Annotated in this window: 49 protein-coding genes, 1 tRNA gene and 1 pseudogene; 28 read left to right on the forward strand and 23 right to left on the reverse strand. The window is 59.3% G+C overall.

Going from position 1 to position 48,969, the window contains the following annotated elements; genetic code table 11:
* Positions 1 to 314: 314 nt before the first annotated feature.
* From RCH06_RS15170 to gspG, 13 genes are all read right to left on the reverse strand, one after another.
* Entirely contained in the window at positions 315 to 1,241 is a 927-nt protein-coding gene (locus RCH06_RS15170) for a universal stress protein (RefSeq protein ID WP_327082302.1), read from the reverse strand.
* Positions 1,242 to 1,323: 82 nt separating this feature from the next.
* Positions 1,324 to 1,725 carry a GreA/GreB family elongation factor gene (locus RCH06_RS15175; RefSeq protein ID WP_327082303.1) on the reverse strand — a complete coding sequence of 134 codons (402 nt, stop codon included), beginning with the start codon at positions 1,723 to 1,725 and terminating at the stop codon, positions 1,324 to 1,326.
* Between the two features lie 388 nt (positions 1,726 to 2,113).
* Positions 2,114 to 3,352: a type II secretion system inner membrane protein GspF gene (gene gspF, locus RCH06_RS15180; RefSeq protein WP_327082304.1), complete on the reverse strand. Its 1,239-nt coding sequence runs from the start codon at positions 3,350 to 3,352 to the stop codon at positions 2,114 to 2,116.
* Between the two features lie 214 nt (positions 3,353 to 3,566).
* Entirely contained in the window at positions 3,567 to 4,976 is a 1,410-nt protein-coding gene (gspE, locus tag RCH06_RS15185; RefSeq protein ID WP_327082305.1) for a type II secretion system ATPase GspE, read from the reverse strand.
* 3 nt (positions 4,977 to 4,979) lie between these two features.
* Complete coding sequence (gene gspD, locus RCH06_RS15190) at positions 4,980 to 7,172, reverse strand: type II secretion system secretin GspD (RefSeq protein ID WP_327082306.1); 2,193 nt, start codon at positions 7,170 to 7,172, stop codon at positions 4,980 to 4,982.
* A gap of 6 nt (positions 7,173 to 7,178) precedes the next feature.
* Entirely contained in the window at positions 7,179 to 7,985 is an 807-nt protein-coding gene (gene gspN / locus RCH06_RS15195) for a type II secretion system protein N (protein ID WP_327082307.1), read from the reverse strand.
* A gap of 10 nt (positions 7,986 to 7,995) precedes the next feature.
* Positions 7,996 to 8,496, reverse strand: coding sequence for a type II secretion system protein GspM (gene gspM / locus RCH06_RS15200; protein WP_327082308.1), 501 nt, complete (start codon positions 8,494 to 8,496; stop codon positions 7,996 to 7,998).
* Positions 8,493 to 9,728 (reverse strand): type II secretion system protein GspL, encoded by a 1,236-nt coding sequence (gspL, locus tag RCH06_RS15205; RefSeq protein ID WP_327082309.1) that lies wholly within the window; start codon positions 9,726 to 9,728, stop codon positions 8,493 to 8,495. Before gspL ends, gspM begins: the two co-directional genes overlap by 4 nt.
* An 8-nt stretch (positions 9,729 to 9,736) precedes the next feature.
* Positions 9,737 to 10,714, reverse strand: a complete 978-nt coding sequence (gene gspK / locus RCH06_RS15210; protein WP_327082310.1) for a type II secretion system minor pseudopilin GspK — start codon at positions 10,712 to 10,714, stop codon at positions 9,737 to 9,739.
* Positions 10,711 to 11,424, reverse strand: coding sequence for a PulJ/GspJ family protein (locus tag RCH06_RS15215; RefSeq protein ID WP_327082311.1), 714 nt, complete (start codon positions 11,422 to 11,424; stop codon positions 10,711 to 10,713). Before RCH06_RS15215 ends, gspK begins: the two co-directional genes overlap by 4 nt.
* Positions 11,424 to 11,804, reverse strand: a complete 381-nt coding sequence (gspI, locus tag RCH06_RS15220) for a type II secretion system minor pseudopilin GspI (protein WP_327082312.1) — start codon at positions 11,802 to 11,804, stop codon at positions 11,424 to 11,426. Before gspI ends, RCH06_RS15215 begins: the two co-directional genes overlap by 1 nt.
* On the reverse strand, positions 11,801 to 12,349 hold the full coding sequence (locus RCH06_RS15225) for a prepilin-type N-terminal cleavage/methylation domain-containing protein (protein ID WP_327082313.1): 549 nt from the start codon (positions 12,347 to 12,349) through the stop codon (positions 11,801 to 11,803). The genes gspI and RCH06_RS15225 overlap by 4 nt, the downstream gene beginning before the upstream one ends.
* A gap of 11 nt (positions 12,350 to 12,360) precedes the next feature.
* On the reverse strand, positions 12,361 to 12,810 hold the full coding sequence (gene gspG / locus RCH06_RS15230) for a type II secretion system major pseudopilin GspG (RefSeq protein WP_327082314.1): 450 nt from the start codon (positions 12,808 to 12,810) through the stop codon (positions 12,361 to 12,363).
* A 26-nt stretch (positions 12,811 to 12,836) separates the two neighbouring features.
* Here gspG and RCH06_RS15235 point away from each other — a divergent pair, with 26 nt between their 5' ends.
* The 8 genes from RCH06_RS15235 (at position 12,837) to RCH06_RS15270 (ending at position 19,417) form a co-directional block, all read left to right on the forward strand.
* The gene (locus RCH06_RS15235) at positions 12,837 to 13,289 is read left to right on the forward strand and encodes a type II secretion system protein N (protein ID WP_327082315.1); all 453 of its coding nucleotides are present in this window, start codon (positions 12,837 to 12,839) and stop codon (positions 13,287 to 13,289) included.
* A gap of 224 nt (positions 13,290 to 13,513) precedes the next feature.
* Positions 13,514 to 15,256, forward strand: coding sequence for a type IV-A pilus assembly ATPase PilB (gene pilB, locus RCH06_RS15240; protein ID WP_327082316.1), 1,743 nt, complete (start codon positions 13,514 to 13,516; stop codon positions 15,254 to 15,256).
* Between the two features lie 85 nt (positions 15,257 to 15,341).
* Positions 15,342 to 16,559 (forward strand): type II secretion system F family protein, encoded by a 1,218-nt coding sequence (locus tag RCH06_RS15245; protein ID WP_327082317.1) that lies wholly within the window; start codon positions 15,342 to 15,344, stop codon positions 16,557 to 16,559.
* Positions 16,559 to 17,410 (forward strand): prepilin peptidase, encoded by an 852-nt coding sequence (locus RCH06_RS15250; protein WP_327082318.1) that lies wholly within the window; start codon positions 16,559 to 16,561, stop codon positions 17,408 to 17,410. The genes RCH06_RS15245 and RCH06_RS15250 overlap by 1 nt, the downstream gene beginning before the upstream one ends.
* A 4-nt stretch (positions 17,411 to 17,414) precedes the next feature.
* Positions 17,415 to 18,026 carry a dephospho-CoA kinase gene (gene coaE / locus RCH06_RS15255; RefSeq protein ID WP_327082319.1) on the forward strand — a complete coding sequence of 204 codons (612 nt, stop codon included), beginning with the start codon at positions 17,415 to 17,417 and terminating at the stop codon, positions 18,024 to 18,026.
* A gap of 39 nt (positions 18,027 to 18,065) precedes the next feature.
* Positions 18,066 to 18,821, forward strand: coding sequence for a cell division protein ZapD (zapD, locus tag RCH06_RS15260; RefSeq protein ID WP_327082320.1), 756 nt, complete (start codon positions 18,066 to 18,068; stop codon positions 18,819 to 18,821).
* Positions 18,822 to 18,876: 55 nt separating this feature from the next.
* Positions 18,877 to 19,083: a DNA gyrase inhibitor YacG gene (locus RCH06_RS15265; RefSeq protein ID WP_327082321.1), complete on the forward strand. Its 207-nt coding sequence runs from the start codon at positions 18,877 to 18,879 to the stop codon at positions 19,081 to 19,083.
* A 73-nt stretch (positions 19,084 to 19,156) separates the two neighbouring features.
* The gene (locus tag RCH06_RS15270; protein WP_327082322.1) at positions 19,157 to 19,417 is read left to right on the forward strand and encodes a hypothetical protein; all 261 of its coding nucleotides are present in this window, start codon (positions 19,157 to 19,159) and stop codon (positions 19,415 to 19,417) included.
* A 54-nt stretch (positions 19,418 to 19,471) separates the two neighbouring features.
* Here the strand turns inward: RCH06_RS15270 and grxD are convergent, their stop codons facing one another.
* From grxD to hemA, 4 genes are all read right to left on the reverse strand, one after another.
* The gene (grxD, locus tag RCH06_RS15275; protein WP_327082323.1) at positions 19,472 to 19,801 is read right to left on the reverse strand and encodes a Grx4 family monothiol glutaredoxin; all 330 of its coding nucleotides are present in this window, start codon (positions 19,799 to 19,801) and stop codon (positions 19,472 to 19,474) included.
* Between the two features lie 155 nt (positions 19,802 to 19,956).
* Positions 19,957 to 20,799: a peptide chain release factor N(5)-glutamine methyltransferase gene (gene prmC, locus RCH06_RS15280; protein ID WP_327082324.1), complete on the reverse strand. Its 843-nt coding sequence runs from the start codon at positions 20,797 to 20,799 to the stop codon at positions 19,957 to 19,959.
* Between the two features lie 98 nt (positions 20,800 to 20,897).
* Entirely contained in the window at positions 20,898 to 22,019 is a 1,122-nt protein-coding gene (gene prfA / locus RCH06_RS15285; protein WP_327082325.1) for a peptide chain release factor 1, read from the reverse strand.
* A 90-nt stretch (positions 22,020 to 22,109) separates the two neighbouring features.
* Positions 22,110 to 23,399 carry a glutamyl-tRNA reductase gene (gene hemA, locus RCH06_RS15290; RefSeq protein ID WP_327082326.1) on the reverse strand — a complete coding sequence of 430 codons (1,290 nt, stop codon included), beginning with the start codon at positions 23,397 to 23,399 and terminating at the stop codon, positions 22,110 to 22,112.
* Positions 23,400 to 23,499: 100 nt separating this feature from the next.
* Here hemA and RCH06_RS15295 point away from each other — a divergent pair, with 100 nt between their 5' ends.
* Positions 23,500 to 23,790, forward strand: a complete 291-nt coding sequence (locus RCH06_RS15295) for a hypothetical protein (protein ID WP_327082327.1) — start codon at positions 23,500 to 23,502, stop codon at positions 23,788 to 23,790.
* A gap of 77 nt (positions 23,791 to 23,867) precedes the next feature.
* Here RCH06_RS15295 and ugpQ read toward each other — a convergent pair whose 3' ends face one another.
* Positions 23,868 to 24,653, reverse strand: coding sequence for a glycerophosphodiester phosphodiesterase (ugpQ, locus tag RCH06_RS15300; RefSeq protein WP_327082328.1), 786 nt, complete (start codon positions 24,651 to 24,653; stop codon positions 23,868 to 23,870).
* A gap of 286 nt (positions 24,654 to 24,939) precedes the next feature.
* On the opposite strand from ugpQ, the gene RCH06_RS15305 reads away from it, so the two are divergent.
* The 10 genes from RCH06_RS15305 to aspS all read left to right on the forward strand — a co-directional run bounded on the left by RCH06_RS15305 (position 24,940) and on the right by aspS (position 37,048).
* A complete protein-coding gene (locus tag RCH06_RS15305; protein ID WP_327082329.1) occupies positions 24,940 to 28,857 on the forward strand; it encodes an FAD/FMN-binding oxidoreductase in 3,918 nt (1,305 codons plus the stop codon).
* Positions 28,854 to 29,282 carry an HIT family protein gene (locus RCH06_RS15310; RefSeq protein WP_327082330.1) on the forward strand — a complete coding sequence of 143 codons (429 nt, stop codon included), beginning with the start codon at positions 28,854 to 28,856 and terminating at the stop codon, positions 29,280 to 29,282. The genes RCH06_RS15305 and RCH06_RS15310 overlap by 4 nt, the downstream gene beginning before the upstream one ends.
* 39 nt (positions 29,283 to 29,321) lie before the next feature.
* Positions 29,322 to 29,735 carry a DUF971 domain-containing protein gene (locus RCH06_RS15315; protein WP_327082331.1) on the forward strand — a complete coding sequence of 138 codons (414 nt, stop codon included), beginning with the start codon at positions 29,322 to 29,324 and terminating at the stop codon, positions 29,733 to 29,735.
* 114 nt (positions 29,736 to 29,849) lie between these two features.
* Entirely contained in the window at positions 29,850 to 30,581 is a 732-nt protein-coding gene (ubiE, locus tag RCH06_RS15320; RefSeq protein WP_327082332.1) for a bifunctional demethylmenaquinone methyltransferase/2-methoxy-6-polyprenyl-1,4-benzoquinol methylase UbiE, read from the forward strand.
* Between the two features lie 69 nt (positions 30,582 to 30,650).
* Positions 30,651 to 31,643 carry a Tim44 domain-containing protein gene (locus tag RCH06_RS15325; protein ID WP_327082333.1) on the forward strand — a complete coding sequence of 331 codons (993 nt, stop codon included), beginning with the start codon at positions 30,651 to 30,653 and terminating at the stop codon, positions 31,641 to 31,643.
* Between the two features lie 104 nt (positions 31,644 to 31,747).
* Entirely contained in the window at positions 31,748 to 32,512 is a 765-nt protein-coding gene (locus RCH06_RS15330; protein WP_327082334.1) for a ubiquinone biosynthesis accessory factor UbiJ, read from the forward strand.
* Entirely contained in the window at positions 32,509 to 34,062 is a 1,554-nt protein-coding gene (ubiB, locus tag RCH06_RS15335) for a ubiquinone biosynthesis regulatory protein kinase UbiB (protein ID WP_327082335.1), read from the forward strand. Before RCH06_RS15330 ends, ubiB begins: the two co-directional genes overlap by 4 nt.
* 130 nt (positions 34,063 to 34,192) lie before the next feature.
* The gene (locus RCH06_RS15340) at positions 34,193 to 34,555 is read left to right on the forward strand and encodes an FmdB family zinc ribbon protein (protein WP_327082336.1); all 363 of its coding nucleotides are present in this window, start codon (positions 34,193 to 34,195) and stop codon (positions 34,553 to 34,555) included.
* Positions 34,555 to 35,184, forward strand: a complete 630-nt coding sequence (locus RCH06_RS15345; RefSeq protein ID WP_327082337.1) for a DUF502 domain-containing protein — start codon at positions 34,555 to 34,557, stop codon at positions 35,182 to 35,184. Before RCH06_RS15340 ends, RCH06_RS15345 begins: the two co-directional genes overlap by 1 nt.
* Positions 35,185 to 35,260: 76 nt before the next feature.
* On the forward strand, positions 35,261 to 37,048 hold the full coding sequence (gene aspS / locus RCH06_RS15350) for an aspartate--tRNA ligase (protein ID WP_327082338.1): 1,788 nt from the start codon (positions 35,261 to 35,263) through the stop codon (positions 37,046 to 37,048).
* Positions 37,049 to 37,355: 307 nt separating this feature from the next.
* Here aspS and RCH06_RS15355 read toward each other — a convergent pair whose 3' ends face one another.
* Complete coding sequence (locus RCH06_RS15355) at positions 37,356 to 37,799, reverse strand: universal stress protein (RefSeq protein WP_327082339.1); 444 nt, start codon at positions 37,797 to 37,799, stop codon at positions 37,356 to 37,358.
* Between the two features lie 389 nt (positions 37,800 to 38,188).
* Here RCH06_RS15355 and RCH06_RS15360 point away from each other — a divergent pair.
* Together RCH06_RS15360 and greB are read left to right on the forward strand one after the other, a co-directional pair.
* Positions 38,189 to 38,265, forward strand: a tRNA-Arg gene (locus RCH06_RS15360).
* A 328-nt stretch (positions 38,266 to 38,593) separates the two neighbouring features.
* The gene (gene greB / locus RCH06_RS15365) at positions 38,594 to 39,160 is read left to right on the forward strand and encodes a transcription elongation factor GreB (protein WP_327082340.1); all 567 of its coding nucleotides are present in this window, start codon (positions 38,594 to 38,596) and stop codon (positions 39,158 to 39,160) included.
* Between the two features lie 95 nt (positions 39,161 to 39,255).
* Here greB and RCH06_RS15370 read toward each other — a convergent pair whose 3' ends face one another.
* The 4 genes from RCH06_RS15370 to RCH06_RS15385 all read right to left on the reverse strand — a co-directional run bounded on the left by RCH06_RS15370 (position 39,256) and on the right by RCH06_RS15385 (position 43,431).
* A complete protein-coding gene (locus RCH06_RS15370; protein ID WP_327082341.1) occupies positions 39,256 to 41,502 on the reverse strand; it encodes a RelA/SpoT family protein in 2,247 nt (748 codons plus the stop codon).
* A gap of 109 nt (positions 41,503 to 41,611) precedes the next feature.
* Positions 41,612 to 41,815, reverse strand: coding sequence for a DNA-directed RNA polymerase subunit omega (gene rpoZ, locus RCH06_RS15375; RefSeq protein WP_131419118.1), 204 nt, complete (start codon positions 41,813 to 41,815; stop codon positions 41,612 to 41,614).
* Positions 41,816 to 41,840: 25 nt separating this feature from the next.
* Positions 41,841 to 42,461, reverse strand: coding sequence for a guanylate kinase (gene gmk, locus RCH06_RS15380; RefSeq protein ID WP_327082342.1), 621 nt, complete (start codon positions 42,459 to 42,461; stop codon positions 41,841 to 41,843).
* Between the two features lie 52 nt (positions 42,462 to 42,513).
* The gene (locus tag RCH06_RS15385) at positions 42,514 to 43,431 is read right to left on the reverse strand and encodes a YicC/YloC family endoribonuclease (RefSeq protein WP_327082343.1); all 918 of its coding nucleotides are present in this window, start codon (positions 43,429 to 43,431) and stop codon (positions 42,514 to 42,516) included.
* 70 nt (positions 43,432 to 43,501) lie between these two features.
* Here RCH06_RS15385 and RCH06_RS15390 point away from each other — a divergent pair, with 70 nt between their 5' ends.
* From RCH06_RS15390 to RCH06_RS15420, 7 genes and pseudogenes are all read left to right on the forward strand, one after another.
* Positions 43,502 to 44,509 carry a serine/threonine protein kinase gene (locus RCH06_RS15390; protein ID WP_327082344.1) on the forward strand — a complete coding sequence of 336 codons (1,008 nt, stop codon included), beginning with the start codon at positions 43,502 to 43,504 and terminating at the stop codon, positions 44,507 to 44,509.
* On the forward strand, positions 44,506 to 45,408 hold the full coding sequence (locus tag RCH06_RS15395) for a PP2C family protein-serine/threonine phosphatase (protein ID WP_327082345.1): 903 nt from the start codon (positions 44,506 to 44,508) through the stop codon (positions 45,406 to 45,408). Before RCH06_RS15390 ends, RCH06_RS15395 begins: the two co-directional genes overlap by 4 nt.
* Before the next feature lie 207 nt (positions 45,409 to 45,615).
* Entirely contained in the window at positions 45,616 to 46,224 is a 609-nt protein-coding gene (rdgB, locus tag RCH06_RS15400; protein ID WP_327082346.1) for an RdgB/HAM1 family non-canonical purine NTP pyrophosphatase, read from the forward strand.
* 18 nt (positions 46,225 to 46,242) lie between these two features.
* Complete coding sequence (gene hemW / locus RCH06_RS15405; protein ID WP_327082347.1) at positions 46,243 to 47,433, forward strand: radical SAM family heme chaperone HemW; 1,191 nt, start codon at positions 46,243 to 46,245, stop codon at positions 47,431 to 47,433.
* 15 nt (positions 47,434 to 47,448) lie between these two features.
* The gene (locus RCH06_RS15410) at positions 47,449 to 47,688 is read left to right on the forward strand and encodes a hypothetical protein (RefSeq protein WP_327082348.1); all 240 of its coding nucleotides are present in this window, start codon (positions 47,449 to 47,451) and stop codon (positions 47,686 to 47,688) included.
* Positions 47,689 to 47,943: 255 nt separating this feature from the next.
* A pseudogene (locus tag RCH06_RS15415) lies at positions 47,944 to 48,136 on the forward strand (IS5/IS1182 family transposase); the annotation flags it as partial.
* 224 nt (positions 48,137 to 48,360) lie between these two features.
* Positions 48,361 to 48,780, forward strand: coding sequence for a DUF4124 domain-containing protein (locus tag RCH06_RS15420; RefSeq protein WP_327082349.1), 420 nt, complete (start codon positions 48,361 to 48,363; stop codon positions 48,778 to 48,780).
* Positions 48,781 to 48,969: the final 189 nt, after the last annotated feature.

Below are 48,969 nucleotides of genomic sequence, written 5' to 3' on the forward strand. Positions count from 1 at the left end.
TTGAGGTCTACCGCAATTTGTTGCTCAACTACCACCCCTCGCCCGCTACTATTCAATGATCCCTGTGTTGCGCTTGGACTTGAAACTGCCCATACTGCATATGCGCAATCAGCTATTAATAAAGTAGCAAAATTGCTGGATTCCCCACTTTCGGCGGTTTCTCGTCAAACGGGTTCCGCTTTAATGCACGGAGGAGTGCAGAAGGGCAGGTAAATCGCCATGTCTTGGGTGTAGAGACCGCAAGGTCGAATCTTTTCACCCCCGCTGCACAGTCTCTACGCAGAGCAGTCAACATCTGCTCTCGCACCACATAGTCAGGCGGCTCTTTGCCTCACGATGGGCAGCTTGCCATGCCGGTAATTCAAATCGGCCTGCATGCGCGCTTTTCCGGCTGCGCGAGAGGATGCGCTGTACCCGTGAGGCACGACCAGCACGTCACTGTCTGCCGACTTGACCAGGCGTTGTGCGACGCTGCCCATCACCAAATCAGCCAGGGTTGAGCATTTTTCTTTGCCGACGACGATCAGGTCTGCGCCTGACGTTTTTTGCCGCACCAGGGTTTGGCGTGCAGGGTCGAAATCGCCATGCACCCAATCGACCCGGCTCAGCCGCGTGTCGAACGAGTCCGTCAGCGCGAATAGGCGGCCTCGCAAAATGCGATGCGTCTCTTGCGTGAAAGCCGTCTCTTTTTCAAAGCTTGTTTTTGTCAAAGAGGGAAGGGCATTGCTGAGGGTTCTGCGGGCATGAAAAAGTTCGAGCTGCGAATGGAGATCAAAACCACTGCCATAGCGCACCAGTGCCAGTGAGTTTGCGGTGAAATCGGTGGCGACGAGCAGGCTGTTGTAGTGTTTTGAAGCTGCCTGCTTGACGACCAGCACCGGACACTGGCAGCGCCGCAGCAACTGAGCCACCTCGGTGCCGCGCCACAGGCTGGCGAATGGGCGTTGAGGCCGCTCATCGACCACGAGCAGGTCAGCGCTGCCGGCTTCATTGACAATATCGCTGATCGAATTGCAGGGCCGGGTCACCGCCTCGACGGTGATGGCATGGCGGCGCGCCAGTTGCCGGGCACGCTGCGCAAGCCGTCCGCCCGGATTCAAAAAACCGTGGGTCGTAAATTCCGTGAAATACAGAACCCGCAATTTGGCCTGATGCGCTTCGGCGAGCCGCGCAGCGCGTTCAAGAGCGTGCTCGGCCTGGGTTGAAAAGTCTGTGATGGCGAGTATCGAATAGAGATGCATGGTGAATTCCTGGACAAGCTGGAGCCGGCCCGCAGCAGGCGCGCCGGGGCAATGGGGTGACGAACGCGGGCGCGTGCGTCGGCTAGGTGACGTAGTCGCCGCTGGCTTCGGGCTGGAACAGCATCGCCACGACCTCTGCCGCACAGGCGTCGCCGTGCGGTGTTTGCCAGCGGGCTACCGCGCCCACGCGCAAGCCCAGCAAGCTGGCGCCAACCGGCGACAGCACCGAGATGAAGCCAATGCCGGGTTCGGCGTCGCGGGGATAGCACAGCGTGAGCTTGTGCCGGTAGTGCGAAGCCAGATCGACGATTTCCACTTGTGAATACATCGTCACGACGTCCGGCGCAATTTCTGCGGATGCCACCAGGTCCGGGAACTGCCCGACGGTGGCAAGACCGACGGGCCAATGACCGCCGCCCAGCTTGTTGAGCCGGGCAAAGTCCAGTTCGGTCAGCGTGCGCTCACCGTCAATTTCAGCATGCATGAATGACTCCAACGAATGCGGCCGGTATCGCTCAACACGGCGGCCGCCAACGCGCGAGGCTTGTGGCCCGGCGATAGATGGATTGCGCTAAAGAAGGAAAGGGGTATCGCCGGGCTTAGGAATGTGCGGCCGGCTGCGCTGTCTGCGTTGCACAGGCCAGCTTGCTCGTCCGCACGACCGTACAAGCCGGCAAAGGCTGTGCAGCGAAGGAGTCAAAAGGGGTGAACGCGCGAATGTGCATCGGGCCATTCTATGGGTTCCCCGCTTTTGGGCAATGCCCCCACGGTATTTGCCAGATAGCTAATCAGCCTTGCCAGCCTTCTGTCCAGCGCTTGCTGACAGACTGAAACGACGCCATCAGCCGCGTCGCTCAATCCGGGCATAGCCGTTATTTCACCAGCTGATTGAGCTGGATGATGGGCAGCAGCACGGCCAGAACGATCAGCATGACGACCAGCCCCATGGCCACGATCAGCAGCGGCTCCAGCAACGTAGCCAGTTGCATGGCGCGGCGCTGCACTTCGGTGCCCAGCTGGCGCGCGGCGCGGTCCAGCATCACCGGCAATTGGCCGGTTTGTTCGCCCAGGCGGGCAAACATGCTGAGAAGTCCTGGAAAACGCTTTTTATGTGCCAGTGCGGACGCCAGCGGCGTGCCTTCCCGCACCAGCACCAGCGCATCAAGCGCATCGGCGCGCATGGCGCGGTTGGACAGCGTGTCGGCGGCTGCCTGCAGGGCCTTGAGAATGGGCACGCCAGCGCCCGCCAGCATGGCCAGCGTGCCGGCAAAACGGGCTGCGTTGTAACCGCGTGCCAGCTTGCCCAAAATCGGCAAATTCAGCCACATACCATCAAATTTTTCACGAAAAGAGGCTCTTGTCCATGCCAGACGGAAGCAGCCAGCTATTGAAATAAGAGCAACCAGCATCAGCCAGCCCTGGTTGCGGACAAAGTCTGCCAGGCCCAGCATGATGACCGTCAAAACAGGCAAGGCGCGTTTGCTGCCGGCAAACACCTGCGCCACCTGCGGCACCACATAGCCAAGCAGGAACATCACGATGACGATGGCGACCAGCGTCACGATGGCCGGATAAAGCGCCGCGCCCACGAGTTGCGCCTTGAGTTCCTGGCTTTGCTCCAGGTCGTCCGCCAGTCGCTCCAGCACCATGCCAAGATTGCCGCTGTGCTCGCCTGCGCCAATCACGGCGCAATAAGTCGCGGAAAACTCGCGCGGATGCTGCGCCAGCGCCGTGGCAAAAGCAGTCCCGCCGTTGACTTCAGAACGCAGGCCGGCGACCAGATGGCGCTGCGGCAGGCTTTCGGATTCTTCGGCCAGTGCCGTCAGCGCGCGTTCCAGCGGCAGGCCGGAACTGACCAGTCCGGCAATCTGGCGCGTCCAGATCGCCAGCGCCGAGGCATTGAAGACACGCTTGTTCCAGAGTTGGGTGTTCCAGCCCGAGGCACTTGCCGGCTGGCCGTTTTTGGCCGCCGTGCCGACACTTTCTACCGTCAGTGGCACCAAGGCTTGCGCCCGCAGCATGCTCCGGGCCGAACGCGCGGTATCGGCTTCGATAATGCCTTTGCGGGTGGCGCCGTCGGCGGTCAGGGCTTCGAATGAATAGGCGGGCATGGAGGCTCTCGTTAAACGTTCAGCAGGCCAGGCGCAGAGCCACCGAGTCCAGCCGGAGCAGCGCAGCGCGCGTTGTGAAATGCCTAGGGACGATGAAAATGCCCACCAGCGTTCCAACCCGGCAGGGGCCGCGGAGCTGGCTTTGCCAGGCCGCAGGCACAGCGGCCCCCCCGGGGGGCAGCGCAGCGCGCGTAGTGAAAAGCGTGGGGGCCATTCAATCGCGTGTCACGCGCACCAGTTCTTCACGTGTGGTGATACCGGCCTGCACCAGCCGCTCGCCGTCGTCGCGCATCAGCGTCATGCCGTTTTTGAGGGCTGCTTCGCGCAGGTCGGCTTCTGCTGCCTGATGATGGATTTGCGCCCGAATGGCGTCGTTGGTCGCCAGCAACTCGAACACGCCGGTGCGGCCCTGGTAGCCGGTCTGACCGCAGGTGGCGCAGCCCGCGCCCTGGCAATGAACGCAGACCTTGCGCACCAGCCGCTGCGCCAGCACGCCAAGCAGCGACGAACTGAGCAAAAACGGCTCGATGCCCATGTCGGTCAGGCGCGTGACAGCACTGGCGGCGTCGTTGGTGTGCAGCGTGGCCAGCACCAGGTGGCCGGTGAGGGACGCCTGAATGGCAATTTGCGCGGTCTCGAAGTCACGGATCTCGCCGATCATGATGACGTCAGGGTCCTGGCGCAGGATGGCGCGCAGGGCCTTGGCAAAGTCCAGGTCGATTTTTGCGTTGACCTGGGTCTGGCCGACGCCGGCCAGCTCGTACTCAATCGGGTCTTCCACGGTCATGATGTTCTGGCGGCGCGTGTCGAGCCGCTCCATGGCGGCGTACAGCGTGGTGGTTTTTCCCGAACCTGTCGGGCCGGTGACCAAAATGATGCCATGCGGCTGCGCCACCAAATGCTCAAATCGGCTCAGCACGTCGCCTTGCATGCCGACCGCTTCCAGGTTGAGCCGGTCGCCGCTCTTGTCGAGCAGACGCAGCACGGCGCGCTCACCGTGCGCGCTGGGCAGCGTGCTGACGCGCACGTCCACCGCACGGGTGCCGATGCGCAATGAAATGCGGCCGTCTTGCGGCAGGCGCTTTTCGGCAATGTCGAGTTCGGCCATGATCTTCAGCCGCGAAATCAGCGCCGCGTGCAGCGCCCGGTTCGGCTGCACCACGTTGCGCAGCGAGCCATCGACCCGAAAGCGCACGGCGGAATGGCGCTCGTAGGGCTCGATGTGGATGTCGCTGGCACCGTCGCGCACGGCCTGCGTCAGCAGCGCGTTGAGCATGCGGATGATGGGCGCGTCGTCGGACGTTTCCAGCAAGTCCTCGATCGCCGGCAGCGCCTGCATCATGCGCGACAGATCGACATCGCTTTCGACCTCGCTGATGACGGTGGCGGCGCTCGATTCGCTTTGCGAGTAGGCCGCGCTGATGCGCTGCTGGAGCAGCTCGGGGGCTTCGACACTGATATGGTGCACCTCGAATTTGCGCATCACTTCACTCACGCCGCTGGCCGTGCCCGGTGTGGCCAGATTGTTCAGCCACAGCGTCAGGTCACCGCCAAAGTCTTCAAGCAGCAACTGCTGGCTGCGTGCAAACGCATAGGGCAGGGGGTACTGGGCGGAGTGTTGCATGGCTTATCGTGCGCTTTTCATCGGGCTGGGGCTGTCCTGAAAGAGCTTTTGGGCGGGAAGTGCGGCTGCAGGCAGCAGGGGCTGCATGCCAGGCAGTGTGGGTAATACGGGCGATTCATTGACCGGCACCAGCGCGCTGTTCAGCGGCTGCGCCTGCTGCTGGGTGGTGCGCATCAGGTCGTAGCGATCCATCGAGAGTGTGTTGGTGGCCGCGCCGTCACGCACCACGACGGGCCGCAAAAACACCATCAGGTTGGTTTTTTTGCGGCTGCGGCTCTCGGACTTGAACAGGTTGCCGAACACCGGCACATCGCCCAGTCCGGGCACTTTTTCCTGGTTGCCCGCATATTCTTCTGACAGCAGCCCGCCGATGACGATGATGGCACCGTCTTCGACCAGCACATTGGACTCGATGGAGCGCTTGTTGGTGATCAAGCCGGTGGCTGAATTGACCGAGCCTGGCTGCACGCTGGAGACTTCCTGGAAAATCGCCATCTTGACGGTGCCGTTTTCGCTGATCTGCGGCTTGACACGCAAGGTCAGTCCCACGTCCTTGCGCTCAATCGTCTGGAACGGGTTGACGCTGCCGTTGCCGCCGCCGCTGCCGGTGTTGGTGAACTGGCCGGTGACAAACGGCACGTTCTGGCCGATGACGATCTTGGCTTCCTCGTTGTCCAGTGTCAGCAAGTTGGGCGTTGACAGGATGTTGCCCGCGCCGCTGGTCTGAAGAAAATTGGCCAGAAAGCCGAGGAAATACACGCCGTTGCTGCGCGCAGCCACGCCCAGGTTCAGGCCAGGGCCGGGGGTCAGGGGCGTGCCGCTGGCAGCCGCCACGGCGGACTGGATGATGTTCCTGCCGCTGGCGCCAAAGTTCGTACCCAGCAGGCCGATCAGGCTGTCGCCTTTGCCGCCGATGGGGCCTTGCCACTGGATGCCAAACTCAGCCGCCTTGTCGACGTTGACTTCGGCAATCAGGCTTTCGACATAGACCTGCGCGCGCCTGGCATCGAGCTTTTCGATGACAGCGCGCAGCTGCCGGTATTGAGGCTCCGAGGCGGTGATGATGAGCGAGTTGGTGGCCGGGTCGGCCTGAATCTGGCCGCCGGTTGACGGTGAGGCGCTGGGCGTGATGGGGGCGGTGGCGGCACTGTTCTGGCTGCTGCCGCCAGAGGCACCTGCCGAGTTCATGGCCGAGGCGTTGGCCATCAGCGGCGTGGCGGCACTGGTCGAGCTGCTGGGCGTTCCGCTCATGGCGGCGCGCAATACGGTGGCCAGTTTGGTGGCGTCGGCGTTTTTCAGGTACACCACGTAGATATTGCCGGCGTCGCCGTTGGGGCCGTTCAGCGTCGGCGTGTCCAGGCTTCGGAGCAGCGACTTGACCAGCTCCAGGCGCGCCCCGTTGGCGGCACGAACAATCAGCGAATTGCTGCGCGGCTCGGCGAGCACGGTGGTTTTGTAGCTCGCTTCCGCTACGGCCACGCCTGCAGTGGTGTTGTCGAGCAGCCGCGTGATCAGCGGCGCAATGTCGGTGACCGAGGCATAACGCACCGGAATCAGCTCCACGTCGGTGGCATTGGCCACGTCCAGTGCGGCAATGATGCGGCCCAGGCGGCTCAGGTTGTCGGCGTAGTCGGTAATCACCAGCGAGTTGTTGCCGGGGTTGACGTTGATGGTGTTGTTGGGGCTGATAAGCGGCCGCAGGATGGGCAGCAGGTTGTTGGCATTCTCGAAGTTGAGCTTGAAGATGGTGGTGGCAATTTGCCCGCCACTGACCGGCACATTGGTCGAGACAGCGCCGCCCTGCAGTTTGGCATCGGCCTCGGGTACGATTTTGTCCAGCCCGGCGGCGTTGACGACGGTAAAGCCCTGCAGCCGCAAGATGGACAAAAACTGGTTGTAGGCCACCGCCGGGCTCACGGCGCGTTCGGTTGTCAGCGTGATGGTGCCCTTGACGCGTGGGTCGACCACCACATTGCGCCCGGTCAGGGTGGCCATGGTGCGGGCCACGGCGTCAATGTTGGCGTTGACGAAGTTCAGCGTGATGGCTTCGCCACGCCGGGGTTCGCCGGCCGCAGTGCTCGCAGGGGTCTGGGCCTGCACATTTGAATAAAAAAGGCCTGTTGTACAGGCCAGCAGTGCGCAGCCAGCTATGGAAAAAATAGCGGATTGTCGGACTCGGAAGATTGGATGTGTCATGCGGAATTAACCCACTTTGATGATGGCCGTCGCGCCATTGCGCCGCCCAATGATGTTCAGGAGATTCGAAAGCGCATCGATGCTTTCGGGCGTCGCGCTGGCTTCGCCCTGAAAGCGCAGGCGCTGCCCGACCCACTGGCCCTGGCCGGTGAGTCGCAAACTGCCTTCAAGGGTGCTGAGTTCAAGCGTAGAGGCCGCCCCGCCCAGCAGCGTGAGGCGGTAGCTGCCCATCGGCCGCAAGGTGGACAGGCGGGATGACACCCGGCTGGCGTCGAGTTGCAGGCGGCCCGCCAGGCTGAGCCGTCCCTGCACCCACTGCACGGTAACCCCCTGGGTAGACGCCAGCAGCTCGCCTTGTACCTGCAGCGTGTTCCAGGGCGTGCCCAGGCCGACGAGCAGCCCGGCAGGCCAGTTTGACTGGCTGTCAGCCACCACCAGCCGCACGCCGCCCCAGCCCGCCGGGATGACCGTGAGCTGCATGGGCTGCTGCTGTGTGCAGCATTTGGCATTGAGTTGCATCGTCATGCCGTTCCAGGCCGGACGGATGCGCCAGGTGAGCGCGCCGGGCAGGGCGATGGCGTCCCGGCTGCCTTCGCCGCCCGAAAATTCCAGTTGTGCCGAACCTTGCCAGAAACTGCCGCGCGGCGCAGCCAGCACAACGTGCCCGCCGCTGGCTTGCTGTACCAATGCGGCCAGCCAGCGCGCCGGGGCAAATACCAGCAGCGCCAGCGTCAAGCCCACCAGCCCGCCCGTCAGCGCCCAGCGCCAGGGGGTAAGTGCGGAACGTGCAGCCGCCGATAGCGTGTGTTGCATGGGTGTCTTGTCAGCGGGTGGGCAGGCTCATCACCAGCACGCCGCTCCAGGTGGCGCTGCCTGATGTGGCGGCGCGCACCAGCCGGGCTTCCAGCGGGACTGAGCGGGCATTCAGCCGCGCCTGCGCCAGCCATTCAGCCAGTGCGTCCGCAGACGCGTCTTTCAGGGTAATCGTGGCGCGTTCACCGGACACACTCAATTGCGCGGTGGTGCCCAGCGATTGTTTGGCAGCGGCAGTCAGGGCGCGAACCGATTCGTCAGCCCCCAGCGCAGGCTGCTTTTGCAAGGCCTGCGCCTGCGTTTGCAGGGCCTGCATCTGCTGCAGTTGCGCGGTCAAAGCCTGGCTTTGCGCACCGGCCGTGCGCAGCGTGCGCAAGGAGGGGCCGATGCTCAATTGCCAGAGCAGCAGCCCCAGGATCAGCACGGTAGCCAGCCGGATCAGATTTTTCTCACGGCCCGGCAAGCTGATCCAGCGGGCGCGAATTGACTCCAGGGAAGTGGCCAGGCTCATGGACGGCGCTCCTCTTTCATCACCAGTGTGTCTGCTTCAAGGCGTGCGCTGTAGCCTTGTGGCTGAAGGCGTGAAGACACGCCGGTCAGTGCGGATGCTGCCGGGTCAAGCCCTTTGAGGCGCAGCTCGCCTGCTACGTATTCAATAGCTGCTGGTGCAGGTGTATCGGGCGCTGCAGCCTGAAACTGTGCCAACATGGTTTCCAGGTCGGCAGTCGAGGCGGCGCCATTACGCCGTTGCAGGTCGGCCAGCGCGCGGGCCATTTGCACCGGGGCGTCAACCACCACGCGCACGTCCGGGAAGGTGGCAATCAAGGTGCCCTGAATGGCGGCGCGCTGCGCTGCCAGTGCCGAGCGTTCTCTCCAGGCCCAGGCCTGCAGCCCCGCCAGGTTCACCACCACCAGCGCCACGGTGGCCCAGCGCGCGGCGCGCCAGCGCGGTGCCCGAAAAAAGGACGACACCAGCGCCGACAGGTGTTTGCGCGTGCGCGTGCTGCGGTTGTAGAGCAGGTCGAACTGCGCCATGTCCCAACCGGACTGCGCCGCTGCCAGCCATCGTTCTGGGGCCGTCTGCAAGGTGGCGCTGCGGTTGAAAAAGTGTTCGGCCAGCGCCGCCACGGCGGGTTCGGCCAGCACCACGGCTTCTTCGGGCCAGGCAATCAGCGCGACGGTGGCGACCGACAGGGGCAGCAAAGTCACGCCATCAGCCCCGACCAGCATCAGCTGGGCGTGATCAGGTGTGCCGATGACATGCAGCGAAGCGCTGCCAGCCGCATCGCCCGGGGGCGGCGCGAGCTCGGGCACGATGCGGGCAGCCGGCCTGCCGGCCTGCGTCAGCGCCTCAAGCCAGGCATGCAGCCAGGCCCGGTCGCAGGCGGCAACCCACACCGGCTCGTTCAGGAGTGGCTGAGGCTCTATGGCAAAGTGCAACTGGCTGGTGTCGTCCAGCAAGCGGTCTTCCAGCAGGCCGTCCAGCACGGCGCGAAGCCGTCCGGTGCTGCCTTCCTGAAACAGGCCGCCCTTGAGTGCGCCCCGGGGCAGCGCCAGCCGGTGCCACGACAGCCGGGACGCCGGCACCACGGCCACAATTTCTGTACCCGAGGGCGTGGGCAACAGGGCTAGGGGCGCTTCGACCGACTGCAGGGCGGTACGGCCGTCATTGCTCAACACGCCCGCGCAAAGCGTGGCCGCTGTCGGAAGCGCTTGCGAAAGGGTGACGATCAGAAGAGTCATGCTTGAATTCAGGGGCTGATTGTAGGGGGGCTGATGGGTGACGCTGAGGCGCCCCGGTCGCGCCACAAGGTCTTCACTTCCAGCCCGTCGCGCTGAACCACTGAATGTTCTTCAACGACGTTCTGGTCCAGCCGCAAGCGCCCCTGAACCTCAAAAAATCGCGAATTGACACTTTGCTGTGCCTCATTGAGTGGCACGGTCAGCTGGCCGATTTGCTCGGTCACTGCGGCCAGCGTGCGAAAGGGCACGGTCTGGCGGGCGCTGACCAGCCGCTGGGCCAGCGCCATGTCAAGCGACGGAATGCAGGCAAACAGCACCGTGACGCTGGCAGTGTTGAGGTTGACCGGCGTGCGCACCGGCAGCAGCGTGATGTAGGGCCGCAAAATGGCCAGGCTGGCGGGCGACAAGCCGAGCCAGACCAGTTGATCCACCCGCTGCGGCAGCAAGGGTGCCAACGACGCGGCGTCGTTTTCGGGGCGCGTGTCCAGCGCCTGGCGCAGGTTTTCAGCCAGCATAGTCAGTTCTGCGGGCGGCAGACCCAGTTGCTCGAACAGCTTGGCAAAAGCTTGCAGCGCAGGCTCGGACACCTTGCCGTTGTCCACCAGATTGGTCACGTTCAGGCGTGCCTGCAAATCGCTGATCAGGCCGGACAGGAAGGCTTGTGATGCACTGGTGTCGCTGTTTGCGGTATTGTTTTTGTCGGCGGCCAGAAAGGTTGACAGCCGGGCTTCTTCCAGCGGCACGGCCCACGGTTCGGACAGGGAATCGGGGCCGCCTGAACGGGCATCTTCGCGCAATATGAGCCGGCCCCAGTCGAGTGCGCCCGTGAGCACCCAGAGCGACTGCACCCGGGCGCGCTCGGCGGCTTCGACTTCCACGCTGCGCCATTGCTGCCACAGGGCCGCAGACGCCAGGCTGGCCACCAGTGCAACCGTCAGCATGGCCGTCAGCAGGGCCGCGCCGGTCTGGCGCAGGGGCCGGGTCATGACTTTGCACCTCCCAGAATGGGCCTGACCCAGTCGCGCGTAATGACGCCATTGATGGCTTCGCCAGCAGGCAAGGTCAGCACCAGCCGAATTCCGTCGGGCAAGGTGAGGTCAGCGGCGGCTGGTTTGTCGGACTTTTGGGCGGCTGCGGCGTTGTCGCTGGACAAGGGATTGGTCCAGGCATTGCCCCGGAAGTAAAAAACCTGCCACTGCTGAAGCGGTGTGATGCGCACTTCGTCTCTTTTTTCAGCATCGCCCGGGTTTTGTGCCCACTGGGCAGCACGCGCCCACGCCGCTTCCAGCTGGCCCCGGGAGAAATTAGGCGGCGACTGCCAGCGCAGCCACTGGTCTGTGCCGTCCACATTGCGCCGCGCCCAGGCCACGACCAGCGCACCACCGCCGGGCTGCAGGGTGTTGCGGCGGATGATGCGCAGCCCGCGCCCGTCCCAGTCCAGCGTCGGTGTCTGCGGCAACTGCATCAAGGCGTCCAGGTCGGCGGCCCACTGTGTCAGCCCGGCTTGCAGCGTCAGCACCGCATCGGCCCGCTGCTGAATCTGCGACTGCGCGCGCACCATGCCGTCCAGCCCGCGCCAGCTCAGCCCGGCCATCAGCGCCATCGCGGCCAGCGCGACCAATAGCTCAATCAGCGTAAAGCCGCGCACCCGTGCCGGAAAAGGTGCTGCATGCGAAGCGACCTGCGGCGACGTCATCAGAACCTTCCCACGACCGTCGACAACGCCAAAATTCGCGCCTCGCCATCGAACACCTGGGCTTCGACGCGCAAGAAATTCGGGTTGGGGGTGGGTTGCACCCAGAGCCGCACGGCCAGGCTGCGCCCGGCTTCCTCACAGACGGTGGTGTTGTCTCCGACCGCAGGCATTTGCCGGATCAGGCGAACATTGACCAGTGCATTTTCAGCACACAAATGGGCCAGCAGCACGTCGGACTGGCGTTCGGAATTACGCGTCAACGAGGCGGTTGCCCGTACGCCGGCAGCCAGCGCAACGGCCACGATGCCCAGCGCCACCAGCACTTCGATCAGCGTAAAACCACGGGTGACCCCGCGTTGGGGCGGGCAGCGGCGCATCATGGCGGGCCGGCTGTTGCCGCCCCCGTGGCCGACACAGAAAAGGGCCGCACTCCGTCGGTCACCAGTGTCAAGCTGCGCGATGGATCAGAGGTGGACACGAGGCGGATTTGTTGCGGCCCGATCACCGGCTCCGGCCCCAGCACCACGACGCCCGTGCCTGCCGCCTGCACGTCGGGCCCAAGCCAGCGGGTGGGAAATGCCGAATCGGACGGCATGCCCTCAAATAAAAAACCGTTGGCGGTGGGCCGCCAGCGCACCGGGCTGCCTGTCATGCGCGACTGCGCCCGGGCCGATTCCAGCAAGACCGACAACCGCTGCGCTTCACGTTCCAGCGCCGTGCCTGAGTTGTCGCGCAGCGCCAAGCCCACACCGGCCGTCGCAATGGCCATGATGGCCACCACAATCAGCAATTCGATGAGCGTGAAGCCACCGCTGCGGAGGGTTCGGGGCGGTGTCGTCAGCCTGCGTAATGCCTGGCTGTTCGTGAGAGGGTGATTGGGCGGCTGGAGACGCGCACCCGGCGCTGTGAGGAAGCGGGGAGGCAATAGTTCTACCTCTAGTCCCAACTGCCGACATCCGCATTTTTACCTTCGCCGCCCGGCTGTCCGTCGGCACCGAAAGACATGACGTCAATCTCGCCCTTGACGCCCGGGTTCAGGTACTGATAAGGACGGCCCCACGGGTCGTTGGGAAGTTTGTCCAGGTAGGATTTCCAGTTGGAGGCCACCGGGCCGGTGGTGGGCTTTGTCAGCAGGGCTTGCAAACCTTGCTCGGCGGTTGGATAACGCTGGTTGTCCAGACGGTAGAGCTTGAGCGCCTGCATCAGGTTGTTGACGTCGGTTTTGGCAGCGGTCGCGCGGGCATCGTCTGCACGGTCCAGCACGTTGGGAACGATCAGCGCGGCCAGCACGCCAATGATCACGAGCACCACCATCAGTTCGATCAAAGTGAAACCGGCTGACAGGCGCCTGCGGATGGACGGAAGAGAAAAAGTTCGTGGGTTCATATGGTCGCTTCAATGATAATCCTGCCATGCAGACAGATGCCTATCGCCTATGGTCTACCAGGATTGTGACATTCACCGTGTCCGGCCTGGCCGTGGCCAGTGCGGTTTATTGGGGACTCAAGGGCTGGAGTCCGGTTGCGCCTTCCACGGCGCAAGCGGTGATGCTCGTGCAGGCCTCGCTTGTGACGCCGCAGGCCGTTGCCCGTGCGCTGGGAGGCGGGTTGGTGCAAGCCCAGTTAACGGCCAAAGCCCCGCCTGCGGTTAGCCGCTATGTACTGGTCGGCGTGTTGGCAAAGCGGTCTCAAGCCGGTGCGGCCCTGATTTCGATTGATGGTCAGGACGCCAAGCCAGTTCGGGTGGGTGGCCTGGTGGACGAAGGCGTGACGCTGCAGTCAGTGACCGGACGCCGCGCCGTGCTGACTTCAGGAAATGGAAGCACCTCAAGCTTCACGCTGGAGTTGCCGCCGCTGGAAAAATGATGCTATTTAAACGATAGCTCCCTAAGCCCGCTGTCAAAGCGCAAACGCTTTAAATCGTCTATTTAATCAACCTGCAGTGTGTTTGACGCGCCTGCTCCGGTGGTTGATGCGGCTGATTTATTTTGGCTTGGCAGCAACGCTTGTGGCTCTACCAGCATGTTTCCCGATTTACACGGGGTAATCAATAAGCGATGATCCCTGCTTTAAGCCCCACCTAGAGAGCCATGCCCGCTACTGATACCGCCACCAAAAATCCCGCTATTGTTCCCACGGTGTTGCCGGGTCTGGGCCGGGCGCTGATTGCTGCTGGCAAATTGGGGCAACGGGCTGCAGAAGAAATCTTCAGCAAGGCAAAAAGCAGCCGCACCAGTTTCATCGCCGAGTTGACGGGTTCGGGCGCAGTCTCTGCGTTCGATCTGGCGCATCTCATGTCTACCGCTTTTGCCGCGCCCCTGCTTGACCTGGACGCCATCGACGTTCAGCGTTTGCCCAAGGGCTTTCTGGATGCCAAGACGTGCCAGACCTACCGCATTGTTGTGCTGAGCAAGCGCAATAACCGGTTGATGGTGGCAACTGCTGATCCTACGGATCAAGAGGCGACAGAAAAAATAAAGTTTTCTGCCCAGCTGGGCGTGGACTGGGTGATTGCTGAATACGACAAGCTCTCCCGGATGGTCGACGCTTCCAGCGCGACTGCCTCAGAAGCGCTTGAAAGCATCGTCGGCGGCGATTTTGAATTCGATGAAGATGTCGCGGATGCCGACGCCACGGCAGACAGCGAAAGCACTGCGTCCGAGGTCGAAGATGCGCCGGTGGTCAAGTTCCTGCAAAAAATGCTGATTGACGCCTTCAACATGCGAGCCTCTGATTTGCACTTTGAGCCTTTCGAGCATACCTATCGGGTGCGGTTCCGGGTGGACGGAGAGTTGCGTGAGATTGCTTCACCCCCTGTGGCCATCAAGGAAAAGCTGGCTGCGCGCATCAAGGTGATTTCCAAGCTGGATATTTCCGAAAAACGGGTGCCGCAGGACGGCAAGATGAAACTCAAGATCGGCCCTGACCGGGTGATTGACTTTCGGGTCAGCACCTTGCCCACCATGTTTGGCGAAAAGATCGTCATTCGTATTCTTGACCCGAGCAGCGCCAAGCTGGGTATTGATGCGCTGGGTTACGAACCCGAAGAAAAGGTGCGCTTGCTCGAAGCCATCAGTCGGCCTTACGGCATGGTGCTGGTGACCGGGCCGACAGGTTCAGGCAAGACCGTGTCGCTGTACACCTGCCTGAACATTCTCAATACCGCAGGCGTCAATATTTCCACTGCCGAAGACCCGGCCGAAATTACCTTGCCTGGCGTCAACCAGGTCAGCATGAACGACAAGGCCGGAATGACTTTTCCGGTCGCGCTGAAGGCTTTCTTGCGGCAGGATCCGGACATCATCATGGTGGGCGAAATCCGTGACGTCGAAACGGCGGATATTGCCATCAAGGCCGCGCAGACCGGACACCTGGTCTTGTCCACGCTGCACACCAATGACGCGCCCACGACGCTGACGCGAATGCGAAACATGGGCATTGCGCCCTTCAACATTGCGTCCAGCGTTATCTTGATTACTGCCCAGCGGCTGGCGCGCCGCCTGTGCCCGCATTGCAAGACGCCGGTCGATATTCCACGCGAGACTTTGCTGCAGGCAGGTTTCCTCGAAGACGATGTGGACGGCTCGTGGTCGCCCTTTCATCCGGTCGGCTGCGCCAAATGCAATAACGGCTACAAAGGCCGTGTAGGTATTTACCAGGTCATGCCAATCACCGAAGAAATCCAGCGCATTGTCCTGCGCGACGGCAGTGCGCTGGAGGTGGCCGCCCAAGCGCAAACCGAAGGTGTCAGAAGTCTGCGTCAATCCGGTTTGCATAAAGTTAAACTGGGAATGACTTCGCTGGAAGAGGTTTTGGGCTGCACCAATGCGTAATTTGAAACGCGGCAGCAACCAGAAACTGGCGTTTGACGACAGCGGCAAGACGGTCCAAAAGCCGTTCATTCAACGATAAGGCACCATGGCAACCGCAGCACCTAAAAGCATCAAGGAATTTGTTTTCGAGTGGGAAGGCAAAGACCGGAGCGGCAAACAGATTCGTGGCGAGCTCCGTGCCGCAGGCGAAAACCAGGTCAAGGTTTCCCTGCGCCGGCAAGGCGTGCTGGCCACCAAAATCAAAAAGCGGCGCATGCGCTCGGGCAAAGCCATCAAGCCCAGAGATATTGCCATTTTTACGCGCCAGCTCGCCACGATGATGAAAGCCGGCGTCCCGTTGTTGCAGTCTTTTGACATTGTGGGCCGTGGCAACCCCAATGCCAGCGTCACTAAATTGCTCAACGACGTGCGCACCGATGTGGAAACCGGCACTTCCCTGAGCGCGGCGTTTCGCAAATACCCGATGTATTTCAATGCGCTGTACTGCAACCTGGTCGAAGCAGGTGAGGCCGCCGGTATTCTGGAATCCCTGCTGGACCGGCTCGCCATGTATATGGAGAAGACCGAAGCCATCAAGTCGAAAATCAAATCGGCCCTGATGTACCCGGCTTCTGTGGTGGTGGTAGCTTTTGTGGTGGTGGCAGTGATCATGATTTTCGTGATTCCTGCGTTTAAAGAGGTTTTTTCCTCTTTTGGCGCCGATTTGCCGGCACCCACGCTGATCGTGATGGCGATCAGCGAATTTTTTGTGTCGTACTGGTGGCTGATTTTTGGCGGTGTGGGCGGCGGCATCTATTTTTTCATCCAGGCCTGGAAGCGCAGTGAAAAAATGCAGAAAGTCATGGACCGCCTGTTGCTGAAAATGCCTGTGTTTGGCACCTTGATTGAAAAATCTGTCATTGCCCGCTGGACGCGCACCTTGTCCACCATGTTTGCCGCCGGTGTGCCGCTGGTGGAAGCGCTTGACTCGGTGGGCGGCGCGTCGGGTAATTCCTTGTATGCCGATGCGACTGAAAAAATCCAGCAGGAAGTCTCGTCCGGCACCAGCCTGACAGCCGCGATGGGCAATGCCAACTTGTTCCCCACCATGGTGCTGCAGATGTGCGCCATTGGCGAGGAATCAGGCTCGGTCGATCACATGCTGGGCAAAGCGGCTGATTTTTATGAAGCCGAAGTCGATGAAATGGTGGCGGGCCTGTCCAGCCTGATGGAGCCGATCATTATTGTGTTTCTGGGCACGCTGATTGGCGGCATTGTGGTGTCGATGTACTTGCCTATTTTCAAGCTGGGTCAAGTCGTCTGATGGATTTGGCACTTTTACCCGACCTGGTGGCTGTGCTGGCCGGTATTCTGGGCTTGCTGATTGGCAGCTTTCTGAACGTCGTTATTTACCGCGTGCCCAAAATGATGGAGCGCCAGTGGGCCGAGGAATGCGCCGAACTCACCGGTACCCCAACGACGCCGACCGAGAAGTTCAATCTGCTGACGCCGCGTTCGCGTTGCTCCAGTTGCGGTCACCAGATCCAGTGGTATGAAAACATTCCTGTCGTGAGTTATCTTTTTCTCCGGGGCAAATGTTCGGCCTGCGCCGCACCTTATGGCGTGCGATATCCGTTGGTGGAACTGGTGACGGGCGGGCTGTTTTTCTTTTGTGCCTGGCGCTGGGGCTGGACGCCGACAGCGCTGGTCTGGTGCGGATTTTCTGCTGCGCTCCTGGCGCTGGCGATGATTGACTGGGACACCACCTTTTTGCCTGATGACATCACTTTGCCATTGCTGTGGGGGGGCTTGATTGCGGCGACACTGCAATGGAATCCGGCTGTCGATTTGTCGACGGCCTTGTGGGGTGCCGTTGGCGGGTATCTTTCGCTGTGGGGGGTGTACTGGGCGTTCAAGCTGGCAACCGGCAAGGAAGGCATGGGCTACGGCGACTTCAAGCTTTTTGCCGCACTAGGTGCCTGGTTTGGCTGGCCAGCCCTGATACCGATCATCCTGATGGCTTCGGTTATCGGTGCGGTGATTGGCCTGGTGATGAAGTTCTCCAGCGGGCTGCGTGAGGGCGGCTATGTGCCGTTTGGCCCTTTCCTGGCCGGTGCCGGTTTTACCGCCATGGTGTTCGGGCCGCAATCGATTCTTCAGTTCGTTGGTCTTTAAACAGATGCACCCACCCCTTCAGCGTATCGGCTTGACAGGCGGCATAGGAAGCGGAAAAAGCACGGTAGCGCGCGTTTTGGTGGATTGCGGCGCTGCCTTGATTGATGCGGATGCGATTTCCCGGCAGCTGACGGCTCCCGGCGGGGCTGCCATCAGTGCGCTGGCAAGCCAGTTCGGGCCGCATATCATCACGGCAGAAGGCGCTATGGATCGCGACCGGATGCGCCAGCTTGCCTTCAATGACCCTGCCATTAAAAAGCAGCTCGAAGCCATTATTCATCCTCTGGTCAGCCAGGAATCCCTGCGCCAATCCAGCGCGGCGGCGGATGCAGGCCGCGCCTGCATCGTGTTTGACATTCCCCTGCTGGTGGAGTCAGGGCGATGGCGGCAGCAGCTCGACCGTGTGCTGGTGGTGGACTGCACTGAGAACACGCAAATTGCGCGTGTCATGGCCAGAAATGCCTTGACGCGCGAGAGCGTCGAAAAAATTATCGCGGCACAAGCCAGCCGGGCGCAACGACTGGCGGCCGCTGATGTTTGCATTTGCAACGAAGGCTTGTCGCTGCAAGCGCTGGCCCGACTGGTGTGTCAGTTGGCCCCGCGCTTCGGGCTATGATGAACAAAAACCATCCCTAAAGCCAGGAAAACCAGCTCCGTGATCCTCTACGAGTACCCTTTTAACGAACGCATGCGTACCTATCTGCGTCTCGAGAACCTGTTTTTGCGTCTGTCAGAACTGGTAGATCGAGAAAGCCCGATAGACCACCACCATGCCCTGGCCACCATTTTCGAAATCATGGATGTGGGGGCGCGGGCAGATCTGAAAACCGACATGCTCAAGGACATTGAAAAGCAAAAACATGTGCTCAATGGCTACCGAGGCAACCCGGCCATTTCCGAAAAGGTGCTGGACGACATCACCGCACAGCTCGATAGTTGTTTTGCGAGCCTCAATGCGCTTTCAGGCAAGGTCGGTCACTCCCTGACTGAAAATGACTGGCTGATGAGCATTCGCAGCCGCATAGCGATTCCGGGCGGCACCTGCGAGTTCGACTTGCCGGCTTACCATGCGTGGCAATATCTTTCAGCTACTACACGCCAGCAAGACCTGCAGCGCTGGGTGTCACCGCTGGTGCCACTTGCAGAGTCTTTGCGTTTGCTTCTGGGCATGGTTCGCGACTCCGGATCGCCACAAAAATTCGCCGCCCCGGCCGGGCAATACCAGCAAATGCTGCCCCAAGGGCGAACTTTTCAGTTGCTGCGGCTTCGGCTCGACTCTGCGCTGGGGCTGATTCCCGAAATAAGCTGCAACCGCATGATGGTATCGGCCCGCTTCATGCGCCAGGAAAGCGATGGACGCCTTCATACCAGTACAGACGACACGGTATTTGAATTGACGCTTTGCAGCTGAGCTTTGCCAAGCCACAAACTTGGCGTTTTCCAGCGTTATTTATCTTCTTCAAACCATGAAAAAAGACCCGTTGCCAGAGCGACAAGTGGTGTGCCCCGCTTGCGGCGGCCCCAGTATTTATTCCCAGCGCAATCCTTTTCGTCCTTTTTGCAGTGAACGCTGTAAAAACAATGACTTGGGCGCATGGGCCAGCGAAGATTTCCGCTTGCCTGCAGAGGCGCCGCCCGATGACGCGCTCTATGGCGACCCCAAGCTGCAGTGACAGTCAATCCGTTCACCTCACCAGACACGCACGCTCAGCGACAAGCCTGCGCATGCAGATACAGGGAATAAAAATGAAAAATGACGTGATCAAACGTACAGGCGCGTGGCTGTTGATGGCGCTAGCGCTGGGGTTCTGTGCGCATTCCCAGGCGGCTTCCGTGGACGCGGACGGCAAGCCGAAGGCAACGAAGACCCGCAAAAAGAGCAGTACCAGCGGTCAAATCAAGTTTCTGCCAGGCTCGGCAGAAACCACCAAAGAGCGAAGCAGTCGCCTGATGCGCGAATGCAAGGGCCGGGTTAACGCCGGCGCCTGCGCAGGCTATACAAACTGAGTTCAGCTGACGCAGCCGCTGAATTAAAAAACGCCCGTCAAGGGCGTTTCAGATTCAGGCTTGTGGCGCGCCCAGCATTTCCTGGAGTTCGCCGTTTTGGTACATCTCCATCATGATGTCAGAGCCGCCGACAAATTCGCCCTTGACATACAACTGGGGAATGGTGGGCCAGTTGCTGTATTCCTTGATGCCGTTGCGAATGCCTTCGTCTTCCAGCACGTTGACGGTGGCGGGCTTGTTCACGCCGCAGGCTTTGAGCACCTGAATGGCGCGGCCGGAAAAACCGCACATCGGGAACTGGGCCGTGCCCTTCATGAAAAGAACCACGTCGCTGGATTTGACGATTTGCGCAATGCGCTCTTGGGTCGGGTCGATGGTGCTCATGTTGAAATCCTTCAGGTAAAGCGGCCATAAGGGGCCGTGAAACTCATTAACCGGCGATGGCGCCGGGACGTTAAAAACATGGAATCTGAATACAAGAATTCAAGTCCTGATTATCGCTGTCTGCTCCAGGCCCCGCGCCTGGCAGGGATAGTCCGTCATGGGTGCCACTGGCCGCCCGAGCAACGCTCGATTCCCGCCAGGTCCAGCCGGCTTTGAACCTGCGAAAAGCCGCGCTGCGTCAGCAAATTTCGCACCCGGTCCGCCTGGTCGTAACCATGCTCCAGCAGCAGCCAGCCGCCTAGCAGCAAATGGCTGGGGGCCTCTTTAATGATTTGCCGGATGTCGTCCAGCCCGTCGGCCCCGGCGGTCAGCGCCTGCAGCGGCTCATGCGCCAAGGCCGCCAGATGCGGATCAGCGCTGGCGATGTAGGGCGGATTACTGGCAATAAGATCAAAACGGCCCGTCACCTGCTTCAGCCAGCCGCTTTCAATGAAGTCAACCGTCAGCCCCAGCCGCGCGGCATTGTCACGGGCCACATCAAGCGCATCCGTGCTGCTATCCACGGCTGTGATCTGCGCCGGGCGGCCCGCTGCCTGCAGGCTGTGGGCGATGGCCAGCGCAATCGCGCCGCTGCCCGTGCCCAGATCCAGCACCTGCAGCAAGCCGGACAGTTGCAGCCGTTCGAGTGACCAGTCCACCAGCGTTTCAGTGTCAGGCCGTGGCACCAGCACGCGTCCATCGACCTGCAGCGCCAGCCCGAAAAACTCCTTGCTGCCGACGATATAAGCCAGCGGTTCGCCGCTGGCCCGGCGTATGCACAGCGCACGAAACGCTTGGGCGACTTCAAGCGTCAATTCATCGGTGTCGTGCGCCAGCAGCCAGGCGCGCGCGCTGGCGGGTTTGCCCAGCGCGTGCAGCAGCAGCAACTGAGCATCGAGCCGTTCCAGCCCGAGCGTCTGGGCAGCCGCCAAGGCTTGTGTGCAAGTCGGTTGATTCACGGTTTTAATCTGATTTTGCTATTAAAAAAATAGCTGCTTGCGCCCGTGGCTATTGCACAAGAAGGCTATTTGATATAAAAAACGGATTTTTCGGGGGTTCAGCCGCCGTTGTTGGCCGTTTCCAGCTCGTTCAATTGCTCTGCACCGCGCGCCACCTGCAGCGCTGTCACCACATCGTCCAGGTCGCCCTCCATGATGGTGAGCAGCTTGTACAGCGTCAGGTTGATGCGGTGGTCGGTCAGCCGGCCTTGCGGGAAGTTGTAGGTGCGGATGCGGTCGCTGCGGTCGCCGCTGCCAATCAGGCCCTTGCGCTCGGCGGCATCTTTGGCGGCCTGCGCCGATCGGTCTTTCTCGTGGATGCGCGCGGTCAGCACCTTCATCGCCTGGGCTTTGTTGCCGTGCTGGCTGCGGCCTTCCTGGCATTCGGCGACGATGCCGGTCGGAATGTGCGTGATGCGCACCGCTGAATCGGTCTTGTTGATGTGCTGGCCACCGGCGCCGCTGGCGCGGTAGGTGTCGATGCGCAAATCAGCCGGGTTGATCTGGATGGCGACGGTTTCGTCCGGCTCGGCCAGCACGGCCACGGTGCAGGCGCTGGTGTGGATGCGGCCTTGCGTTTCAGTCGCCGGCACGCGCTGCACACGGTGGCCGCCCGACTCAAAGCGCAGTTTGCCGTACACGCCCACGCCCAGAATGTCCGGCGGGCCGTCGATGCGCAGCACCACTTCCTTGTAGCCACCCAACTCGCTCGGCGACTCGCTGATGATTTCGACCTGCCAGCGCTTGCGCTCGGCAAAGCGGGTGTACAGGCGAAACAGGTCAGCTGCGAACAGCGCCGACTCATCGCCGCCAGCGCCGGCGCGGATTTCGACAAACGCCGCGCGCTTGTCGTCCGGGTCTTTTGGAATCAGCATCAGCTGCAGCGCTTCGTCGATTTGCGCAATGTCGGCTTTCGCGGCGTCGATTTCTTCCTCGGCCATCGCTGCCATGTCGGGGTCGTTTTTGGCTTCAGCCAGCATGCTTTCGGCGCTGTCCAGGTCGGCTTCTCGGCGCGTGAGGCGGTTGTACTGCTCGGCCACGACGCTGGCCTCGGCATGTTCGCGGGTCAGGGTGCGAAAGCGGTTCAGGTCGCTGACCACATCGCTGGCGGACAGCAAAGCGTCAAGTTCGTGCAGGCGCAGCAACTGGCGGTCGAGGGTCTGGCGAAGAAAGGGTTTCATGCAGTGAAAAGAAAAATCAGGAGAAGCTGCCAGCAAAATCGCCAGGAGTAGGGCGCAACCAACCGGCTGCATGAGCGGCGAAGGCCGGCGCTAACGCTCTTTGCGCTCTGCCGCGGCTCTGGGCGACTGGCCGCGCAAAAACAGCTTGGACACGGTATGCGCCGTGGCTTCGCGACTGCTGGCGTCGCCGGCATGCAGTTCGGCCAGCGTGCCGTGCATCATTTTCTGGGTCAGACCACGGCTCATGGCTTCGAGCACGGCGTCAATCGACTCGCCCCGGGCCAGCAATTTTTTGGCGCGCATGATTTCTGTGGCGCGCCAGATGTCGGCTTGTGCATTGAGCTGCTGGATCAACGGCACGGTGCCGCGCTGCTCCAGCCAGTGCATGAAGTTTTGCACGCCGGAGTTGATGATGACTTCGGCGTCGGCTACGGCGGCTTGCCGGCTGTCCTTGCCGGTTTGCACCACATGCGCCAGGTCATCGACGGTGTAGAGGTAAATATCGGGCAGCGCCTTGACTTCGACTTCGATGTCGCGCGGCACGGCCAGATCGACCATGAACATGGGCCGGTGCTTGCGCAGTTTCACGGCCCGCTCGACCGCGCCCAGGCCAATGATGGGCAGGGTGCTGGCGGTGCAGCTGATGACGGCGTCAAATTCGTGCAGGCGGCTGGGCAGGTCGCTCAGGCGCATGACTTCGGCGCCAAAGCGGCTGGCGAGCTTTTCGCCGCGCTCCAGCGTGCGGTTGGCAATCGCCATCGCTTTCGGGTTTTTGGCGGCAAAGTGGGTGGCCGCCAAATCAATCATTTCGCCAGCGCCGACAAACAGCACCTTGATGTCGCTCAGGTCTTCAAACAACTGGCCGGCCAGCCGCACGGCGGCGGCGGCCATGCTGATGCTGTGCGCGCCGATTTCGGTGCTGGTGCGCACTTCCTTGGCGACGGCAAACGAGCGCTGGAACAACTGGTGCAGCGTGGTGCCCATCGCACCGGCGTCTTCGGCGGCGCGCACGGCGTCTTTCATCTGGCCCAGAATTTGCGGCTCGCCCAGCACCATGGAGTCAAGCCCGCTGGCCACCCGAAAGGCATGGCGCGCGGCCTGGTCGTCTTGCAGCGTGTAAGCATGGGCGCGCAGCACGGACAACGAGACGCCGCCGTTATGCGCCAGCCATTCCAGCGTGTTGTCCAGGTCATTGCTGTCGCCAGCGCAGTAAATTTCGGTGCGGTTGCAGGTCGACAGCAGCGTCGCCTCGGGCTGGCGCGGAATCGCCGCGCGCAGGCCGCGCAAGGTCGGCTCGATCTGATCGAGGGCAAATGCGAAGCGCCCACGCAAATCCAGCGGTGCGGTGTGATGGTTTAGCCCCAAGGCCCAGACTGACATGCGCTGATTATAAAATTTTAGGAGGCTGCAAACGATGCACGGCCACAATCTCCTTTTCGGCCTTCACAGGGCGCGCTTTTCTTTGAAATAACGGGCTGACATGACTGCTTACCTGCTTGCCGACCACCTGCTTAACTTTGTCGCCCCCGCCGCGTTGCTGGCTTTGCTGTTAGTGGTATTGCCGCGTCTGTTTTTTGGTTATTTCAGGTCAAAACAGTCGTTTGCGCAAGCCTGGTGGGCGCAGGCAGCTATTAATTTTGTAGTAGGTTTGGGCGTTCTGACGGCCGGGCTGGTGCTGCTGGGGCGCGATGGCAAGCTGCTGACGTATGTGCTGCTGGTGCTGGCAATGGCCAGCAGCCAATGGGTGCTGCTGGGCGGCTGGAAGCGCTGACGCAGCGACGCCCGGAAAATTGCCTGTGCCGGTTTCTTGATCTAAATCAAGAAAAGCGCAGGCAACTGGCGGCGCTGTCAGCGGTTCACGCGTTCAGCCGGGCTGAACAGATCCACGCGGTCGGTGATGATGCCGTCGGTGCCCAGCGCCATCAGTCGCTGCGCGGCGGGCGCGTCGTTCACGGTGTAGCTCAAGGCGCGCAAGCCGGCATCATGGACTTTTTCAACATGCACACTGCTCCACAAGCTATGGTTGCAGACCACGGCAACGCAACCCAGCCCGCGGGCGGCTTGCAGCCAGTCCTCAGGCAAGGTGTCCAGCAGCAAGGCGCGCGGCAAACCGGGCGCGGTTTCGCGTGCGCCCTGCAGCGCATCGCGCGAAAAAGACGTCAGCAGCGGCGCAACGCTGGCCCCTTGCCACAGGCGCAGGGCGTGGGCGGCCACTACCTCGCCGGTGCGGCGTTCGGTTCCGGGCGTCGGCTTGATCTCGATGTTCAGTGCATAGTCATTGGCGCGGCAAAACCGGGCGGCGTTTTCCAGCGTCGGCAGCGGCTCGCCGGCAAAGGTACGCGAATGCCAGCTGCCAGCGTCGAGTTGCGACAATTCGGCCCAGGTGTGGTCGGCACCCGTTGCAGTAGCGTCGTTTGCCAGCTTTTCAACCGCGTTGGTCGTGCGAGCGAGCGTGGCGTCGTGCATCAGGAAAGGCACGCCGTCGGCGCTGAGCTTGGCATCGCATTCAAACATCCGGTAGCCGTGCTGCGCGCCCAGGCGGAACGCGGCAAGTGTGTTTTCAGGCGCCAGCTTGCCGGCGCCCCGGTGGGCAATCCAGAACGGGTAAGGCCATTGGGCGGTGTGGGCAGGCATTTGAGTTAACGGCGGTTGCCAGTGGCGGGGTCAAAATCGGGTGTTGCAAATGTCAATGTGGAGGGGCGGCTTGTCATGCAATCTCCTGAAAACGGGGCGCTGCTTCGCAGTGTTAAAAAATGGCCGTGTAAAAACTGTGGGCGGCAGCGCCATTTAAACGGCACGTTGCGCGCAAGGCAAGCGGGGGTTTCATGGGGTCATTCTGGCCGCGCGCCTCTAAAGGAGGCGCTGCGATAATATCGGGCTACAGTGCTGGACGTGGGTCCGAAGCCGCTGAAATTTCACGATGAACGCACCTACTACCCTCCAAGAATTGAACGTTTTTGCCGACAACGCAAAACACACAGAAGCACGCATCCGCGAGATTCCCTACAACTACACCTCGTTTTCTGACCGGGAAGTGGTGATTCGTCTGCTCGGCAGCCGGGCCTGGGACTTGCTCAACCTGCTGCGCGGCGAACGCCACACCGGCCGCTCGGCGCGCATGCTGTACGAAGTGCTGGGCGACATCTGGGTGGTGCAGCGCAACCCGTACCTGCAAGACGACCTGCTCGACAACCCCAAGCGCCGCAAGCTGCTGGTCGAAGCCCTGCAGCACCGGTTGTCAGAAATCGAGAAACGCCGCACGCCGCAAGCCGACAGCGAGCGCGATGCCATCGTGGGTGAATTGCTGCAAGGCGCACAGGCGGCCATTGGCCGGTTTTCGGCCTCGTTCGAGGAAGTCGCCAGCCTGCGCCAGCAGACCGAGCGCAAGCTGCGCAAGATCACGCTGAAAGACAACATCAAGTTCGATGGCCTGTCGCGTGTCTCGCATGTGACCGACGCGACCGACTGGCGTGTCGAATACCCGTTCGTGGTGCTGACGCCCGATACCGAAGTCGAAATGGCCGGGCTGGTCAAGGCCTGCATCGAGCTGGGGCTGACGATCGTGCCGCGCGGCGGCGGCACGGGCTACACCGGCGGCGCGATTCCGCTGACCTGGAAATCGGCGGTCATCAACACCGAAAAGCTCGAAGCCATGACGGAAGTCGAGATGGTCTCGCTGCCCGGCCTGAATCAGCCGGTGGCCACCGTCTGGACCGAAGCCGGCGTGGTGACGCAGCGCGTGGCCGATGCGGCCGAGCGCGGCGGCTTTGTATTTGCGGTTGACCCGACATCGGCTGAAGCCTCGTGCATTGGCGGCAACATTGCCATGAATGCCGGCGGCAAGAAGGCCGTGCTGTGGGGCACGGCGCTGGACAACCTGGCCTCGTGGCGCATGGTGACGCCTGACGCCGAGTGGCTCGAAGTGACCCGCGTGGGCCACAACCTGGGGAAAATTCACGACGCCGAGATGGCGAGTTTCGATTTGAATTACTTCGAGGCTGACGGCAAGACGCCGATTCGCACCGAGCGGCTCGACATTCCCGGCAAGACGTTCCGCAAGCAAGGCCTGGGCAAGGACGTGACCGACAAGTTCCTGAGCGGCCTGCCGGGCATCCAGAAAGAAGGCTGCGATGGCCTGATCACCAGCGCGCGCTGGATTGTGCACCGCATGCCGGTTCACACGCGCACAGTGTGTATGGAGTTTTTTGGCAATGCCAAGGACGCCGTGCCGAGCATCGTGGAGATCAAGGATTTCATGTTCGCCGAGCAAAAGCGCGGCGGCGCGATTTTGGCCGGGTTAGAGCATCTGGACGACCGCTACCTGCGCGCCGTCGGTTATGCCACCAAGTCCAAGCGCGGCGGCAACGGCAAGGGCGGCGTTACTGGCGTGCCGAAAATGGTACTGATCGGCGACATTGCCGGGGATGATGCCGACGTGGTGGCACGCGCCACCAGTGAAGTCGTGCGCATCGCCAATTCGCGCAGCGGCGAAGGCTTTGTTGCCATCAGCCCTGAGGCGCGCAAGAAGTTCTGGCTGGACCGCAAGAAAACAGCGGCTATATCGCGCCACACCAACGCCTTCAAGATCAATGAAGACGTGGTGATTCCACTGCCGCGCATGGCCGAATACACCGACGGCATCGAGCAAATCAACATCGAGTTGAGTTTGCGCAACAAGATCAAGCTGTGCGACGCGCTGGATGCGTTTTTCCGCAAGGGCAATCTGCCCTTGGGCAAGGTAGAAGACGCCAACGAGATTCCTTCGGCTGAACTTCTGGAAGACCGGGTTGCTCAGGCGCTGGCGCTGGTGGCTGAGGTGCGCAGTCTGTGGGCCGGCTGGTTGCAGGGCGTGGCGGTGCATTTCCCGGAACTGCAAGACCACACGCTGCGCGCCAGCTGGAAAACCCAGATTCGCGCGCCGTTGCAGGCAATTTTCAGCGGCGGCGCGTTCAAGCCGATTCTTGAGGAATGCAGCGCGATTCACAAGCGCGTGCTCAAGGGTCGCGTCTGGGCGGCGCTGCACATGCACGCGGGCGACGGCAATGTACACACCAACCTGCCGGTCAACAGCGATGACTACGAAATGCTGCAAACCGCGCACGAAGCGGTGGCGCGCATCATGGTGCTGGCCCGCTCGCTCGACGGCGTGATTTCGGGCGAACACGGGATCGGCATCACCAAGCTCGAATTCCTGACCGACGAGGAACTGCGGCCTTTTACCGAGTACAAGGCCAGAATCGATCCGGAAGGGCGTTTCAACAAAGGCAAGCTGCTACGAAATTCAGAGCTGCTCGCGACCGGACAGCATGCGCTAGCGGCCGATTTGACCAATGCCTACACACCCAGCTTCGGGTTGATGGGCCACGAGTCGCTGATCATGCAGCAAAGCGACATCGGCGCGATTGCCGACAGCGTGAAGGACTGCCTGCGCTGCGGCAAGTGCAAGCCAGTGTGCGCCACGCACGTGCCGCGCGCCAACCTGCTCTACAGCCCGCGCAACAAGATTCTGGCCACGTCGCTGCTGGTCGAGGCCTTTTTGTACGAAGAGCAGACCCGGCGCGGCATCAGCCTCAAGCACTGGGAAGAGTTCGAGGACGTGGCCGACCACTGCACGGTCTGCCACAAATGCCTGAATCCGTGCCCGGTGGACATCGACTTCGGCGAGGTGTCGATGAACATGCGCAACCTGCTGCGCAAGATGGGCCAGAAATCGTTCCGGCCGGGCAATGCGGCGGCGATGTTCTTCTTGAACGCCACCAGTCCGCAGACCATCAAGGTGATGCGCACGGCGATGGTTGATGTCGGCTTCAAGGCCCAGCGCCTGGCCAATGACGTGCTCGGGGTGCTGGCCAAAAAGCAAACCGCGCTGCCGCCCGCCACCGTCGGCAAGGCGCCGGTCAAGGAACAGATCATCCATTTCATCAACAAGAAGATGCCGGGTGGCCTGCCGAAGAAAACCGCGCGGGCGTTGCTGGATATTGAGGACAAGGATTACGTCCCGATCATTCGCAACCCGAAAGCCACCACGGCCGAAACCGAGGCGGTGTTTTACTTTCCGGGCTGCGGCTCGGAGCGTTTGTTCAGCCAGGTCGGCTTGGCGACGCAGGCGATGCTCTGGCATGCCGGTGTGCAGACGGTGTTGCCGCCGGGCTATTTGTGCTGCGGCTACCCGCAGCGCGGCAGCGGCGACTTTGACAAGGCCGACAAGATGATCACCGACAACCGGGTGCTGTTCCACCGGGTCGCCACCACGCTGAACTACCTCGACATCAAGACGGTGGTGGTCAGCTGCGGCACCTGCTACGACCAGTTGCAGGGCTACCAGTTCGACAAGATTTTCCCCGGCAGCCGGATCATCGACATCCACGAATACCTGCTGGAAAAAGGCATCACCTTGCCGGCCAACCAGCCGGGCTTTCTCTATCACGAGCCGTGCCACAACCCGATGAAGCTGGGCGACTCGATGAAGACGGTCAAGGCGCTGATTGGCGACAACGTGCTCAAAAGCGAGCGTTGCTGCGGCGAATCCGGCACGCTGGGCGTGACCCGGCCCGACATCTCGACGCAGGTGCGCTTTCGCAAGGAAGAAGAAATCCGCAAGGGCGAAGCCGAACTGCGCGCGTCGGGGGCCGTCGCTGCGACCGGCAATGTCAAGATTTTGACCAGCTGCCCGAGTTGCCTGCAGGGGCTGAAGCGCTACGGCGACGACCTGCAAAACGGCCTGCTTGAAGCCGACTACATCGTGGTCGAAATGGCCAACCAGATACTGGGCAAAAACTGGCTGCCCGACTATGTGGCCGTCGCCAACAATGGCGGCATTGAACGGGTGCTGGTATGACGAATTCGGCGTGTCCTCTGTGCGAAGGTGATGGCGGCTTGCTGGTGTTTCGCAACCACGACTTGCGCATTATTCAGGCCAGCGAGGCTGGCTTTCCGGCGTTTTACCGCGTGATCTGGAACCGCCATGTGGCCGAATTTTCCGACTTGTCGCCCACTGAGCGGCAGGTTTGCATGCATGCAGTGGCCAAGGTCGAGCAGGTGCTGCGCAGCGAACTGCAGCCGACCAAGATCAATTTGGCCGCGCTGGGCAATCTGGTGCCGCATCTGCACTGGCATGTCATTGCCCGTTTTGATTGGGACAGCCACTTTCCGGCGCCGATCTGGGGCGCGGCGCAGCGTCCGGTCGATGAAGAAAAGACAGCGGCCATTGCCTCGCGTAGCCATGACATCAACCGGCTGATGGCCGAAGCCATGGCGCTTTGAGGCGCCTCCCCTCCATTTTCAAGAAAGCGAGACATCCTCATGGCAGGTCTTCAAGCCGGGTCACCGACCCCCACGGCGCTGACGGTTCACAGCCAGTCGCGCATTCTCGAAATTGCATTTTCAGACGGTGCGCAATTCAGGATTCCGTTTGAGTTGATGCGCATCTATTCGCCCTCGGCCGAAGTGCAGGGCCACGGCCCCGGTCAGGAAATCCTGCAAACCGGCAAGCGTGAAGTCGGCGTCGTTGCGCTGGAGCCGATTGGCAATTACGCCGTCAAGCCGGTGTTTTCAGACGGCCATGAAAGTGGCCTCTTTACCTGGGACTATCTCTACCAGCTGGGCGCTGACGAAAGCCGTCTGTGGGACGACTACCAGCGCAGGCTGCAAGCGGCAGGGGTTGAGCGCGATGCGCCGATGGTGGTCGCCGGCGGGCATGGCTGCAGCAGCCATTGACAGGGGCGCGCCGCCTTGGCTGCTGCCCATTTTCAGAATCAATAACCCGGTAACCCCCTGAATCTGCGCAGGGGGTTGCTATTAATTGGCGCTTTGCCGCCTGGCACTCACTTTATGACTACTACCCATTTTGGTTTTGAATCGGTCGATGAGCAGGACAAAGCGCGCCGCGTGCGCAGTGTGTTTGACTCGGTCGCGCCCAAATACGACGTGATGAACGACCTGATGTCGATGGGCCTGCACCGCGCCTGGAAGGCCTACACCGTGATGGTCGCCAACGTCAAGGAAGGCCAGCAAGTGCTCGACATTGCCGGCGGCACAGGCGACCTGGCAATGGCTTTTGCGCCCAAGGTCGGCGCGACCGGGCGCGTGGTGCATACCGACATCAACGAAGCCATGCTCAGGGAAGGGCGCAACCGGCTGATTGACGCTGGCGTGAACTTGCCGACGCTGGTGTGCGACGCAGAGCACCTGCCTTTTGGCGATGCGCATTTTGATGTGGTGACCGTGGCGTTCGGCCTGCGCAACATGACGCACAAAGACAATGCCTTGCGGGAAATGAACCGGGTGCTCAAGCCCGGCGGCAAGCTGCTGGTGCTGGAGTTTTCCAAGGTCGCCAAACCGCTGGAAAAGCTTTATGACTGGTATTCGTTCAAGGTGTTGCCAAAAATCGGCAAGCTGGTGGCCAATGACGATGCCAGTTACCAGTATCTGGCCGAGTCGATCCGCATGCATCCGAGCCAGGACGAGCTGAAAACCCTTATGAAAAATACCGGCTTTGGCCATGTGGATTACCACAACATGTCCGGCGGGGTGGTGGCGTTGCATGTTGGAATCAAGTGTTGACAGGGTAGTTCGTGGCTTCACGCTCGTGACCACGAGGCAGTTATTGACACCAGTGATTAAGGAGACGATATGAAAATTTGGCAGGTGATTCTTTCGACCGTGTTTGCGGTAACCCTGACGTTGTCAGGAACAGCAGCGGACGCCAAGCGCATGGGCGGCGGCGGTTCATTTGGCAAGCAGTCGTCCAACGTGACGCAGCGCCAGGCACCGGCCAACAACGCGACCAATCCTTCCGCTGCACCCGGCGCAGGGGCTGCTGCGGCCGCCGCACCGAAAAAACCGTGGGGCGCCATGTTGGGTGGCCTCGCGGCAGGCCTGGGTCTGGCGTGGCTGGCTTCGTCGCTGGGTCTGGGCGGTGCTTTTGGCCAGATCATCATGTTTGCCTTGCTGGCGCTGGTGGTCATGGTGGTGATTGGTTTTGTCATGCGCAAGCTCAAAGGAGGCGGCGCAAATGCGGGAGGGGCGACGCGGGCGCAGCCGCCGTTTGCCTTTCAGGGCGCCGGCAATGCTTCCGAAGCCACCACGCCCCGAAACTACAACTCGGCCAATGTGGGCAACGACGCTTCAGCGCGTCCCTGGGAGCGCAATGCCACGGCTTTTGACAGCAACGCTGCAGCGGCTGGCGCTGGCGGCTCAATGATTGGCTCCGGTTTGGCCGGCTCGCAGACATGGGGCGTGCCTGCTGGTTTTGATGCCGACGGCTTCCTCAAGGCCTGCAAGGCCAATTTCGTGACATTGCAAGACGCCTGGGACCGCTCCGATATCCAGAATCTGCGCGCCATGATGACTGACGACATGCTGGGGCAGATCAAGACGCAACTGGCTGACCGTGAAACCCATACCGGCGGCGTGGCCAACAAGACTGAAGTCGTGATGCTTGATGCACAGTTGCTGGGCATTGAGGAAATGAGCGACGTGTACATGGCCAGCGTGGAGTTCTCCGGCATGATCAAGGAAGACGCCTCAGCCGGCGCCAGCCCGTTCCGCGAAGTCTGGAACATGACCAAGCCGCGCAGCGGCAGCGGTGGCTGGCTGGTGGCTGGTGTTCAGGCACTTCAATAAGCCAGTCAGGGGCGTTGCGCCTGCGGCCCCGGCTGGCAGATGAAAGCATGAGCAATTAGGGGGTATCACCGGGCAGGCTGTTTATCCTGCAAAATCGGGGACGTATGAATAACACGTCCCCTTTTTCTTTTCTGGAGTCCATCGCCACCCGTTTTCAGCCGCCCGCCTGGGTGGTCGATGAGGGGCAGCAGCGGCTGGTACTGTTTCTCAACCACGTTCTCCTGCAGGAAAAGCAGGCGCAGGATCGTCTTTTACGTCAAAAAGGCCGTGTTGTGCACTTGCGGTGGGGTTTGTTTGCTATTGATTTGATAGTTACGTCCGCTGGCCTTGTAGACCGGGCGCCTGCTTTTTCAAAGCCGGATCTGGTTCTTTCCGTGGCCGCCGAGTCGCCGCTGGTCGTCGTGCAGTCGGCGCTGGCAGGCAAGGCGCCTCCGGTCAAGATCGAGGGCGATGTTCAACTGGCCGCAGAAATAGGCTGGCTGGCAGAAAACCTGCGCTGGGATGCGGAAGAAGATTTGTCCCGCCTGATCGGGGACGCGCCAGCCCATGCGCTGGCTGATGGCGGTCGGCGCTTGGCTGCAGGGCTGAAGCAGTTGCTGGCAAAGGGGCCGTTTCCGGCGTCAGCGCCTTCCGCCGCAACCGCATTCACCCCAGAGCCGGCAAAAGAAAGTGAACGCGAACGCAGCGCGTTTCCCACAGCGCCTGTCGCTTCCCCTTCAACGCCCCCAATGCGCGAAGCCGTCAAAGGTGGCGTCCCTGATTTCAGCCAGCCGCTCCAGGACGCTTCTGCACAGGGCGATGAAGCAACTGACCCTGTTAAAAGCAGCGTTGCACCGACCCCAACGACCCCGCCCAAGGCCGCTGAATGAGCCGGATTTTCAGGGGCTTTTTCATTGTCTGGACAATGCTGCGCTTTGGTCTGGATGAGTTGGTGCTGTCCAGCTTTGAAAAGCCGTGGATTCGCCTCTTAACTCGCGTTGTGTCGGTCGGACGCAACCTGAAGGCCCCACGCGGCGAGCGTCTGCGGCAAGCGCTTGAACGCCTGGGGCCGATTTTTATCAAGTTCGGACAGGTGCTGTCCACGCGCCGCGACCTGCTGCCGCCCGACATTGCCGACGAGCTGGCACGGCTGCAAGACCGGGTGCCGCCATTTCCGTCCGCCGTGGCGGTAGCGATTATTGAAAAATCTTTTGGCAAGCCGCTGGACCGCATTTTCGAGAGTTTTGAGCAAACGCCGGTGGCCAGCGCGTCGATTGCCCAGGTGCACTTTGCCACCTTGCCCGGCGGCCGTGAAGTCGCCGTGAAAGTATTGCGGCCCAATATGGTCGCAGCTTTCAAAAAAGATCTGGCGCTGATGCGCATGATGGCCGGCTGGGTCGAACGCGCCTCCAGCGATGGCAAGCGCCTGAAGCCGCGCGAGGTGGTGGCCGAGTTCGATAAATACCTGCATGACGAGCTTGATCTGCTGCGCGAAGCATCGAACGCAGCGCAACTGCGCCGCAATATGCAAAGCCTCAATCTGGTGCTGATTCCCGAGATGTACTGGGACTATTGCATGCCTGACGTGATGGTGATGCAGCGCATGAAGGGCGTGCCCATCGGCCAGACCCAGCGTCTGCGCGACGCGGGCGTGGACATGAAAAAGCTGGCACGCGACGGTGTCACGATTTTTTTCACCCAGGTATTTCGGGATGGCTTTTTTCATGCCGACATGCATCCCGGCAATATCCAAGTCAGCCTGGCACCGGAAACTTTTGGCCGCTACATTTCGCTCGATTTCGGGATTGTCGGCACGCTGACCGAGGTGGACAAGGAATACCTGGCGCAAAACTTCAGTGCTTTTTTCCAGCGCGACTACAAGCGCGTTGCTGAACTGCACATCGAGTCCGGCTGGGTTCCGCCAGCGACGCGGGTCGATGAGCTGGAGTCAGCCATTCGCGCCTGCTGCGAGCCGATGTTTGACCGACCGCTCAAAGAGTTGTCGCTGGGCATCGTGCTGATGCGGCTGTTCCAGACTTCGCGCCGTTTTCAGGTGGAAATCCAGCCGCAACTGGTACTGCTGCAAAAAACTTTGCTCAATATTGAAGGCTTGGGACGCGACCTGGATCCCGATTTGGACCTTTGGAGCACCGCCAAGCCTTTTCTTGAGCGGTGGATGCTGGAGCAAGTGGGCCCCGAAAAACTACTGGCCCAACTCAAGGCCGAAGCGCCAACGTATGCCAAATTGCTGCCCATGCTGCCGCGCTTGCTATCTCAATACCTCAAAGCCGGCCCGTCGGTCAGCCGCAGTGACCTCAGTGAATTGCTGGCAGCGCAAAAACAGACCAACAAGCTGCTGCAGGGTGTGATTTATGGCGGTCTAGGGTTTGTCTTGGGTCTGATTTTTATGCAGGTGGTGCTGCGTATCCGCCTGTTCTAAAGCCGAATGCCCGCTCAGGGGCACTGCCTTGGCCTTGACGCGGCAACACAAGGCAAACCCTTATAATTAAAGGCTTTGCACCGCTTCGCTTTCGCAGGCGGGAAAATCTCCGGAAACGAGCTTAAGCACCATGCCAATCTACGCGTACAAATGCGAATCCTGTGGCTTTGCCAAGGATGTCCTGCAAAAAATGTCGGATACGCCCTTGTCGGTATGCCCGCAATGCGGAGTTTCCAGCTTCAAAAAGCAACTCACCGCAGCGGGTTTTCAGCTCAAGGGCTCTGGCTGGTATGTGACGGATTTTCGCGGTGGTAATAACGCAGCTCCTGCTGCCAAACCCGCCGAATCACAAGCGGCTGCAACAGGCAGCGCCGACACCGGATCGACCTCTGCGTCTAGTGCGGCACCGGCCAGCGCAGCACCTGCGGCCGTCTCTGCTCCGTCTGCCAGCAGCAACAGTACCAGCGGCGAAGCCTCTAAAAAATCCTCATGATGAGCTCGATTCGCCGATGGTTGCTGGCCGGACTTCTGGTTCTGGTGCCTTTGGCTATCACCTTGGCGGTGCTCAACTGGATTGTTTCCACGCTTGACCAGACCCTGTTGATTCTTCCGGCTGCCTGGCATCCTGACAGGTTGCTGGGGTTTCATCTTCCCGGTTTCGGTGTACTGCTGACACTTGGCATTGTGTTGCTGATGGGGGCTGTTGCCAGCAACTTCCTGGGCAGGAAGCTCTTGATGCTCGGCAATGCTTTGTTGCGCCGCATTCCGATTGTCCGGTCGATCTACTCCAGCGTGAAGCAGGTGTCCGACACGCTGTTTTCCGAGAATGGAAATGCTTTTCGCAAGGCCTTGCTGGTGCAGTGGCCGCGCGAGGGCGTGTGGACGATTGGCTTTCTGACCGGCCTGCCGGGCGGCGACGTGGTGAACCACCTGCCGGACGACTACATCAGTGTGTACATCCCGACCACCCCCAATCCAACCGGCGGCTACTTCGTCATGCTCAAGAAAACTGAATGCATCGAGTTGCAGATGAGCGTCGATGAGGCGCTGACGTATGTGATTTCCATGGGCGTTGTCGTGCCCGCGAAGCGTGCGGTGTCACCGCTAAACCCTCCCTTGTAAATGGCAAAAACTGCCTTTGACGGCACTGAAAGTTCGAGTATTTTTTATGACTATTGCTGAAAAACAAGGCGCTCAAATGCGTTCCACCTATTGCGGTCTGGTCACCGAAACCTTGATGGATCAAACCGTCAGCCTGTGCGGCTGGGTCAATCGCCGGCGCGACCATGGCGGCGTGATTTTCATTGACCTGCGCGACCGCGAGGGGTATGTGCAGGTGGTTTGTGACCCGGACCGGGCCGAGATGTTCGGCGTTGCTGAAAATGTCCGCAACGAGTTCTGCGTTCAGGTCAAGGGTGTTGTTCGCGCGCGTCCTGAAGGCACCGTCAACGCCAGCCTGAAAAGCGGCCAGGTCGAGGTGCTGTGTCATGAGCTGATCGTGCTCAACGCCAGCGTCACACCTCCGTTTCAGCTAGACGACGACAACCTGTCGGAAACCACACGCCTGACGCACCGGGTGCTGGACTTGCGCCGCCCCTATATGCAGAACAACCTGATGCTGCGCTACCGCGTGGCGATGGAAACGCGCAAGTTTCTCGATGCCAACGGGTTCATCGACATCGAAACCCCGATGCTGACCAAGAGCACGCCAGAAGGCGCGCGCGATTACCTGGTGCCCAGCCGCGTCAATGAAGGTCACTTTTTTGCGCTGCCGCAAAGCCCGCAACTGTTCAAGCAGATGCTGATGGTGGCGGGTTTTGACCGCTACTACCAGATCACCAAATGTTTTCGCGATGAAGACCTGCGTGCCGACCGTCAGCCTGAATTTACCCAGATTGATATCGAAACGTCCTTCATGGGCGAGCAGGAAATTCGCGACATGTTCCAGGGCATGATCAGCAACATTTTCAAGACGGTGCTGAACACCGATTTGGGCGAGTTCCCGGTGATGGCATATTCCGAAGCAATGCACCGGTACGGCTCTGACAAGCCCGATTTGCGCGTCGACCTGGAATTTACCGAACTCACCGATGTTATGGGTGATGTGGACTTCAAGGTCTTCAGCGCACCCGCCACCACACCGGGTGGGCGTGTCGTGGCACTGCGCGTGCCGGGTGGCGCTGAAATCAGCCGCAGCGAGATCGACGCCTACACCGAGTTCGTCAAGATCTACGGCGCCAAGGGGCTGGCCTGGATCAAGGTGAACGATGCCAGCAAAGGCCGTGAAGGCTTGCAAAGCCCGATTGTCAAGAACATTCACGATGCAGCGGTGGCTGAAATCCTCAAGCGCACGGGCGCGCAAAACGGCGACATCCTGTTCTTTGGCGCCGACAAGTCCAAGGTGGTCAACGACAGCATTGGCGCCCTACGGCTGAAAGTTGGCCTCAGTGCCTTTGGCAAAAAAACCGGCTTGTTCACTGCGGGCTGGAAACCGCTCTGGGTGGTTGATTTCCCGATGTTTGAATACGACGACGAGGGCAAGCGCTGGAGCGCGGTGCATCACCCATTCACCGCCCCGAAAGACGGCCATGAAGACTGGATGGACACCGATCCGGGTCGCTGCATCTCCAAAGCTTATGACATGGTGCTCAATGGCTGGGAACTTGGCGGGGGTTCGGTCCGTATTCACCGTGCCGACGTGCAGAGCAAAGTATTCGATGCGCTGAATATTGGCCCGGAAGAAGCGCAGGTGAAGTTTGGCTTCCTGCTGGATGCCCTGCAATATGGCGCGCCGCCGCACGGTGGTCTGGCTTTTGGCCTGGACCGGCTCGTCACCATGATGACCGGTGCCGAATCGATTCGCGACGTGATCGCTTTCCCAAAAACCCAGCGCGCGCAGTGCCTGCTGACGCATGCACCGAGCCTGGTGGATGAAAAGCAGTTGCGCGAGCTGCATATTCGCCTGCGCAATCCGCTGCCCGTCTAAACCGCTTGGCGTTGCAAGCATCCCGTTAAAAGGGGCGCCTTTAGGGCGCCCTTTTTCGTTTTGCAATCAGCGAATCATTAAGCTCAATTCAAACGCCTGGGATGTGCAGGTATTGGTCTGAAGACAGATTGTCTTAATTTTGAGCGTGACGGTTTATCAGAATGAAATTGGCTTGAGTCGTAGTTACGATGAAGAAAAGAGCCGGCATTTTTTGCTACTTAATCAATAGCTAAATGTGCAGTTGCAGCATGCACAAGATGCCTGTTTGATGCTTAAATTGCCGTTTTTTCTCCAAGATCAATGCACTCTAGCGCAGAACCAGAACAGGCACCGTGCTATGTGTCAGTACATGCTGGGTTTCGCTTCCGAGCAGCACGCGTTTGATGCCTTTTCGGCCATGAGATGCCATGACGACAAGATCGCAATTGTGTTTTGTCGCAGCAGACATGATGGATTCAGCCACCAAATCAGACTGGGCAACCACTCCCCTGGCCTTGATGCCCAGCGCTTCGGCTTCTTTCTGTACCTCGTCAACCACGGCCTGACCTTTGTCGCTCCACTGCTTTTCGGTTCTGGCGATATCCTCAACCGAAATGGTGATGCCGCCTTCAAAGTAGCTCACCGGATAACGCGGAACGACGTAAAGCGCCACCAGTTCCGCGCCCACGGCCGCTGCCAGCTCAATGGCGCTGCGCACGGCGGTCTTTGAAAGATCGGAGCCGTCGGTCGCCACAAGGATTCGCTGGTACATGATGATTTCTCCAATTAGATGTTAGAGCACCCAGCCTAACTGTGTCGGCGTATGCAGGCATTGATTAAGGTCAATAGCCAAGAGCTGATTCGTTATGGCATCAGGCATGGCGTGAGCGAGTCCTTGATGCGCTGTGTTTCGTTTGCGGTGTAGCGGGAAGCTGTATGCAGTTCCTTGATGAGTTCAAATTTAGCCGAACAGAGGTTGCAAGTCTGTATTTATTGAACCCAAAAACTGTTGAAGCGACTTGAATCTTGCCACTGAGCAGGTATGTTTATCCGGTCGTCGCAATTTGGACAGTCATTTTTCTATCGCTGGTGTGTAGATTTTTATTTGTTCTTTTGATGTCGGAATTGATGCTTGATATTTACGCTATAATTTGAAGCTTGGCGGCTGTAGCTCAGTTGGATAGAGTACTTGGCTACGAACCAAGGGGTCGTGGGTTCAATTCCTGCCAGCCGCACCAGACGATAGCCCTAGAACAGTAATGTTCTAGGGCTTTTTCGTTTGTGCTCTATGTTCGTCAAGCGCTTTTCGGGAATGGGTTTTTACAGTTCCAATTTTTCCACCCGTACCGCAGCAGGCGCAGGGGGTTATATGAAACTCGTACTGGTACCTGTTGATTTTCAGAATACATTCCACGTTAGCGTGCGCAGCCTAATTGATGCAGGCTTATGGTGCAAAAGCAGTTTGACTGCGTAGCAACTTGATGCTGCTACGACCTTAACGCAATGTGATTCAGAAATTATTTTTATAGTGATAACTGGCTTGCCAAACGCAATACTTAAACTGCTATGAACAAAGCTTTCACCAAAGAGACTGACTCTGATGATGATGAAGATTTGCCAGCTTCCCCACTTCCCGTCAGTGGAAAGAATTACATAACCCCTCAGGGTTATGAGCGCTTGCGTGGTGAGTTGCTGCAGCTGATTGACATTGAGCGACCCAAGGTAGTTGATATCGTTCACTGGGCCGCCAGCAATGGCGACCGATCAGAAAATGGCGATTATTTGTACGGCAAGAAACGGCTGCGTGAGATTGACCGGCGCATCCGGTTTTTGACTCAAAGGCTGGAAATTGCTACCCTGAGCGATCCATCCATCCATCATGGCACTGACCAAGTATTTTTCGGTGCCAAGGTAACCTACTGCGACAGTGAAGGTCTTGAGCGAACTGTCACCATTCTGGGTATTGATGAAGCCATCAGTAGCTTGGGGCAAATTAGCTGGGTCTGTCCGGTAGCCAAAGCGCTTTTGAAATCGAGGGTAGGCGATGAGGTGACACTCGTCACCTCTCATGGCACGCAGGTGCTTGAGGTGTTGAAAGTAGACTATCCTGCGGCCGACAGCATGGCCGGCTGACCGCACCGTTCACCTGATGCACTGCTCATTCAGGAAAAAGTGCAGTACTTTGGCTTTACGCTCGAGGATTTAACGAGCAGCCAAAAACAAGCGAATCAGACCGTCGCTTTGGCGCGCTGCACTCGCAATACTGAAGGTGTCCGTTTGACATTTCGCATCGCTGCGGCCAAGTGAATACGATCACGTACAGCCACAATAAAACGCAGGTCGGTCGCCCCGTTTGCAGGCTCTTTCCCCATATCGACATGGGTGATATCGACTTCAGCGTTGGCCAGTGCGGCCGCCACACGCGCAAGCACTCCTTTTCCGTCTGAAACTGTGACCAGAAGGTTGGTTTCAAATGTACGCGACGGCTCATCTGACCAGTCAACTGCAATAAAGCGTTCACTGTCGCGCTGTTGCAGTCGCTTGACCACCGCACAGTCATCGGTGTGGACGAAAAGGCCTTCTCCTCGTCCCAGATAGCCAATGATGTCATCGCCAGGAATTGGGCAGCAGCATTTTGAAAATTGCACCGACGCCCCTTCGCTGCCATCGAGCACCAAGCCGCCTTGAGCCACCGACTCATGCGCGATGTAGCGCTCTCGGGTCATCAGTAATGCATCGGGTTTTTCGCCGGTTTCTGCCAGGATAGACACGATGCGTTTGGCAATCATGCTGGCAATGCGTTTGCCCAGTCCGATATCCGTCAGTAGCTCGGCACGCGTACGGTTGCCGGTAAAGCGCAGTATTTTTTCCCATCTGGCGTGGTGGGCTTCGTCATCCTGGGACAGATGCTCTCGGTTGATGCCTTCGGCCCGCAGCGCCTGTGCCAGCATTTTTTCTCCCAGCTCCTGCGATTCCGAGAGCGCCATGCTTTTGAGGTGATGACGTATTTTTGAACGCGCCTTGCCGGTACGCACGAACCCCAGCCAAGCCGGATTCGGGGTGGAAACAGGTGCCGTAATAACCTCGATCACATCGCCGTTGTGCAGTTCTGTACGCAGCGGAACCTGTTCTCCATTGACTTTGGCTGCAATGGCGTGGTGACCCACGTCGCTGTGAATAGCGTAGGCAAAGTCCACGATGGTCGCGCCACGGGGCATGGCCATGATCTGGCTTTTAGGCGTGAAAACATAGACGGCTTCAGGGAAAAGGTCAATCTTGACATGGTCCCAAAACTCAGCAGCATCATGGGTTTCCTGCTGGATATCCAGCAAGGACTGCAGCCACTTGGTTCCGAGTCGCTGCGAGGCATCACTGTTTGGATCAGACGCCTTGTACAGCCAATGGGCCGCTACGCCAGCCTCAGCCACGATATGCATGGCATCAGTACGCATCTGGAATTCAATGTTGGTTCCGAATGGGCCGACCAGTGTGGTGTGCAGCGACTGATAGCCGTTGACCTTCGGAATTGCAATATAGTCCTTGAATTTTCCTGGCAAGGGCTTGTAGAGCTGATGCAGCACGCCCATTGCGCTGTAGCAGGCCGTCAGTTCTTGCACGATGACCCGAAAGCCATAAATGTCGGTAACCTGTGCAAAGGACAGGTTTTTTTCACTCATCTTGTGATAGATAGAGTAAAGAGTTTTTTCACGCCCATAAATGCGCACAGGAATATGTGCATTTTCGAATACGGCTTCGACTTCGGACTGTACGCGCTTGATGACATCACGCCGGCGCCCGCGTGCGCGCAGCAGCGCTTTGGTAAGAACGGTGTAACGCCACGGGTGCAAGTGCTGGAAGGCCCGGTCTTGCAGCTCCCGGTAAGTCGAGTTCAAACCCAGTCGATGGGCAATGGGGGCATAGATATCCAATGTCTCGCTGGAAATTCTTTTCCATTTGGAGCGCGGCGCATCGCCGAGCGTTCGCATATTGTGAATGCGGTCTGCAAGTTTGATCAGGATGACGCGAACGTCGCGCGCCATGGCCAGCAGCATTTTGCGGAAAGACTCTGCCTGATTTTCTTCCCGGGTGTTGAACTCCAGCTTTTCCAGCTTGGTCAGGCCATCCACCAATTCGGCGACGGGTGCGCCGAAGCGCTCAATCAGCTCAGGCTTGGTGACTTCACAGTCTTCAATGGCATCATGAAGCAGTGCCGCCATGAGCGCCTGTGCATCCAGTTTCCATTCGGCGCATTGTTGGGCGACCGCGATGGGGTGGGTGATGTAGGGCTCGCCACTGTTCCTCAATTGCCCCAGATGGGCTTGATCGGCAAAGCGGTAGGCCTGACGGACACTTTCAATGTCTGCTGCGTTCAGGTAGTCGAGTTTTTCGGTAAGCGCAGCAAAGCTGGCTGCAGCGGCGTTGGCTGCAGCAGGTGAGGGCGCGTGGGGAACGTCGGGCGTGTGCAATGCGTTCATGCCTCAAATGTATCGTGACATCAATAAATCCGTGGAAAAGTGGTTTTCTGGCTATCCAGAAATGAAAAAAGCACCTTGTTCAGGTGCTTTTTTCTGCGATTCAAGACGTTCAGTTGGGTACTTTTTTCAGCATTTCCAGACCCACTTTGCCAGCGGCGATTTCGCGCAAAGCAGTAACGGCCGGTTTGTTCTTGCTTTCAATTTTTGCGGCATGGCCTTGGCTGAGCATGCGTGCCCGGTAAGTGGCAGCCAAAACCAGCTGAAAGCGGTTCGGGATTTTTTCGAGGCAATCTTCAACGGTAATGCGGGCCATGATGTTCTTTCGGATGATCGGAAACTTAGGGAATGTGAAGCGCCTTGAAGGTCTCGGCTCGGGCGCGTCGCTGGGCAGAGTATTTCAGCCGCTGGGCGTGAACAATGGTCTTCAGGTCGAAAACTGCCCGTTCAAACAACTCATTAATTATAACGAAGTCGAATTTTTGCGCCTGTTCCATCTCGATGGCTGCATTTTTAAGGCGTAATTCAATCACTTCATCGCTGTCTTCGCCGCGTCGCTGCAAACGCGAGCGCAACTCTTCCCAGCTGGGAGGAAGTATGAAAATAAGCACTGCATTCGCAAAAATCCGCTTGATGTTGATGGCACCCTGGAAATCAATTTCCAGAATGACATCAGCGCCATAGGCGACGCGCTCTTCAATAGTATGGCGCGACGTGCCGTAACGGTGGCTGTGAACGTGGGCCCATTCCACAAAGGCATCGCGCTTGACCATGCCGTCAAATTCTTCAGCCGACAGAAAAAAGTATTCCCGACCATGTTTTTCCTGTCCGCGTGGTGGCCGGGTGGTGTGGGAAACCGCAGGCTGAATGGCTGAATCCAGTTCCATCAGCGCTTTGACCAAGCTTGACTTGCCAGCGCCACTGGGGGCGGCTACAACAAAGAGATTTCCGGGGTAGTCCATACGTGACGAGTGTTGTTTGCTACGAATTTAAGTGTGAATAAGGGACGCTGCGTCACTCGATGTTCTGAACTTGCTCGCGAATCTGTTCGATCAATACTTTCATATCGACAGACACGCGCGTCAGCTCCAGCGAGGCCGATTTCGAGCCCAGGGTGTTGGCCTCGCGATGCAGTTCCTGAATCAGGAAATCCAGACGTTTGCCCAATTCTCCACCGCCGGCCAGCAGGCGGTCAATTTCATCCAGGTGCGAGGCCAGGCGGGTGATTTCTTCGGCCACATCAATCCGTATGGCAAAAGCAGTTGCCTCTGTCAATGCCCGGTCGTGGGCTATTTCTGGCAGTATCGTGCTGCCGCCGACGGCCAGCGCTTCTTTCCAGCGTTCAAGAAAGCGGTTTTTTTGCTGTTCCACCAATTTGGGAACCATGGGCACGGCGGACTCCGCCAGCACGCGCAACTGGCGGGTACGGTCCAGCAGCATCTGGGCCAGACGCGCACCCTCGCGTTCGCGGGCGGCCATCAACTCCGTAACTGCTTTTTGGGCCAACTGCAGGAGTTCTGCGCTGTGGTCGTGTGGTTTTTTGTCTTCGTTGGTCGCAATCCGCAGGACATCCGCCACGCTGAGAGCACCCGCTTGCGGCAGCCAGGATTTGATGGTGTCTTCGATAGACCCCAGCCGCTGCAAGGTAACCGAAGAGGGCGCACGCAGATTGCTGGTTGATCCGCTTTCAAGCGAAACACGCATTTCCACCTTGCCGCGCTTGAGCTGGCCCGTCAGCAGCTCCCGCAGGGCGGGCTCGGCCTGACGCATTTCATCGGGCAGGCGAAATGCCAAGTCCAGAAAACGGCTGTTGACAGAGCGTATTTCAACGCCCAGACGGGCATTGAAATCTCGGCTTGGTTCAGTTTCCGGGGTGGGCTGCGCGGTGCTGGATTGCACGCTTGCGTAACCTGTCATGCTGTAAACTGACATTAGCTTATAGGCCTTACTAGAGAGACAAAAGGGTGTGGATGACAGGTTTGTCATCCTGCGCAGGAAAATTATGACAAAGGTCAAGCCTTCATCTTTACCCCCCGATACCGTGATTGGCGGCTACCGTGTTGTGCGAAAGCTTTCGGCCGGTGGATTCGGTGTAGTTTACTTGGCCGTCGATACCGAAGGTCAGCAGTTCGCGATCAAGGAGTATTTGCCTTCGTCTCTGGCCAGCCGTGCTGTCGGGGAGTTGTTGCCGCAGGTATTGCCTGAAAAGCTGTCACTTTACCGACTGGGGCTCAAGAGCTTTTTTGAAGAGGGCCGTTCGCTCGCCCAGATTTCGCATGGCTCGGTGGTCAGCGTGCTTAATTTCTTTCGCGAGAACGAAACCGTCTACATGGTGATGAACTACCTGGAGGGGGGAACCCTGCAGGACTTCATCATCACGGCGCGTGACCTGAAAAAACCCAAAGTATTCCGCGAATCGACCATTCGCTCGCTGTTTGACGAAATCCTGCGCGGGCTGCGCATCGTGCATCAGCACAAGATGCTGCACCTGGACATCAAGCCAGCCAACATTTTCATCACCGATGACAACCGCGCCGTCATGATCGACTTTGGCGCAGCCCGAGAAGTGCTGAGCAAAGAGGGCAATTTCATCCGGCCCATGTACACGCCTGGCTTTGCCGCTCCGGAAATGTACCGGCGCGATTCTTCCATGGGCCCGTGGACTGATATTTATGCCATTGGTGCCTGTATTTACGCCTGCATGCAGGGTTATCCGCCCAACGATGCCCCCCAGCGAATTGAAAAAGACCGGCTTTTGCTGTCTTTGTCCCGTTTGCGTGGCGTGTATTCCGACAGCCTCATTGAGATTGTTGAATGGTGCATGTCGCTGGATTCGCTGTCGCGTCCGCAGTCGGTGTTTGCGCTGCAAAAGGAGCTGAGTCGCGAAAGCGAGCGGCGCTACACAAAACTCACTGTGGCAGAACGCGTTCGGCTGCAATTTGACAGTGTCGCGGCTGACCCCAAAAAAAATTCCCCTAAAGGAAATGCGCCGGGAAGCCGATCCAAATGAAATTTTCGGTTTTTCAACTCACCCGCATTGGGGGCAGGGCGCTTAACGAAGACCGCATGGGCTACTGTTACACCCGCGCCTCATGTCTGTTGGTGCTGGCCGACGGGATGGGCGGCCACCCTGAAGGCGAAGTTGCCGCCCAGCTGACCCTGGAAACAATTTGCGGGCTGTATCAGCAAGAGGCCAAACCTAGCATCAAAAATCCGGCTGAATTTCTTTCTGCTGCGCTGCTGGCTGCGCACCACCGGATCCTGCGCCATGCGACCGAAAAAGGCATGCTCGACACGCCGCGCACCACGCTGGTAGCAGCTATTTTGCAAGACGGTCATGTCACCTGGCTTCATTGCGGCGACTCGCGGTTGTATGTCGTCAGAGAGGGCGAGATGCTGCTGCGCACGCGGGATCATTCTTTTCTGGAGCAAGCGAATGACGGGTTTTTGAAGTTTGAGCCCGTCAACCGCAACATTCTTTTTACCTGCCTGGGTTCGTCCGCCAAACCTTTTTTTGACATGCCGGATCCGCTTCCCCTGTTGCAGGGTGACAAGCTGCTGCTGTGCTCGGATGGCTTGTGGGGCAGCCTGGACGATGCCGAAATCGTGCGCCGTCTGTCTTGCAAGAATGTGGCTGAATGCGTGCCTGAAATGGTCGAAAGCGCTTTGCGAAAAGGCGGCGAGCACAGCGACAACGTGACCGCGCTTGCGCTGGAGTGGGAAACGCCCAATTCGTTTGAGGCCACCGCGCACAGCATGGCCGACAGTACTATGAGCGGCGGGTTTGCCTCGACCCTTCAGTCGGGCTTGCCCGACAGCATGGGCGATGATCTGGACGAGGCGGCGATTGAGCGCTCCATCGCTGAAATCAACGAAGCCATACGCCGTTCGGCAGCGAAAAAAATCTGATTCGCACAGCCGGCCTGCCCAGTGCAGGCACATTTTGTGCAAGTGCAGGGCACGGCGCAAGACAATGCTTTTTCGCTGCAGAAAATGCATACGCTGCCGGGCCGGGACGAAAAATTTATCCGGGAGCGGTTTAATCTGCCGCTGGATTAACTATCAAAATAATAGCTGCTTGTGCCCGTGGGGCGTGCGCTAGAACCTTATCCCATCATGAAAATCGTATTGGCATCCAACAATAAGGGCAAACTTGCCGAACTGCAGGCCATGCTGGCGCCGCTGGGGCTTGAACTGCTGAGCCAGTCGGCGCTCGGGATTCCCGAAGCTGAAGAGCCTTTTCGCACCTTTGTCGAGAACGCGCTCGCCAAGGCACGCCACGCGTCGGCGCTCAGCGGCCTGCCGGCGCTGGCCGACGATGCCGGCTTGTGCGTTGATGCCTTCGGCGGCTTGCCGGGCGTCGATACCGCGTTTTATGCCACCCAGTTTGGTTACGCCAAGGGCGATGACAACAACGTCAAAGCCTTGCTGGCGCAGATGGCCCACTTGACGCAGCCTGAACAGCGCCGCGCCGCCCTGGTCAGCACCCTGGTCGCGGTGCGCTCTGTCGATGACCCCGAACCGTTGATCGCCAGCGGGCGCGTGGCCGGAGAAATCGCGCTGACGCCCGTCGGCAGCAACGGCTTTGGGTTTGATCCGGTGATGTTCGTCCCGGAGTTTGGCCAGACCTTTGCCCAATTGCCGGTCAGCGTGAAAAACGCCAACAGCCACCGTGGCAAAGCCATGCGCCAGATGATTGCGCTGCTGCGTGAACGCTGGCTGTAAACCCGACTCCAACCCCTCATGACCCAAAAAGACGTTCAGCACTACATGCGCAGCGGCACGCTGCAACTGGCAAGCCTGCCGCCGCTGTCGCTGTATGTGCATTTGCCCTGGTGCCTCAAAAAATGCCCGTACTGCGATTTCAACTCGCATGAAATGGCCGGTGACATGCCCGAGCAGCGCTACATCGATGCGCTGGTGGCCGACCTGGAGGCGTCGCTGCCGCTGATCTGGGGCCGCACGGTGCACAGCATTTTCATTGGCGGCGGCACGCCCAGCCTGTTTTCACCGCAGGCCATCGACCGCTTGCTGGGCGACATTCGCGCCCGGCTTAAATTAACTGCAGATTGCGAAATCACGCTCGAAGCCAACCCTGGTACGTTTGAAAAAGATCGTTTCAAGGCCTTTCGCAGCGCCGGCGTGAACCGGCTGTCGATTGGCGTGCAGAGTTTTGACGATGCGCATTTGAAGGTGCTGGGCCGCGTCCATGACCGAGCCCAGGCGATTGCGGCCGTAGAAGAAGCCGCGCAGGCCTTCGACACCTTCAACCTCGACATCATGTACGCGCTGCCCGGCCAGACGCTCGAAAACCAGGCGCAGGACATGCACCAGGCGCTGGCTTTGGCGCCGCCGCATATTTCCATTTATCACCTGACGATTGAGCCGAACACCTACTTCGCCAAGTTTCCGCCTGTGGTGCCCGAAGAAGACACGGCCTACGCCATGCTCGACCAGATCACGGAAATGACCGAGGCAGCGGGGCTGCAACGTTACGAAGTCTCGGCGTACGCCAAGGCGGGGCATCGCTGTTTTCACAACCTGAACTACTGGCAGTTTGGCGACTATTTGGGCATCGGTGCCGGCGCGCACAGCAAGCTCAGTTTTGCACACCGCGTGGTGCGGCAGGTGCGCTTTCGGGAACCCAAGCTGTATATGGAAAAAGCGCTGTCGGGCGATGCGGTGACGCAGGAAACAGAAGTTAGCCGCGCCGATTTGCCGTTTGAGTTCATGCTTAATGCCCTGCGGCTGCGTGACGGCTTCAAGCTGCAGGACTTTGTTGAAAAAACCGGCCTGCCGTTCACGGCGATTCAAAAAGGGCTGGATGAGGCCGAGCGCAAGGGGCTGATTGCGCGTGATTTTGTCCACGCCCGTCCGACCGAGCGCGGCTTTGATTTTTTGAACGATCTGCAATCACTGTTTTTGGCCGACTGACGCGCGGCGCATATCATGGAAATTGAAACTTCAAGCATGGTTCTTTTGGCCGCCAGCGGCGCAGTGAGCTTCGCGCTGGGGCGTGTCTTTGTGCATTTCCGCGATAAAAAGCGTAAAAAAGCGCATGATCAAGCGCAGCAACGGGCTGCCCAAGCCCTGCGTGACCAGCCGCCTGAACCCGAGTCCAAAAACAAGAGTAAACGCAAGCGCCAGCTTCAGCAGCAGGAAAAAAACAGCACACACTTGCCCCGCTGAAACGGGCTGACGTGTGGGCGGACGGATGCATCGGTGTGACTCGCACGCATTGGTTTTGACATGCTAATCACTTTTCAAGCATTAAAATTCACTTATACGCATACTGCGTATTTGTTGGAAGCTATTAATAAAATAGCAAAATGGCTGGATTTTTGGTACGTTTTGATTGCCCTGAAACGGTTTTCGTTTTAGCACGTTGCTCAGAACATGTTCACGATCTTGGCTTTGAGTCGTGGACGCGACCAGCACGTTATTAGCGTTTTGGAGCTGGCTTTAAAAAACCAAGTTGGCACCGCCCGGGGCAAACTGGGGCGCAACGCAGCACAAAGCTTTTGGTCGTTGATGCGCAGACCGTGAAGACATGCTCAAGGACTATCACGCAGGCAAGAAAGTTTCAGACATCAAGCGCCACATTGCAGTCGATGTGCGATCCTTTCCCCCTGCGGTGACGAACGCCTGCGGCGGCACCCCTTCCTTCGTCGCCACTGCCACATGCCTCCCGCATCGATTGCAGGCGAGCAGCCAAGCGCGGAAAATCTTGACGAAATTCAGAAATCGCCAACGTGTGAACGTGCGCAAAAGTAGCGTCCATCATTCCAGCGCCTGATTGACCGTTTCTCATAGAGCATCACCATAGACGTTCGGATTCGTTACCAAAAGAGGCAATTGAAGATGCGAAAAATTTTTTTTAAAATGCTGGTAATCGCAGCCGTCAGTGGCATGGCTTATGGGCAAAGCGCACCCACTTACAAATGCACCACGGCAGGAAAAGTAACTTATTCCGATGAACCGTGTGTGGGTGGCAAAGTGGTTGACACGACGCCGACTCAAGGGCTTGACAAAATCTCCGGCACAAGCAAAAAGGGCGCTGACGTGCAGAAGATCGAATTCAACAAAGCCATGGCTGAAGGGTTGAAACCGTTGCTTGGAGAAACACCGGAACAACGAGCGCAACGCCATAAGCGCTGGAAGTTGTCCGACAAGGAAAAACTGGAATGTTGGAATCTGGATGGTCAGATTCAAGAAACTAAAACTAGGGAGCCGGTTTCTTTGTACCAAGCTCGAAAACGGTACAAAGACCTGACTTGCTAAAAGGGTGTCCACGTCAGGTTCTGTCATGACCACAGCAAGCAGACAGAAGGACGCAAGACAAAAAGCCAAACACCTTAGACGAGAGCAGCTGCAAAGTAAGCGTCCGCCCAGTACCCGTATTGAAATTCAAGACTCAGTCTGGTGGAGCCACTGGTTGATTTCGGCCACGTCGAATGCGGCAGGGTCAAA

Origin of the sequence: Polaromonas sp. CG_9.5 (assembly GCF_035984465.1) — a bacterium.
Lineage (GTDB): Bacteria > Pseudomonadota > Gammaproteobacteria > Burkholderiales > Burkholderiaceae_C > Polaromonas.

Bases quoted from the DNA above. Each gene is read 5' to 3' on its own strand.
- RCH06_RS15170 (WP_327082302.1), bottom strand. From the start codon at position 1,241: ATGCATCTCTATTCGATACTCGCCATCACAGACTTTTCAACCCAGGCC.
- RCH06_RS15175 (WP_327082303.1), bottom strand. From the start codon at position 1,725: ATGCATGCTGAAATTGACGGTGAGCGCACGCTGACCGAACTGGACTTT.
- gspF (WP_327082304.1), bottom strand. From the start codon at position 3,352: ATGCCCGCCTATTCATTCGAAGCCCTGACCGCCGACGGCGCCACCCGC.
- gspE (WP_327082305.1), bottom strand. From the start codon at position 4,976: ATGCAACACTCCGCCCAGTACCCCCTGCCCTATGCGTTTGCACGCAGC.
- gspD (WP_327082306.1), bottom strand. From the start codon at position 7,172: ATGACACATCCAATCTTCCGAGTCCGACAATCCGCTATTTTTTCCATA.
- gspN (WP_327082307.1), bottom strand. From the start codon at position 7,985: ATGCAACACACGCTATCGGCGGCTGCACGTTCCGCACTTACCCCCTGG.
- gspM (WP_327082308.1), bottom strand. From the start codon at position 8,496: ATGAGCCTGGCCACTTCCCTGGAGTCAATTCGCGCCCGCTGGATCAGC.
- gspL (WP_327082309.1), bottom strand. From the start codon at position 9,728: ATGACTCTTCTGATCGTCACCCTTTCGCAAGCGCTTCCGACAGCGGCC.
- gspK (WP_327082310.1), bottom strand. From the start codon at position 10,714: ATGACCCGGCCCCTGCGCCAGACCGGCGCGGCCCTGCTGACGGCCATG.
- RCH06_RS15215 (WP_327082311.1), bottom strand. From the start codon at position 11,424: ATGACGTCGCCGCAGGTCGCTTCGCATGCAGCACCTTTTCCGGCACGG.
- gspI (WP_327082312.1), bottom strand. From the start codon at position 11,804: ATGATGCGCCGCTGCCCGCCCCAACGCGGGGTCACCCGTGGTTTTACG.
- gspG (WP_327082314.1), bottom strand. From the start codon at position 12,810: ATGAACCCACGAACTTTTTCTCTTCCGTCCATCCGCAGGCGCCTGTCA.
- RCH06_RS15235 (WP_327082315.1), top strand. From the start codon at position 12,837: ATGCAGACAGATGCCTATCGCCTATGGTCTACCAGGATTGTGACATTC.
- pilB (WP_327082316.1), top strand. From the start codon at position 13,514: ATGCCCGCTACTGATACCGCCACCAAAAATCCCGCTATTGTTCCCACG.
- RCH06_RS15245 (WP_327082317.1), top strand. From the start codon at position 15,342: ATGGCAACCGCAGCACCTAAAAGCATCAAGGAATTTGTTTTCGAGTGG.
- RCH06_RS15250 (WP_327082318.1), top strand. From the start codon at position 16,559: ATGGATTTGGCACTTTTACCCGACCTGGTGGCTGTGCTGGCCGGTATT.
- coaE (WP_327082319.1), top strand. From the start codon at position 17,415: ATGCACCCACCCCTTCAGCGTATCGGCTTGACAGGCGGCATAGGAAGC.
- RCH06_RS15265 (WP_327082321.1), top strand. From the start codon at position 18,877: ATGAAAAAAGACCCGTTGCCAGAGCGACAAGTGGTGTGCCCCGCTTGC.
- RCH06_RS15270 (WP_327082322.1), top strand. From the start codon at position 19,157: ATGAAAAATGACGTGATCAAACGTACAGGCGCGTGGCTGTTGATGGCG.
- grxD (WP_327082323.1), bottom strand. From the start codon at position 19,801: ATGAGCACCATCGACCCGACCCAAGAGCGCATTGCGCAAATCGTCAAA.
- prfA (WP_327082325.1), bottom strand. From the start codon at position 22,019: ATGAAACCCTTTCTTCGCCAGACCCTCGACCGCCAGTTGCTGCGCCTG.
- hemA (WP_327082326.1), bottom strand. From the start codon at position 23,399: ATGTCAGTCTGGGCCTTGGGGCTAAACCATCACACCGCACCGCTGGAT.
- RCH06_RS15295 (WP_327082327.1), top strand. From the start codon at position 23,500: ATGACTGCTTACCTGCTTGCCGACCACCTGCTTAACTTTGTCGCCCCC.
- ugpQ (WP_327082328.1), bottom strand. From the start codon at position 24,653: ATGCCTGCCCACACCGCCCAATGGCCTTACCCGTTCTGGATTGCCCAC.
- RCH06_RS15305 (WP_327082329.1), top strand. From the start codon at position 24,940: ATGAACGCACCTACTACCCTCCAAGAATTGAACGTTTTTGCCGACAAC.
- RCH06_RS15310 (WP_327082330.1), top strand. From the start codon at position 28,854: ATGACGAATTCGGCGTGTCCTCTGTGCGAAGGTGATGGCGGCTTGCTG.
- RCH06_RS15315 (WP_327082331.1), top strand. From the start codon at position 29,322: ATGGCAGGTCTTCAAGCCGGGTCACCGACCCCCACGGCGCTGACGGTT.
- ubiE (WP_327082332.1), top strand. From the start codon at position 29,850: ATGACTACTACCCATTTTGGTTTTGAATCGGTCGATGAGCAGGACAAA.
- RCH06_RS15325 (WP_327082333.1), top strand. From the start codon at position 30,651: ATGAAAATTTGGCAGGTGATTCTTTCGACCGTGTTTGCGGTAACCCTG.
- RCH06_RS15330 (WP_327082334.1), top strand. From the start codon at position 31,748: ATGAATAACACGTCCCCTTTTTCTTTTCTGGAGTCCATCGCCACCCGT.
- ubiB (WP_327082335.1), top strand. From the start codon at position 32,509: ATGAGCCGGATTTTCAGGGGCTTTTTCATTGTCTGGACAATGCTGCGC.
- RCH06_RS15340 (WP_327082336.1), top strand. From the start codon at position 34,193: ATGCCAATCTACGCGTACAAATGCGAATCCTGTGGCTTTGCCAAGGAT.
- RCH06_RS15345 (WP_327082337.1), top strand. From the start codon at position 34,555: ATGAGCTCGATTCGCCGATGGTTGCTGGCCGGACTTCTGGTTCTGGTG.
- aspS (WP_327082338.1), top strand. From the start codon at position 35,261: ATGCGTTCCACCTATTGCGGTCTGGTCACCGAAACCTTGATGGATCAA.
- RCH06_RS15355 (WP_327082339.1), bottom strand. From the start codon at position 37,799: ATGTACCAGCGAATCCTTGTGGCGACCGACGGCTCCGATCTTTCAAAG.
- greB (WP_327082340.1), top strand. From the start codon at position 38,594: ATGAACAAAGCTTTCACCAAAGAGACTGACTCTGATGATGATGAAGAT.
- RCH06_RS15370 (WP_327082341.1), bottom strand. From the start codon at position 41,502: ATGAACGCATTGCACACGCCCGACGTTCCCCACGCGCCCTCACCTGCT.
- rpoZ (WP_131419118.1), bottom strand. From the start codon at position 41,815: ATGGCCCGCATTACCGTTGAAGATTGCCTCGAAAAAATCCCGAACCGC.
- gmk (WP_327082342.1), bottom strand. From the start codon at position 42,461: ATGGACTACCCCGGAAATCTCTTTGTTGTAGCCGCCCCCAGTGGCGCT.
- RCH06_RS15385 (WP_327082343.1), bottom strand. From the start codon at position 43,431: ATGTCAGTTTACAGCATGACAGGTTACGCAAGCGTGCAATCCAGCACC.
- RCH06_RS15390 (WP_327082344.1), top strand. From the start codon at position 43,502: ATGACAAAGGTCAAGCCTTCATCTTTACCCCCCGATACCGTGATTGGC.
- RCH06_RS15395 (WP_327082345.1), top strand. From the start codon at position 44,506: ATGAAATTTTCGGTTTTTCAACTCACCCGCATTGGGGGCAGGGCGCTT.
- rdgB (WP_327082346.1), top strand. From the start codon at position 45,616: ATGAAAATCGTATTGGCATCCAACAATAAGGGCAAACTTGCCGAACTG.
- hemW (WP_327082347.1), top strand. From the start codon at position 46,243: ATGACCCAAAAAGACGTTCAGCACTACATGCGCAGCGGCACGCTGCAA.
- RCH06_RS15410 (WP_327082348.1), top strand. From the start codon at position 47,449: ATGGAAATTGAAACTTCAAGCATGGTTCTTTTGGCCGCCAGCGGCGCA.
- RCH06_RS15420 (WP_327082349.1), top strand. From the start codon at position 48,361: ATGCGAAAAATTTTTTTTAAAATGCTGGTAATCGCAGCCGTCAGTGGC.